This window comes from Peribacillus sp. Aquil_B1, from assembly GCF_022603275.1.
Classification (GTDB): Bacteria; Bacillota; Bacilli; order Bacillales; family DSM-1321; genus Peribacillus.
Genome location: NZ_JAKXEE010000002.1, coordinates 57672 through 115342 on the forward strand (window position 1 = coordinate 57672; position 57671 = coordinate 115342).

Consider the following 57671-nt stretch of genomic DNA (forward strand, 5'->3'; position numbering starts at 1 on the left):
AACACCTCTTTAATTTTTAAAACCTTTAATTATTAAAAAACCTGATTATTGGACTTCCCTTTCATGCAATTGAAACGCATAGTGCAGGGAATTAACTGCTTCTGTTAAATCTTCCTCTTTTACGAGTACCCAAATTGTCGTATGGCTGTCCGCTGACTGGAGAATGGCAATTTCCTTTTCGGAAAGCGCTGTGACAATCTTCGCTGCAACGCCTGGGACTCCATTGATGCCTGCACCTACTACTGAAACCTTGGCACAATTCCGTTCAATGACCGGTTCATGACCAAGCTCGGCCAAAATCGTGAGGGCAAGTTCTGTCATCTCCTCCGAAACGGTATAAACTACGCCGCTTGGATAAATATTTATAAAGTCCACTGAAATGGAGGCATTGGCCATTGCTTTAAAAACTTCTGCCTGTAGATTATATTGATCTTTTTTCGCGCGGACCTTGATTTGAGTGATCTTTGGTACATGGGCAATACCGGTCACGAGCCTTTCACGTATGTCACTGCCCTGGCTTCCCTTGTTCATGCTTGTAACAAGTGTTCCCAAGCCTTCGCTGTATGTTGACCTTATCCGAATCGGGACTTTCGCCTGCATCGCAATTTCAACGGCTCTCGGATGAATGACCTTTGCCCCTTGATATGCCATATTGCAAACTTCCGTATATGAAACGATTGATAATGGACGAGCTTGATCGGCAATACGTGGATCTGCCGTCATGATTCCTTCCACATCCGTAAAAATATCGACCCGTTCAGCTTGCAATGCCGCACCTAATGCTGCGGCTGAAGTATCACTTCCACCACGCCCGATGGTCGTGATGTCCCCGTTTTTAGCCGCTCCCTGGAAACCTGCTACAACGACAACATCTTTCACCTCAAGTTCTTTCATGAGACGGTCGCATTTCATTTCGATAATTTTCGCACTTGAATAGTCGGTATTCGTCAAGAATCCCGCTTGAGCTCCAGTATATGCGACCGCATCAATACCATGTTCCAAGAGCATGTTCGTAAATACGACAGATGATATCGTTTCCCCTACTGACATAAGTAAATCCTGTTCTCGTTTTGAAAGACAGGCTTTCGCTCCATTTACCAGGGAAAGTAGGGTATCCGTTGCATAAGGATCGCCTTTTCTTCCCATTGCTGAAACCACAACCACCACTTTATAGCCTTCTTTAATCGCTTTTTCAATATGCCCCTTGGCGAATGAACGGCTTTCCTCATCACGAACGGATGTCCCACCGTATTTCTGGACGATAATTTTCATAATATGCACCCCAAATATAAGCCAGCTTCCCAATCCGGGAAGCTGACAAAAACTCTCTATCCTATTGGAATTTAATTTTCTGTCGAGTTCATTAAAGAATAAAATTTTTACTTAACGGTAACCAAACCTAATTTCAAAAGGCTCTCAGCAATTTGAACGGAATTCCAAGCTGCTCCTTTTAATAGATTATCGGAAACCACCCATAAATGGAAGCCTTTATCTTCATCCAAATCCTTGCGTATCCGACCGACGAATACATCATTCTTGCCGACGGATGAAGCAGGCGTAGGGTAAACTTGTTGTTCCGGTTCATCTTCTAACACTATTCCAGGTGCCGTTTTCATTAAATCTTTGATTTGAGAAGCCGCTATGCCTTCTTTTTCAACTTCAATGTATACAGATTCCGAATGACCTGTTACAACAGGAAGCCTCACGCAAGTTGCTGCCACTGGAAGGTCTTGCATATGCATGATTTTCTTTGTTTCATTAATCATTTTCATCTCTTCGAACGTGTACCCGTTATCTTGGAATTTATCGATTTGGGGAATGACGTTAAATGCGATTTGATAATGCTTTTCGTCGCCTTTTACCGGTAAAATTTTCGGATCTATTTCTTTTTCATCGAGCAAGTCGCGAGCTTGTTCCTTTAATTCATTTATCGCTGCTGCACCTGCACCCGAAACAGCCTGATAGGTAGAAACAACAATTTTTGATAAGCCGTATGTCTTGCGGATAGGTTCCAATGCCACAACCATTTGGATAGTTGAACAATTCGGATTTGCAATGATCCCATTATGCTGTTTCAAGTCTTCTTCATTTACTTCGGGAACGACTAGCGGCACATTTTCATCCATGCGGAATGCGCTTGTATTATCCACTACTATCGCACCGCGTTTCACTGCTTCTGGAGCCAATTCCTTAGACACGCTTCCTCCAGCACTGAATAAAGCGATATCGATGCCTTCAAAGCTTTCAGGTTTTGCTTCCTGCACTTCGATTTCTTCGCCCTTAAACGTAAGTTTGATTCCTGCGGAACGAGCCGATGATAAAAAAATGATTTTCTTAATCGGTAAGTCCCTCTGTTCGAGTGTTGAAATCATTTGTTGTCCTACTGCTCCAGTTGCTCCCACAACTGCAATACGCAATCCCTGTGTCTCAGTCATTTATACATACTCCTTTTCTATCTCTTAAATTAGTTATTTATTGGATTTACTGCTTCTTTTTCAGAATATCATTTATTTTATCACATTAACATTCCAAAGGGTCGCACTTTAACAAAATATTCTGGTAGTGGAGTGGTTTTTTATAACTTCAACCTACAAATTTATGCATATATGTCAGTCGATAGAAAGCGGGATTGAGGCAGAAATACTTTTTCAGACTAAATCATCCTTGAACCTTTCGACGATGACAGGTTGAATCTGTTCCCTTTCCAGTGCCGCCATGATCGTATCCCTTATCATGCTCATCCTTGCAACCATGGAACTTGGTTTGCCTTTGGGATTATCCTGGCCATATGGAACGAAATAAATGTCTTTAGCTGCCATCAGCCTCATTAGATTGACACCATTTAACCCAAGTGCATCATTTGTTGATATCGCGACCACGACTGGACGGTGATTTCTCATCGTCGCTTTTGCAGCCATAAGTACTGGCGAATCGGTAAGTGCATTTGCCATCTTACTCATTGAGTTACCCGTTAAAGGAGCGATCACCATGCAATCAAGTGGCAATTTAGGTCCTAAAGGCTCTGCTTTGACGATTGTATCAACGACATGGTTCCCCGTCAATTTTTCTATTCTTTCGACCCAGTCCTCTCCCTTTCCAAAACGGGTTTCCGTGTTTTGGACAGTGGATGTTACGATTGGAATGACTTCCGCTCCTTCATTTACAAGTTTTTCTATTTCCGGAAACACTTCATCATATGTGCAATGTGATCCTGTTAATCCGAAACCAATACGTTTCCCTTTGAGACTCATATCATTTTCCCCTTCCTTTTCAAGAACTCGCCTTGAATCAATAGTCCCAGTGCATTCGCCAATATCTGACCAGCTGTTTTCGGGGCAACTATACCCGGCAGGCTCGGTGCCAACAGCGCCTTAATTCCCCTTTTTTCAGCGTAACGAAAATCCGTCCCCCCCGGTTTTGAAGCAAGGTCGATGATTAATGTATGAACGGGCATATTGGCTATAACTTTTGCGGTAATTATCGGAAAAGGAATCGTATTGATACATATATCAACATCTTTCATTTCTGCAGCGAGTTCATTTAAATGAAAAGGAGCTAATGCCATTTCACTGATTCTCGCAATATCTTCGCTTTTTCTTGCCCCCACCTTCACTTTTGCTCCAAGTGCATGGAATGACCGGGCTACACTCATTCCGACCCTTCCCAGTCCGAGAACGGCTACATTCGATCCATGGATAGTAAAATCCGTATGTTGAATGGCCATCATGATTGCACCCTCAACAGTGGGAATCGAATTATAAATAGCCACATCATCACGTTCGAACAATAGAACGAGTTTGCGATCCACTTTCTTGAATATCTCATTAAGGTAGTCGTTACTGATTCCTGCATAAAAAATGCAATGTGCCGGGGTCTTTTTTATCATTTCTTCAGTCAAAACAACCTCTTCACTGGAAAAGATCGTTTCTACTTTCCCATCTGAATCCGTGCCCCGGACAGGTAAAATAACTGAATCTAATTCCTTGAAGTTTATATCTTCCATTTTTTCCTTAACCGCTCCGGTAAAAGCATGGTCGAGCTGTTCAAAACCTACCAATAATAGCTTTGCATCAAGCTCCGTCAGTTTACGGACAACTTCAAGCTGACGCGCATCTCCACCAATTACAGCGATTTGCATGCCTGTGAGCATTAAAACCGTCACCTTCTTTATATAAAAGATCCTAAACATTCCTTGCTTCATGATATACAATTCCTTCAGGAAGCAATTCGGTTTTTGCTACATTCTCTAGTTACCCTGCCATCTTATGTTTTCACTTAAAAAACGGTGATAAGAAAAGAAAAAACGCCATAGCTATTGCCAGCTAAGGCGTTTTCGAGCTTGCATTCCAAGAAGTTCAAGGTGCCGCGAGCGTGGTCATCCATCCATATGCTCTCCGTCTTTAAGTGAAAGTCCTTCCTGAAAATCAATGATGACCATATCTGCACCGATTTTTTTTATATGTTCCCAAGGAACTCTTATTTCACTGCCATTCCTTAAAAGGCCGAACCATTTAACAGATGGGATGATCAATGAGGTAATTTGTCCAGTTTCATCTATTTCCAAATCAGTCTGACCAAGGACCCCTAATCTCTCCGCCCTATTCACATCGACTATTTCCTTACCGCTCAATTCGCTCAACCTCAACTTTGCTTCCCCCTTTTTCTCCTTCTATTCAATCTATATCCGAAAAAGGTAAACTTAGAAGGCATTTGTCCAAATATTGTCCATAACATTGGATCCTCCCGCATTCAAAGAAAAAAAGCCTGACCTCCCATTAATTAAAGGAAGGTGCAGGCTTGTTCGTCATTATTTATCCCAGTTTTCCAGCGGGCTCACTAATGACAAGGAATGTTCCGTAAAGATCTGGTTTGCCAATTCATTGACAGTATCCTCCGTCACCTCGTCAATCTTGATGATGATATCATCAAGGGTACGGTGCTCACCCAACATCAGCTCATTTTTTCCGTTCCGGCTCATGCGGCTATTCGTGCTTTCAAGGCTAAGCATCAAGCTGCCTTTAAGTTGCTCTTTACTATTCCGTAATTCCTTTTCGGTAATGCCATCCCTCTTTAAAGTATCCAGTGTTTCCTGAATGGTTTCATACAGGCTGTCAAGCTGATTTGTGCCTGTCCCCCCATATACTGTCACCATACCGCTATCTTGATAGCTGGAATGATAGGAATAAACGGAATAGGCAAGGCCTCGTTGCTCCCTGACATCCTGGAATAGGCGGCTGCTCATGCTTCCTCCAAGAATATTATTCAAGGTAATCAGACTATATGTTTTATCATTTCCGATTTCCAAGCCTTTGTAACCAAGGCATAAGTGGGCTTGTTCCGTATCTTTTTTACGGGTGATCCTATTTTCATGGAAGGAAGGCTTGACCAATTCAAGACGATCTTCCCCTCCTTGATACGAGCCAAAGTAGCTTTCGACTTCTTTAATCATTTTTTCATCTACATTCCCAGCAATGGATACAACTACTTTATCGGGTGTATACATGTCATGGACGTATTTTTTTAATGTATCACTATTGAACGTTTCAAGCGTATTTTCCGTGCCAAGTATCGGATAGCCAAGGGGATGATTTTCATATACCGCCTTGCTTAAGAGGTCATGGACAATATCATCTGGTGTGTCTTCATACATTTTGATTTCTTCGTAAACGACATTTTTTTCTTTTTTCAATTCTTCCCCATCAAACGTTGAGTTGAAGAACATATCAGCAAGGATTTCAAGCGCATAGCTTGCATGGTTATCCATTACTTTTGCATAATAGCATGTATACTCTTTTGAAGTGAATGCATTCACCTGTCCGCCAATACTATCGAATGACTCGGCTATTTCACGCGCATTTCTCGTAGCTGTCCCTTTGAAGAACATATGCTCCAAGAAATGTGAAACCCCATTCAATTCCGGTGTTTCATTTCTTGAACCTGTTTTGATCCATACTCCAATTGCTGCAGAGCGTACAGTTGGAATATTTTCCAATACAATTCTAACTCCATTTTGACACGTGTATTTCTTAATCAACTAACATTCCTCCCAATCATTCTATGCTGCTATCGTAACCAATACATTATGGATTCGATCGCTCTTCATCTACTGCTTCCGAAACGGTAACAACATCTAAGTCTTTCTTTTTTATTTCAATTATTAACGTTTCCAAAGATTTTGCAGTAGATTCCGTCGGATGCATCAATATAAATGCTCCTGGGTGTACCTTAGAAAGCACTCTTTGTTGAAGGACTTCAGGGCTTGGCTTTTGCCAGTCGATCGTATCCACACTCCACATGACGGTCTCCATACCGAAAGAATCCGCGATTTTCACCGTTTCGTCCCGGTAGCTTCCACTTGGTGGTGCGAACCATTTCATTTTCAAACCCGTCACCGCTTCAATGACTTCGTTCGTTTTTCGAATTTCCTCACGTGTAGCTTGTGCGGAGATGTTTTTCATATCGGGATGTGAATAAGAATGATTTCCAATTTCATGTCCGCCACCCTTGATCATCTTGGCCAAATCTGGGTTTTTCTTGGTCCAATTGCCTTCCAGGAAAAAAGTCGCCTTGACATTATACTTTTTTAATACGGCCAACATATCTTGTAAGTATTCATTCCCCCAGGCCACATTGATTAAAAATGAAACGACTGGCTTTTCGGGATGGGCACGGTAAATCGGAGCCGAATCCAGATCCTCCATATGTATCTTCGCAGGAACCTGCTGAAACACCAGCTTATCTTTATCGAACACGCCCTCCTTCTTCATGGCTTTATACGAATCATCAATATTTACCTTCAGGCCGTTATATGCAGGAACGGTTTTCCAGACAGAATCTATTCGTGCATCCTGTGGTGCAATCTCATATTTTTTTGTTGATTCTTTTATTTGTAAAAGAAGCTCGTCTTCTTGCTTCATTGAAGCAACTGAATCATCGGTTAATTGGGTCAAATAAATTTGTGTATATGGATTTTGCACTAATAACCATGATATACCTGCAATGGCACTTATCGCAACTATCTGCTTCCATTTATTATTCATTTTTTACGCCCCCTTCATACCAAAATGTATGAAGAAAACGGACAAGGTAGAACATGACATCCTTTTAACGCCATTCACACTATGGATATTCCCATACTTTCAAACAAAAAAAGCATGCAGATTCACAAGGAACCGCATGCCGGATTTTCATTTTTCATTACGATTGAGAAGGGTTGGCTGCCTCTTTTTGCTCTTTCAAGACCGCTTTACGGGAAAGGTTTACCCTTCCTTGCTTATCGATCTCAGTAACTTTGACCAATAATTCATCGCCAAGTGAAACGACATCTTCCACTTTTCCGACTCTTTCTTCAGCCAGTTCAGAAATATGTACCAAACCGTCTTTACCGTTAAAGATTTCAACGAAGGCACCGAACTTTTCGATACGTTTAACTTTACCTAAGTATAGTTCGCCCACTACGACTTCACGTACGATGTCCTCAATGATTTTCTTCGCTTTTTGAATCATTGGTTCATCAGTAGAAGATATGAATACCGTTCCATCTTGTTCGATGTCGATTTTCACGCCAGTTTCTTCAATGATTTTGTTGATATGTTTTCCGCTCGGTCCAATCACATCACGGATCTTATCCGGATTTATGGACATTGTAACGATTTTTGGAGCATATTTGGATAACTGCTCACGCGGTTGATTGATTGTTGACATCATTGATTCCAAAATATGCATCCGGCCATGTTTGGCTTGAAGTAAAGCTTCTTCAAGGATCTCTCTTGATAGACCCTCAATCTTAATATCCATTTGCAGGGCAGTAACACCTTTTGAAGTACCTGCGACTTTAAAGTCCATGTCTCCCAGATGGTCTTCCATTCCTTGAATATCCGTTAAGATTGTATAGTGCTCACCTGATTTGACAAGTCCCATGGCAATACCGGCAACTGGAGCTTTCAATGGAACACCGGCATCCATCATTGCCAAAGTGCTTGCACAGATACTTGCTTGTGATGTTGAACCGTTTGATTCAAGCACTTCAGAAACAAGTCTGATTGTATAAGGGAAGTCTTTATCGTTTGGAATAACAGGCTCCAATGCCCTTTCACCAAGTGCACCATGACCGATTTCACGGCGTCCTGCCCCACGGATAGGTCCAGTTTCACCGACACTGAAATGCGGGAAGTTATAGTGGTGCATAAAACGTTTTGACTCTTCGGTACCAAGTCCGTCCAGAATCTGCACATCACCAAGTGCACCTAATGTACAGATGGATAGAGCTTGGGTTTGTCCGCGTGTGAACAATCCGGAACCATGTGTACGTGGCAGAATGGTAACTTCCGATGATAATGGTCTGATTTCGTCAGGATTACGGCCATCCGGACGCACTTTTTCTTCCGTGATTAAACGACGGACTTCGGATTTGACCAATTTATTGAGGATTTCTTTGATTTGCTTTAATTTTTCTTCATCAGTTTCTTCCTCATAATGACCCAATACACGATCTTTTACTTCTTTGATCGCGTCTTCACGAGCATGTTTTTCCTGAACTTGTACAGCTTTGTTCAAGTCTGCTTCACATAGGCCTTTCACTTCTGCTTCCAGTTCTGCATCCACTTGATATAAAGTGACCTGCATTTTTTCCTTGCCGATTTCAGCAACGATTTTCTCTTGGAATGCAATGATCTTCTTGATTTCATCATGTCCAAACATGATTGCTTCAAGCATCGTTTCCTCTGGTACTTCATTTGCTCCGGCTTCAACCATGTTGATAGCATCTTTAGTGCCGGCAACCGTCAGATTGATGTCACTTTTAGCTAGTTGGTCTACAGTAGGGTTAATAATGAATTCATTATTGATCCTTCCCACTACAACTCCGGCAATTGGACCTTCGAACGGAATATCCGAAACTGAAAGTGCAAGTGAAGAACCTAGCATAGCTGCCATTTCCGTAGAACAATCTTGATCGACACTCATGACCATGCTGATGATCTGAACATCATTCCTGAAGCCATCGGCGAAAAGCGGACGGATTGGACGGTCAATCAAGCGGCTTGCAAGAATTGCCCTTTCACTCGGTCGTCCTTCACGTTTAATGAAGCCTCCCGGAATTTTACCGACTGCATAAAGTCTTTCTTCGTAGTTGACTGTCAAAGGGAAAAAGTCGACATTTCTAGGTTCCTTCGAAGCCGTTGCTGTACTTAATACAGCAGTCTCTCCATAACGGACTAAAACTGCCCCGTTCGCTTGTTTGGCCAATTGCCCTATCTCTACCGTTACATTACGGCCGGCCCAGTCAAATGAATACGTATGTTTTTCCTGTCCCATTTATTAAACCCCTCTCTGAATCTTCACTTAGAGGCTTAGTTTACCTAAACCTGTATTGGATAAATCATTTATATGTGAAAAGTAACTGAACTCGAGTTAAAACCAAACTATTCCTATTATGCACGAAAAAAACAAGCATTAACAGTAAAATGAATAAAAATTTCATTCATTTGATTATGTATATCCCGATCATTTATAAATGGAAAAGGACCCGGCTCCTGCCGAGTCCCAAGGACGAAGGCCCAGCCTTAAGTAGAATACGTCCAAATCATTTGATTAACATCAAAAAAGCGGGAAATTTCCCGCCTTCCTGAAAAAATTATCTACGTAGACCTAATTTGTTAATTAGTGTACGGTAACGAGTAACGTCTTTGTTACGTAGGTAAGTTAAAAGATTACGACGTTTACCTACCATTTTTAGAAGACCGCGACGTGAATGGTGGTCTTTTTTGTGTGTGCGTAAGTGACCGTTCAAGTTGTTGATTTCTTCTGTTAATACTGCGATTTGAACTTCTGGAGAACCAGTGTCAGTATCGTGAGTTCTGAACTCAGCGATAAGTTCGTTTTTGCGTACTTGTGTAATTGCCATGTTATTATTCCTCCTAAAATTCTGTAAAATCACCTATTACCGAGCCAGCGTCGGAGTCTCGACTAGCCAAGCAATGGTTATTTTCATACATACAATAGAATACATGTTTTTCATTAAAATTGCAAGTCTTGTCTTTTATCCTTCAAGATTTGCAAAATAGTCTATGGCATTTTGCTTATCCGTTTCAATCTGAGCGACCAATGCTTCAAGTCCGGAAAATTTCTGCTCACTCCGAAGTCTTGTATGCCATTCAACCGAGACCTGGCTGCCATAAATATCACCCGAGAACTCCAAGGCATGAACCTCCACAGTCGGATATTTAGGCTTTTCTTCGTGGAATGTAGGTTTGTAGCCGACATTGCAAACCCCTTTATACCATTTACCGCTTATTTTGATCCTGACGGCATATACGCCGGCAGCAGGAAAAATATAATCATCACCCACTTCAATATTAGCGGTGGGAAAACCCAATTTCCTGCCCCGCTTTTCACCGTGAACGACATGACCTTTCGTTAAATAGCGGCGGCCAGCCAAATGATAAAAGTCGGTAAAGCTGCCATTACCGAGAGTTTCCCTGATTCTCGTCGAGCTAACCTTTTCATCTTCAATTGTCTGTTTTGCGACGACTGTCTGTGAAAATCTGCCCTGTGCATAAACAGGCAAATCTTCCATCGATCCTTGACCATAGCGACCGTAGGAATAATCAAAGCCTGCAACTACGTGACGGACATTCAGCCCGGCAATGTATTCGTCAACGAACCGTTCCGGCAGTACCGAAGCAAATTCCTTGCTGAAATGGACAATGAATAAATAATCTATCTCCATCGACTCTATGATATCCACTTTATCTTCAAGTGGAGTGATATAGCGGATATTTTCCGTTTTCCTACCCAGTACTGCAGAAGGATGCGGGTCAAATGTCATTACTGCTGACTTAAGATTCATTTCTTCGGCTTTTTGCTTGGCGGTCTGAATAACTATCTGATGACCTTTATGTATACCATCAAAAAATCCAAGCGCCATTACAAGCTCGGGAAAATCATCCGAATTAAATTGATGAGGATGCTCTATTGCGATCACTTTCACCTTTCAATCTCCTCTTTCCGGCGGTAAAACGGTCTATAATTCTTGTGCCAATACTTTTACAGGTTTAATTAATCCCTCTTTTGTCGGATGTATTTGATAAATGGCAATGGCCTTATCTGCTGGGTCGACCATAACAAAAGGCATCCCTTTATCAACAACAACATCCTTTGGTTGCTCCAATACCGCACCGTTAAGTACTTTCTTTGCTACTTTATCACTAATCTGAAATTTGGGCAAATGAAATAATCCCCGTTCCAAAGGCAGCAGAAAATTATCCGTTTGTCCACTTTCCATGAAGTCTTCCACTTCAGCAAATGTGAAACAATCCTCCTGCTTAAAGCCTGCTGATTCAATGCGGGTCAAGTCTGACATATGGGCAGGAAAACCCAATTCCTCCCCCATCATGACTGCAAGCGTCCGAATATATGTTCCTTTGCTGCATTTGACGCGAAACCGAAAAGAAATGGTCTCCCCTTTGAATTCAGAACGATCATCGAGAAGGGTAATATCATAAATGGTGACCTCCCTTGTCGGCCTCTCCACTTCCACCCCTGCACGGGCATATTCATATAACTTCTTCCCGTTTACCTTTACTGCTGAATACATTGGCGGCGTCTGTTCAATCTTTCCAGTCAGTGATTCCAGCACTTCCAAAATCCGTTTACGCTGAATCACTTGATCAACCTTTTTCTCTTCCACTTTTTCACCGCTTGCGTCTTCAGTCGTCGTTGAAAAACCAAGGGTAACTTCCCCTTCATACGCTTTACCGGCTTCTGTCAAATATTCGGCTATCTTGGTTGCCCTGCCAATACAAATAGGTAAAACTCCTGTTACATCAGGATCTAAAGTACCTGTGTGCCCAACCTTTTTTGTCTTTAGGATCTTTCTTAATTTAAAAACACAATCATGGGATGTCAATCCCTTGGGTTTCCATAATGGAAGAATACCGTTCACGCTTTCACCTCATCATTTATAAAACACCCTAAATTACCATCATAAAAACAAAATGAATTCCAATTCCGATAGGTGTTTTTCGCTTTTTTACATATCCATTTTTCAAAAAAAAGAGGCCGACTTCAAGAAGTGCAAAGCACTTATTGAGTCGGCCTCCTTTTACTGCTTGCTTATTCCTCGTCTTTTTCAGCCGGTTTATTGATTTGGGAAATCAACGACTCGATACGATTACCATAATCGACCGATTCATCAAATTCAAAAAACAGCTCAGGGGTTTTGCGAAGGCGGATCCGCTGCCCAATTTCTGAACGCATGAATCCTTTCGCCTTAGCTAGACCTTGCAGGGTTTTCTCCCTTTGTTCCTGGTCACCCAAAACGGAAATATAAACTGTTGCCTGTTGTAAATCGCCTGTAACCGCGACATCCGTCACAGTAACAAATCCGATTCTTGGATCTTTAATTTTTCGGCCGATAATTTCACTCAGCTCTTTTTTCATTTGTTCGCCAACACGATTTGAACGAAGGCTCATAATATCACCTCGATAGCCTAAAGCCAGTCTATATCTGTTATTGTTCGCTCTAGTTCCGGAAAAGAATCTAGAAATTTAAGGGCATTTTGAAGTTCCCGTTCAGTAGCCTTCCTCGAGGATGTTACGGTAACGATAGTAATCTTTGTCCGCTGCCATAAATCCTGAAAATCGGTTTCAGCTACAGAAATATTGAACTTCTGCTTAAGCCGTGTCATGACACGCTGAAGCACGGCCCTTTTTTCTTTCAAAGAATGGGTGTCATGGATGATGCATTCACATTGGACAGAGCCAACGATCATTTACGTTCAATCTCTTCCATAACATACGCTTCAATTACATCGCCTTCTTTAAGGTCGTTGTAATTTTTAATCGTAATACCGCACTCATAGTTCGTTGCCACTTCTTTTACATCATCTTTAAAGCGTTTCAATGCATCAATTTCACCTTCGAAAATGACGACACCTTGACGAATTAAGCGAATTCCGCTGTCACGAGTAATTTTTCCTTCTGTAACGTAAGAACCGGCAATCGTACCCACCTTTGATACTTTGAAAGTCGTACGGACTTCAGCCTGACCGATAATTTTTTCTTCGAATTCAGGGTCAAGCATCCCTTTCATAGCCGACTCGATCTCTTCGATCGCTTTGTAGATGATGCGGTGAAGGCGGACATCAACATTTTCTGATTCAGCTGCACGCTTCGCATTCACGTCAGGACGGACGTTGAATCCGATGACGATTGCATTCGAAGCTGTAGCAAGGATGATGTCAGACTCTGTGATAGCACCGACGCCAATGTGTATGATTTTCACTTTAGCGCCTTCCACTTCTATTTTATTCAGGGAAGCGGCTACTGCTTCCGCAGAACCTTGAACATCAGCCTTTAAAATGATGTTCAATTCTTTTATTTCCCCTTCTTTCATTTGCTCGAACAATGTATCTAGGGTTACACGGGACTTTTCATTACGTTGTGACGCAAGTTGCCTTTGTGCACGCACTTCCCCAACTTGACGGGCCGTTTTCTCATCTTCAAAGACGATGAAACGATCTCCGGCCTGTGGCACTTCGTTCAAACCAGTGATTTCAACAGGTGTTGATGGACCTGCATCCTTAACACGGCGTCCAAGATCGTTAACCATGGCACGAACACGTCCGAATGTATTACCGATAACGATCGGATCGCCGATTTTCAACGTTCCGTTTTGAACTAGTAAAGTGGCAACCGATCCGCGCCCTTTATCCAAACGTGCTTCGATGACCGTTCCATTTGCTTTACGAGATGGATTAGCTTTATACTCCTCCACTTCACTGACAAGAAGAATCATTTCAAGCAAGCTGTCGATTCCTTCACCGTTTTTAGCTGAAATTGGTACGAAGATCGTGTCTCCGCCCCATGCTTCAGAAACTAAACCGTGTTCTGTCAATTCTTGCATGACACGGTCCGGATTGGCAGCTTCTTTATCCATCTTATTGACAGCGACGATAATTGGAACTTCTGCCGCTTTAGCATGGTTGATCGCTTCAATCGTTTGAGGCATAACGCCATCATCCGCAGCGACGACAAGGATGGTGATATCGGTAACTTGTGCACCGCGGGCACGCATTGTTGTAAACGCAGCATGGCCTGGTGTATCCAGGAATGTTATTTTCTTATCATTAACTTTAACTTGATAAGCACCGATATGCTGAGTGATTCCGCCCGCTTCACCTTCAGTTACTTTTGTATGGCGTATAGAATCAAGCAATGTCGTTTTACCATGGTCAACGTGTCCCATGATCGTCACGACAGCCGGACGTTCGATCAAATCTTCAGATGCGTCCTCAGTGACAAGTGATTCCAGGTCTGTTAGGTCGATACGAATCTCTTCTTCGGCCACTACACCGTATTCCGCACAAATCAATTCAATTGCATCTTTATCCAAAGTCTGGTTGATTGTTGCCATAACACCAAGCATAAAGAGCTTTTTAATGATTTCAGAAGGTTCACGGTGAAGTTTTTTTCCAAGTTCCATAACCGTCAAAGACTCATAAAACGTAATTTTCTCTGGAAGTTCCCTTTCTTTACGTTTTGTAACAGGTGCCTGAGGCGCTTGTTGTCTTTGTTTATTATTTTTATTCTTGTTATTGCGACCCTTGTTGAACTGACCTGTTGGTTTTTTCGTCCCTACAGGTTTAACTGGTGGTTTCTTCTTCAGTTTTTCTTTATTGACTGTGCTCTTTTCATCCGCTTCAGCTTCGTACTTCGCTACCGTAGCGTTAGCTTTTGGTTCTTGGCTTTTATCTTCGTTTTTAGGTTTGATTGAATCGTTTAATTTATTTACAGTTGAATCGTCTAATGCTGTCATATGGTTTGTTACCTCTATATTCATTTCTTTAAGTTTATTTATTACATCCTTGCTTGAAACGTTCTTTTGTTTTGCATATTCATATACACGCAATTTTGTCATACGTTCACCCCCGTAAAATTTAATCGAGCAGCGTTCGGAGTTTTTGTGCAAAACCTTCATCCAGAACTGCGACGGCAACTCTAGCATCCTTGCCTATCGCATGGCCGAGCAATGACCTGCTTTCGACTCTTTTTAAAGGAACCTGATAAAATGCGCACTTATCAGATATTTTTTTTTCAGTGTTTTTTGAAGCGTCCGCGGATAAAATAACAACTTTGGCATTACCGCTTCTAATCTCTTTAACCACTAATTCTTCACCCGAAATTAGCTTGCGTGCTCGATTGGCCAAACCTAATAGAGACATCCATTGTTGTTGTTGGGTCATGATGTTAGTTTTTCTCCTTATTCACTAATTCAAGCAATTGTTCATAAAGGGAAGAATCGATTTGGGTACTAAGGTGATTAGCCAGCACATTTTTCTTTTTGGCCAGCTCGATAACATCCCGATCAAGAGTCAAATAAGCTCCCCTTCCAGATTTCTTTCCGGTAGGATCCAGGCTGACTTCCCCTTCTTTAGATCGAACGATGCGAATGAGTTCTTTCTTCGGCTTCATTTCGCCTGTAGCCACACATTTACGCATCGGGATTTTTTTTCGGCTATTCATCTTTTTTCACCTCGAATTACTCGTTATCCTCTTCGAAATCTGTTTCCTCTTCAGTAACATAACTATCTCTGCTCAAAAGGAATTCCTGTTCTTCCACAGGATAAATACCAGCTTCGCGGGCTTCCGTTTCACTCTTGATATCAATTTTCCAGCCTGTAAGCTTGGCAGCTAAACGGGCATTTTGTCCACGCTTACCAATTGCCAGCGAAAGTTGATAATCCGGAACGATTACAGTCGTCGCCTTTTCCTCTTCTTTAACAATAACTTCAAGTACTTTTGAAGGGCTTAAAGCATTCGCGACGAAAATGACCGGATTCTCCGACCATTTGACGATATCGATTTTTTCACCTTTCAATTCATTGACGATGGCCTGGACACGCTGTCCTTTTTGGCCTACACAAGAACCGACTGGATCTACTTCTTCGTTATCGGAGTGCACGGAGATTTTTGAACGGTCGCCTGCTTCGCGGGCAACTGACTTAATTTCTACTGTTCCATCGAAAATTTCAGGCACTTCGATTTCGAATAAACGTTTTAAAAGGCCAGGATGTGAACGGGATACAAAAATTTGCGGGCCCTTGGAAGTCTTTTCAACTTTAGTGATGAAAACTTTAATGCGATCATGTGGCTTATACTGTTCATTCGGCATTTGCTCATTCACCGGGAGCAATGCTTCGATTTTACCTAGGCTCACATAAATGAATCGGGAATCCTGGCGTTGAACGATGCCAGTCATGATATCCTCTTCACGATCGATGAATTCGGCATAAATGATGCCCCGTTCCGCTTCACGCACCCTTTGAGTGACGACTTGTTTTGCTGTTTGTGCAGCAATACGGCCGAAATCTTTAGGTGTTACTTCCATTTCGACAATATCCTCTAACTGATAGTTGGGATCAATTGCTCTTGCTTCTTCAACAGAAATTTCCAGACGTGAATCGAACACTTCGTCTACAACGTCTTTTCTGGCAAATACACGCATTGTCCCTTTACCAAGATTCAAGTCGATACGTACATTTTGTGCTTGGTTAAAGTTACGGCGGTATGCCGATATAAGGGCAGATTCAATCGCGTCGATCAAAACCTCCCTGGAAATTCCCTTTTCGTTTTCTAAAATATAGAGAGCATCCAATAACTCATTGCCCATGGTGATCCCCCTTACGGATATTTAAATTAATGATTTGCTTGACTTAAGCGAAGGTAATCGCCAATCTTGCTTTCGCTACCTTTTCGAATGGTATGACGATCGTTTTCTTTCTTGTCTTGATTCTGACTTCGAGTGTCACTTCTTCACCATCGAAACTGGTTAAGATTCCTTCGAATTCTTTTTCATCTAAAATGGGCTCGTATGTTTTTATGTAAACATTTTTACCGATAGCATTAAGGAAATCCTTCTCTTTTTTCAGAGGCCTTTCAGCTCCGGGTGATGAAACTTCGAGAAAATAATTTTGTGGAATCGGATCAACCTCATCAAGCTTTTCACTGAGTTTTTCACTCACATTTCCGCAATCATCAATATCTACGCCTGTTTCTTTATCAATGTACACTCGAAGGAACCAGCTTTTACCTTCCTTCACATACTCCACTTCGACTAATTCAAGCTGCAATTCTTCAAGAATTGGTAATGCTAATTCCTCTACGACTTCCGTTACCTTTTTACTCATTTGTTTCCTCCATACGTGCGTTGTATGCGCTTGGTTTCGGATTCAAAATTAAATGGTCAATACAACACGAAAGAGTGGGTTTCCCCACTCTTTCCATTGGTTCGTCTTAGTATTTCCAATAAAAATATACCATAATCAAGATATTTATGCAAATATCATGTCTGTTTCTTCCTTTTTGGTATCCGTTCCCTCTTTAAAATAAAGATAACTGATTTTGTTCAGGCAATGACTCCAGACAGCCTTGTTTATCAAGGTATTCAAGGATGGTCTTCGAAACCTTCCCACGTTGCTGAAGGTCTTCTTTGGAGAGGAATTCACCATTTTTCCGTGCATTGACAATATTGATCGCCGCATTCGTCCCAAGACCCGGTATCGAATTGAAAGGCGGTATCAATGTATTTCCTTCAATTAAGAATTGATCTGCACTGGATTTGTACAAGTCAACTTTAGCGAAGGAATATCCGCGTTCACACATTTCCAATGCAAGTTCGAGAACCGTCAATGTATTCTTTTCCTTGGTGGATGCATCCAATCCCTTTACCATGATTTCTTCCATTTTCGATTTGATGGCCTGCGATCCCCGAGTCATGGCGTCGATTTCAAAATCATCGGCACGCACTGTGAAATAGGCTGCATAATACAATAAAGGCAAATGGACTTTAAAATAAGCAATCCGGACAGCCATTAAGACGTAAGCTGCAGCATGGGCTTTCGGGAACATGTATTTAATCTTCTTACATGAATCGATATACCATTCGGGTACCTCATTTTTCCTCATTTCCTCTTCGAATTCCTCAGAGAGCCCTTTCCCTTTACGTACAGATTCCATGATTTTAAACGCCAGGGAAGGATCAAGACCTTGATAAATCAGATAGACCATAATATCATCCCGGCAGCCTATAACCTCACTCAGTGTACATATCCGGTTGTGAATCAGTTCCTGTGCATTGCTCAGCCATACATCCGTACCATGGGAAAGCCCCGAAATCTGAACAAGCTCGGAAAATGTCGTAGGTTTCGTATCTTCAAGCATTTGCCGGACAAAGCGCGTACCAAATTCCGGGATGCCAAGCGTACCCGTTTTACACATGATCTGTTCTTCGGTAACCCCTAAAGATTCAGTGCTGCTGAATATTTTCATTACTTCTGGATCATCGGTAGGAACGGTCTTTGGATCGATGCCGCTTAAATCTTGAAGCATCCGGATTACAGTCGGATCATCGTGTCCAAGTATATCAAGTTTCAAAATATTATCGTGAATGGAATGGAAATCAAAGTGAGTAGTTTTCCATTCGGAATTCCTGTCATCCGCAGGGAACTGAATAGGGGTGAAATCATAGATATCCATATAATCAGGAACAACGATGATTCCGCCCGGATGCTGCCCTGTCGTCCGTTTCACACCAGTACAGCCGGCAACAAGGCGATCAGTCTCGGCTCCACGCATATGGATGTTATTATCCGAGGAATACCCCTTTACATATCCATAAGCCGTTTTTTCGGCGACCGTACCAATCGTCCCTGCACGATATACATATTCTTCTCCGAATAAGACTTTCGTATAGTTATGGGCCTTCGGCTGATATTCACCGGAGAAGTTCAAGTCGATATCGGGAACCTTATCCCCTTTAAACCCAAGGAAAGTTTCAAACGGGATATCATGCCCGTCTTTTGTATAAGCAATGCCGCAATCGGGACAGTCTTTATCCGGCAGGTCAAACCCGGAACCTACAGAACCGTCATTGAAGAATTCGGATTTCTTGCACTCCGGACATACATAATGCGGCGGAAGCGGATTTACCTCTGTAATTTCAGTCATGGTGGCAACGAAAGATGATCCAACCGATCCCCTTGAACCAACTAGATAACCATCATTCAATGATTTTTTAACAAGTTTGTGAGAAATTAAATAAATAACGGCAAAACCGTGGCCGATGATGCTTTTCAATTCTTTCTCAAGACGGGCTTCCACGATCTCCGGCAGGTTCTCTCCATAGATCTTCCTTGCCATGCCATAACTCATTTCACGCATCTCTTCATCTGCACCTTCAATTTTAGGTGTATATAACTCATCCTTGATTGGCTTGATTTCATCAATCATATCAGCGATTTTATTCGTGTTGGTAACCACGACCTCTTTAGCTTTCTCGGAACCGAGGAAGGAGAATTCCCGCAGCATTTCATCTGTTGTCCGAAAATGTACGTCAGGAAGCTTATGACGATTCAGCGGATTGGCGCCGCCTTGTGAATTCACAAGGATTTTACGGTAAATTTTATCATTCGGATCCAAATAATGCACATTTCCCGTAGCTACGACTGGCTTATCCAATTTTTCACCAAGCTTGACGATATTGGAGATGATCGTTTCTAATGATTTATCATCCCGTACATATTCAAGCTCAATCAAATGCTGATACACTTCCTTCGGATGGATTTCAAGATAATCGTAGAATTCGGCAATATCGACGACTTCCTCAAAACCCTTCTGCATCATCCCTTCAAAAACTTCCCCTTTATCGCAACCCGATCCTACCAAGATTCCTTCACGATACTTTTTAAGTTGCGAGCGCGGTAATCGGGGAACACGATAGAAATAATCGATGTGTGATATTGAAATTAATTTGAAAAGGTTTTTTAACCCAGCCTGTGTTTGCGCGATCAGCGTACAATGGGACGGCCGGGACCGCTGATAAGCATTTCCTTTACCCATATTGTCATTAAGTTGATCATGATGGGTAATCTCCCTTTCCATCGCATCCTTCAGCATCTTCAGCATAAGGTAACCTGTAGCTTCGGCGTCATAAATGGCCCTATGATGCTGGGTCAAATCAATATCGAACTTTTTACATAATGTATTTAACCGGTGATTTTTAAACTCCGGATATAAGAAACGGGCAAGTTCCAATGTATCAAGAACAGGATTGGAAGCTTTAGGATAACCCAAGTTTTTATAACCTATATTCAAAAAGCCCATATCGAAAGCTGCGTTGTGGGCAACCAGGATCGCATCGCCCGCCCAGTCCTTGAACTTTTCTAGTACTTCCGAGACTTCTGGAGCATTTTGTACAAGATCATCAGTGATACCAGTCAACTCTATCGTCGTATTGGAAAGTGGATGATGCGGATTCGCAAATGACTCGAATCGATCAATGATGTCACCGTCACGAATTTTCACTGCAGCAAATTCAATGATCGTATCATAAACGGCTGACAGTCCTGTCGTCTCTACGTCAAACACAACATATGTGGCATCTGCCAAAGCGATATGCGCCTCATTATAAACAATGGGTACACCATCATTTACAAGATTCACTTCGACGCCATAAAGGATTTTGATACCATTCTTTTTACCGGCACTATAAGCTTCAGGAAAGGATTGTGCTCCAGCATGATCCGTAATGGCCACGGCCTTATGCCCCCACTTTGCAGCCTGGGCAACAAGTGCAGAAGTAGGTGTCACTGCATCCATCTGGCTCATTGGGGTATGCATATGCAGTTCTACACGCTTTTCACCTTCTGGAGCCTTATCCTGCCGTCCTTGTTTAGAAATTTCATTTATATCATTTGCGATCATTACAAGGTCACGTACGAATGTATCATTTTGGATGCTTCCTTGAGCACGTACCCACATCCCTTTTTTCACACGGGCAAGTATGGCAGCATCTTCTTTATCACGCGAAAACATTTTGACCAATATCGAGCTCGTATAATCAGTGACTTTAAAAGTCAACAGGCTTCGTCCGCTGCGTAACTCACGCACTTCTGCATCAAATACGAAGCCTTCGATAGCAATCCTGCGCTCTTCATCAATAATTTGTTCGATTCTGCGGAAATCCGCATCTTCTTTAATCGTATAGCCAATTTTAACCGGTCCGTCGTAGACGGCATCGTCGCCGCCTTTTTCCGATTCTTTTTTCTGCATTTCCACTAGGGCAGCAAGTCCCTTTTCTGCGTCTTCCTTTTGTTTCTCTTCTAAGAACTTTTGGTAATCAGGATTCGAAACCGTTTCCTTCACTTCCGCTTCAAGTGTCAACGGAGGAAAACCGAATGTTTGGTAGATATTCGAAATGATGCCGGAGTATTTTCGTTTCAACTGACCAGCCTCCGTATCATTTCGGGCGCTGACGATAAGCTTATATCCATTCACCGTTGGCACTTGTTCATTCAGAAGTGATAACAGTGCTGGAGACATGCCTTCAAGCTCACTGATGCAGTTTTTCCAATACTCTTTTACCAATTGATCCGTCACCTGCGGATTGGCCACATTCAAGTTGAATGTGACCTTTGCAATATGGGAAAACGTACTTGCTAGATGAGTAGCAAGTCTTGTATGAACACTGCAAGGAATTAATGCAGGTATATTAAAAGCAAAATGCCATGTTTTGGACTCCCTCTCGATTGAGAGTTTATCAATTTCGGCACCTATGAAATAATTCACAAAGGCATCCTCAGTCAAGTCCATTTGCTGGAGCAAGAGTTGAAATCTCTCTCTACCGCTATTTGGATTTTGATCCATTCCCTCTCTCCCCTATCTACTATCTCTTATTTTTCATTATCATTCTCTTTTGATACCAGAGGCTATTATAACATATCATGAATGATTCACTAGTATCCAAATCCATGAAAAGGAAAGGCATCATCCAAGTGAATGATGCCTAATTCCGCTATTTTAAATTATGCCATTATTTCGTGAAGCTTTTGAGTCAGTTCAGCTCTTTCAATTTCAAGAACCTCACCGGTTTTACGGATTTTCACTTCGACGATTCCGTCGGATGCCTTTTTACCAACAGTCACCCTGACAGGAAGACCGATCAAGTCAGAGTCTGCGAATTTTACGCCCGCACGTTCTTGACGATCATCCATAAGAACTTCCATGCCCTGTGCCTTTAGATCATTATATAATTCTTCTGCAAGGGCAGCCTGAGCCTCATCCTTCATATTGATTGGAATCAAATGGACTTGGTATGGCGCCAAATTCGCTGGCCAGACCAATCCTTTTTCATCATTGAATTGTTCAGCAACAGCGGCAAGTGTACGGGAAACACCAATGCCATAACAGCCCATGATCATAGGCTGCGTCCGTCCATTTTCATCCAGGAATGTCGCATTCATAGCTTCGGAATATTTAGTTCCCAGTTTGAATACGTGGCCTACCTCAATCCCTTTGGCAAATTTAATTATTCCGTTCCCGTCCGGTGATGGGTCACCCTCTTGGATGAAACGAAGATCTATATAATTGGCCACGTTAAAATCACGAGCGGGATTCACGTTCACATAATGGTGGTCTTCCTCATTTGCACCACAAACTCCATTAACCATGGCTTCGACGGCAACATCCGCTATCACTTCAACTTCAGAAGTGACATTGATTGGTCCTAGAGAACCAATTGTACATCCTAAGACTTCCTTCGTCTCATTTGGATCGACCAATTCAACGATTGAAGCGTTATAGAAATTCTTCAGCTTGATATCATTGACTTCATGATCTCCTCGTACCAAAACAAGCACATACTTTTCATCCACTTTAAACAATAACGATTTTATTAGTTTCTCTGCATCAGTATTCAAGAATGATGCTACTTCTTCAATCGATTTTTGGCCTGGTGTATGAACCTTTTCAAGTGCAATTTGTTCTTCGGAGCTTTTTTCATAGTTCACAGTCACAGGTGCCATTTCAATATTGGCTGCATAATCGGAAGTATCCGAATATGCGATGGTATCCTCCCCTATGTCAGACAGGACCATGAATTCATGTGTATCTTTACCACCCATCGCCCCAGAATCGGCAATGACGGCACGGAAGTTCAACCCACAACGGCTAAATATATTCGAATATGCCGCATATAAATTTTTATAAACAGCATCCAGGCTTTCTTGATTGGCATGGAAAGAATAAGCATCCTTCATGATGAACTCACGTCCACGCAGCAATCCGAAACGCGGTCTTTTTTCATCACGGAATTTGGTTTGGATTTGGTAAACCGTTAATGGAAGACGCTTATAGGACTTCACCTCATCACGAACTAAGCTGGTTATCACTTCTTCATGTGTCGCACCAAGCGCAAATTCACGGTTGTTGCGATCCTTAAGCCGCATCAACTCTGGACCATAGGTATACCAGCGTCCAGATTCCTGCCAGAATTCGGCTTGTTGTAAAGCCGGCATCAACAATTCTACTGCACCAGCATTTTCCAGTTCTTCCCGAACGATCGCCTCAACCTTTTGAAGCACCTTTTTCCCAAGCGGCATAAAACTATAAACCCCGCTGGAGTTTTGTCTCATAAATCCTGCACGTAATAGCAGCTGATGGCTTTTGATTTCAGCATCTGCAGGCACTTCCCTCAATGTAGGGATCAACGTCATACTTTGTTTCATATCTGCACCTCTTCAATATTTCCTTTAAATTACTTGCAGCTACGGTATATTTAATACCGCAACAATAATACGGTCATTTCATACAAAAAAGACTTTCCGCGTTATTCAGAAAAGCTAATTTAATATACTCATTCTCGATTATACTTACGATTTCCCTAGAAAACAAACAATTTCCCCAAAACGATTAAAAAACTAGGAAATCCTTCAGATAATAAAACGGCCAACAGATAAATCTGCTGGCCTGTTTTACAATATCCAAACATGTCTTACAGGAAGAAGCGCTGGATGTCATTCCATGTAACGACAATCATCAATAACATCAGCAAAGCAAAGCCGATGAAGTGGACCATTCCTTCTTTTTGACGATCGATCGGTTTCCCTCTCAAGAATTCGACCACAAAGAATAACAGCCTTCCTCCATCCAGTGCCGGTAGCGGAAGCAGGTTCATGATTCCCAAGTTAATGCTGAGCAGCCCTGCCCATTTCATTAACGTGAATAAACCTTGTTTCGCCACTTCCTCTGTTGATTTATATATTCCTACAGGACCGGATAAACTGTCGATTGTAAACCCACCAGTTACGAGGTCACCAAGGATGATGAAGATTTGTTTTGTCCAAAAATACGTTTCTGTAAAACCATATTGTATAGCTTTAATCGGTGCTTTTTCAACCGGAGGGTAGACTCCGATAATCCCGATTTTCTTCCCTTCCCTCTCCACTTCTTGCGGAACAACCGGAACTTCTAATGTTTTCCCGTCCCTGTCAACGACGAACTCGATCTCTTGCCCAGGGTTCTTTTGAATGCTTTCCTGAACATCTCCCCAAGTGGAGACTTCCGTCCCTTCTATGGATTGAATGACATCCCCCGATTTTAAACCGGCATTTACAGCCGAGCCATCAGGTGTCAACTCACCAAGTTTCGCTTCATCCACCACGACTCCTTGAAACAGGCCGATCAATACAAAAATGACAAAAGCCAAAACGAAATTCATTGCCGGTCCAGCTACAATCGTTAGGAAACGGTGCCCAAGCGACTTTGAGGCAAATTGCCGGTCAAAAGGAGCAATCTGGTTCTCTACACCATTTTCAACGATCACCGCTTCTTTATGAATGGCAAACGTTTTTAGTGTTTCTTCCTCGCCCTCTTCATAACCAGTAAGGATCAGTTTATGATCAAGGTCGATCACTTCAACTTCCACAAGACGAATATCAGGATATTTATCTTTATTGTTCAAAATGATTTTTGTAACATTCTCTTCATTATCAAACATTAATCCCACTCGATAGCCGGGCTTCAATTCTATATTCTCTGCATCTTCACCAGCCATACGCACGTACCCGCCAAGAGGAAGCAATCGAATGGTATAAACCGTTTCCTTCTTTTTATATGTGAATACTTTTGGCCCGAAACCGATTGCGAACTCACGGCATAAAATTCCTGCTCGCTTTGCAAACACTAAGTGCCCAAGCTCATGGAAAAATACTAGAGCTCCAAAAATGATGATGAACGCTATAATCGTTTCTAAAGTCTGCATGTTCCGGTCACCTATCTTTCACTAAAGATTCTATATACTGCCTTGTCATATGATCGACTTCCTGAATCGTTTCTAAATCTGGAAGGGCTATGACGGAATGCTGATTCAGCGCTTTTTCAATCAATGTTTCAATATCAAGGAAGGTTACCTTTCCTGATAAGAAAGCAGAGACTGCGGCTTCATTGGCGGCATTAAGCACAGTAGTCATCGTTCCGCCCATTTTACCCGCTTTATAAGCAAATTGCAAACAAGGATATCTGGTGAAATCCATATCGCTAAAATGCAGTTTGCCTGCCTCAGCAAGGTTAAGCCGTTTGCGCCCTGCCAGCGGGACGCGGTCCGGATAAGTAAGTGCATATTGTATCGGCACCCTCATATCCGGTGTCCCCAGTTGTGCTATCACGCTGGAGTCATGAAACTCAACCATGGAGTGGATGATGCTCTCCTTATGTAGCAATACATCAATTTTATCGTAGGGAAGATCGAATAGCCAGTGGGCCTCAATTACTTCCAATCCTTTATTCATCATTGATGCCGAATCGATCGTGATTTTAGCTCCCATTGACCAGTTCGGATGGTTCAGTGCCTCTTCCACCGTTACATCCTTCAATTCTTCCCTGGTCCGATCTCGAAAACTGCCTCCAGAAGCAGTAATGACAAGTCGTTCTATATTTTTTTCCTTTTCACCTTGCAATGCCTGAAAAATAGCGGAATGCTCACTGTCAACCGGCAGCAATCTAACCCCCGCTTTTTTTGCTTCACTTATGACCAAATGACCTGCCGTCACCAAAGTCTCCTTGTTGGCGATGGCAATATCTTTTTTAGCCTTTATTGCTTGAAGTGTCGGATAAAGACCAACGCTTCCGATTACAGCATTGACCAATATCGTCGCTTGACCATAAACGGCAACAGCGGTCAAACCCTCATCCCCATACATGAACTCGATATCTTTGCGGCTGGAGAATTCACTTTTCAAAACATGATAATCTTCTTCCGTCTGGACTGAAACCAGTTTCGGTTCAAACTCTTTTATATAAGTCCTGACCAATTCTATATTCTTTCCAGCAGAAAGCGCCACGATCTTGAATTGATCTGGATGGGACCTTACTACATCCGCTGTTTGTTGACCAATCGATCCTGTCGCGCCCAAAAGGCTGATATTTTTCAAATTGTTCATCTCCTAATTCAAATAACACTTGCCTATATTTATATTATAAAACGTGCAATAAATGCAAAATCGGTAAAATGAATATCACGCTATCAAGCCTGTCCAAAATTCCACCATGTCCCGGGAGAAGCGTCCCTGAATCCTTAACGCCATAATGCCGTTTATACGCCGATTGGACCAGATCGCCCAATTGGCCGAATACACCAATGATTAATGAAATCAATAATAATTGTAATAACGTGTAATCAAGGCTGGAGAATGCGTAAAACAGAACCCCCACTACCATCGCGGAAAATAACCCGCCGATAAATCCTTCCACCGTCTTGTTTGGACTTATTTCTGGCCATAGCTTTCTTTTACCAAGTGATTTACCTATGAAGTAGGCCCCGGAATCGGTTGCCCAGATCGTAAATAGGGTAAGGAGGATATAGATTAGCCCCAACCCCAATGAGTCACGTGTTTCAAATAGGTAATAGAAGCCTATCCCCAAGTATAGGATTGAAATCACTAGAAAACCTGCGTCATCAAAAGTAAAACGGTTTTTTGAAACGACTGTATAAAGCAACAGCAGCAAAACCCCGATTAAGAAGACTTGAACTTTATCGTAATTTATTTCTGCTAAAAAAGCAGTATACTCATTAGGCAATAAAAGCACCCACAATAATATGTAGGAAAGAAATGCTTCAAAAGACAGTACACGTAACTTTTTCATTTTCATCAGTTCATACAAACCAATTGACCCTAACAGATATACCGTCAGTAAAAAGGGAGTGCCCCCTAAAATGACTAGTGGAATGAAGATAGCGGCAACCACGACTGCCGTAATAATTCGTTGTTTCATTATTCCATTTTCCTCGCCTTCTACATTAAACGCCACCGAATCTTCGTGAACGCTTTTGATACTCCTCAACTGCCTGCAATAAATGCTCTTCACTAAAATCCGGCCATAGCACCTCAGTAAACCATAGCTCAGTATAAGCCGCCTGCCAAAGCATGAAATTACTTAAACGGATTTCACCGCTTGTACGGATCAGTAAATCAGGATCCGACAAATGTTTGGTCATCAGGTAACTGGATAGCATTTCCTCCGTTGCATTTTCCTTTATTATACCATTCTTAGCATCTTGAATGATGCTATTCACTGCAGACACAATCTCCCCACGGCTTCCATAGTTCAGAGCAAAATTCAGAATCATCCCATCATTGTCTTTCGTGTCTTCCATTGCCCGTTTAACGGCACTTTGAGTATGTGACGGAATGAGAGACAAGTCCCCTATCATTTCAACTCTTACATTTTCGGAAATGAGCTCGGGTAAAAATGTTCCAAGAAATTCCTGTGGAAGCTTCATCAAAAAGTCGACTTCACTTTTTGGACGTTTCCAATTTTCAGTGGAAAACGCATAGACTGTCAAAGTTTTGACCCCTAATTTATTGGCAACTTTCGTAATTTTACGAACTGTTTTCATACCTTCATGATGACCCGCCACACGTGGCAATGCACGCTTTTTGGCCCAACGGCCGTTCCCATCCATAATGATGGCGATATGCTGAGGAACATCAAACTGTTTAATATGCTGAATCCTATTTGTTACATCGGAAGAAGCATCTTTTTTAACGAAACGCTTCCAAAGTGAATACATATGTTAGTCCCCCATCAGGTTGTACTTATCTCTCTACAAAGGCAAAGTTTTCGTGCACTATGTATATCAAGCTTTCTGCCGCTTAAAAAGAATCTATATTATAATATCAAAAAAAAACTGGTTCTCATATTATTATTATGAAAATTATTTCTTCATTAGAAGCTAGAAAGGGAGAAATCATTACTTCTTTTTTTCTAAAACCGGTTGTGATTACCATGAAAAATGCAAAAAAAGGACCACCTCCAACGTTTGCATGCAACATACTAACTCAAGGAGCAATCATTATCGGAGAAACCTTATTATAACAGTTTTCTCCTTTAAGCACACCTATATGTTAGAACCAAGACATGACCCGGTATGGATTCGGCCCTCTTTATTTAATCAACTCTTCAGCGGAAATTATACTTCCAAAATTTCTTTTTCTTTATCTTTTGTAATTTCATCAATTTTCGTAATATTGCCATCTGTCATCTTTTGGATGTCATCTGCATAGCCACGTAAATCATCTTCAGTGATTTCACCACTTTTTTCAAGCTTTTTCAAATCATCATTAGCATCGCGACGCACATTACGGACAGCAATTTTCGCTTCTTCCGCTTCTTTTTTAACGACTTTCACAAGCTCTTTTCTGCGCTCTTCCGTTAAGGCTGGGATGGCTATCCTGATGACCGATCCATCATTAGAAGGATTTAATCCTAAGTCTGATTTCAAAATCGCCTTTTCGATTTCACCCAAAACCGTTTTATCATATGGTTGAATGACTAATAGTCTAGCTTCCGGGACAGAAATGCCTGCCACCTGATTGACTGGTGTCGGCGATCCATAATAATCGATCGAGATTCTATCAAGCAATGAGGCATTTGCCCTTCCGGCACGGATGCTTGCTAATTCACGTGTATACGCTCCAATGGCTTTTTCCATTTTCGTTTTCGCATTCGAAATAACTTGTTTCGGCATCTTTTATTTCCCCCTTACAATAGTACCAAGCGTTTCGCCTAATACGGCCCGTTTAATATTACCTTTTTCCATGATCGAGAAGACGATCAATGGAATATCATTGTCCATGCATAGTGAGGACGCAGTTGAATCCATTACTTCTAACCCTTCTTTAATCACATCAAGGTAAGAAAGTTTATCATACTTCACTGCATTTTTGTCCTTAACCGGATCTGCATTGTATACGCCATCCACATTGTTCTTCGCCATCAAGATGACATCAGCTTCAATTTCAGCAGCACGCAGGGCGGCAGTGGTATCCGTTGAGAAGTATGGATTACCTGTTCCAGCTGCAAAAATCACCACTCTCTTTTTCTCTAGATGCCTGATAGCACGGCGTCTAATGTATGGTTCTGCGACTTGCCTCATCTCAATGGAAGTTTGCACGCGCGTTTCAATTCCAAGCTGATCAAGGCTGTCTTGTAATGCCAATGAGTTCATGACTGTAGCCAGCATACCCATATAATCGGCATTAGCACGATCCATGCCCATTTCACTGCCTATTTTCCCGCGCCAAATGTTTCCGCCGCCGACAACAACAGCCACTTCCACATCAAGCTCAGCCACTTCCTTGACTTGTTCAGCAATAGATTTAATTACTGCAGGGTTAATTCCAAATCCTTCTTCACCGGCTAATGCTTCGCCACTTAGTTTTAAAACGACACGTTTATATTTAGCGTTACTCATGAGAACCTCCAACTATGTAATCTTTTCATTCGTTCATCATGCTTTCTTGCAATACTACCAAAAATTCATGACATTTCAAAAAATAGGGAACACCAGAGTGTTCCCTATTATTAATTATCTGACAATTAGTCTTTTTTAACTTGGTTCATTACTTCTTCAGCAAAGTTTTCTTGACGTTTTTCAAGACCTTCCCCTACTTCATAACGAACGAATGATTGGATTTTTCCGCCTTTTGATTCAACGAATTGTCCCACTTTTTGATCTGGGTTCTTAACGAAAGCTTGTTCGTTAACACAAATTTCTTCGTAGAATTTATTGATACGTCCTTCAACCATTTTTGCAACGATTTTTTCAGGTTTTCCTTCATTAAGCGCTTGTTGCGTAAGTACTTCGCGTTCGCGTTCTAATTCGCTAGCATCTACTTGGTCGCGAGAGATATATTTCGGGTTGATTGCAGCGATATGCATTGAAACGCCTTTAGCTGCCTCTTCGTCAGTTGTACCTTCAAGAACTGATAGTACGCTGATACGTCCACCCATGTGAAGGTAAGCACCAAATGCGTCGTTATCTGTTTTAGAAACGACTTGGAAACGGCGTAGAGTTAATTTTTCCCCGATTTTAGCAACTGCAGCATTGATATGATCTGCTACTTTTGCTCCATTTTCCATAGTTTGCTCAAGAGCTGCTTCAACGCTTTCAGGTTTGTTAGCAAGTAGGAATCCAGCCAATTCTTTAACAAGAGTTTGGAAGCCTTCGTTTTTAGCAACGAAATCAGTTTCTGAGTTCACTTCAAGGATTACCGCTTGGTTTCCTTCAACAACGATTGAAGTTAGACCTTCAGCAGCAATACGGTCACCTTTATTAGCAGCTTTTGCAATTCCTTTTTCACGTAGGAAATCGATTGCCTTTTCCATATCGCCTTCTGTTTGTACAAGTGCCTTTTTACAGTCCATCATACCGGCACCAGTTTTTTCACGCAATTCTTTAACTAATTGTGCAGTGATTGCCATAATATATATCCTCCTCAAATTACATGCAGTTTATTCAATCTTTACCCATTATTGCCAAAAAATACTTGTTATCATCCAAGAAAATAACGAGCCTTGATAATATTTCTGAAAAAACATCCACTTTTTCAGTCAATATGACGGAACATTTTCATTCCTGAAAAATCGCCCATACCTTTTAAAAAGACATTACGTACAGTGATTTTATGTATGCTTATTTAGTGCAAAAAAAAGGGATAAAAGGCATTATCCTCTTATCACCTTTTTTCTTACTAAATAAGCAACCTTTTTTTACTTATTAAGCAGTAGTTGTTTCAGTTGCTGTTTCTTCGCCTTGTTTAGCTTCTAAGATAGCATCTGCCATTTTACCTGTTAACAATTTAACAGCACGGATTGCATCGTCATTCGCAGGAATAACTACATCGATTTCATCCGGATCACAGTTTGTATCAACGATACCAACAAGCGGAATGTGTAATTTGTGTGCTTCCGCAACAGCAATACGCTCTTTGCGAGGGTCGATAACGAAGATCGCATCAGGAAGAGTCTTCATATCTTTAATACCGCCTAAGAATTTCTCTAAGCGATCCCATTCTTTTTTAAGTTGGATAACTTCTTTTTTAGGAAGTACTTCGAAAGTTCCGTTTTCTTCCATTTTTTCGATATCTTTAAGACGAGCGATACGTTTTTGGATTGTTTCAAAGTTTGTTAAAGTTCCACCTAACCAACGTTGGTTTACATAGTACATACCAGAACGGATAGCTTCTTCTTTAACAGATTCTTGAGCTTGTTTTTTAGTTCCGACGAAAAGAACAGTACCACCGTTAGCAGCTAGTTCTTTCACGAAGTTATAAGCTTCTTCAACCTTTTTAACTGTTTTTTGAAGGTCGATGATGTAGATGCCGTTACGCTCAGTGAAGATATATTTCTTCATTTTTGGGTTCCAGCGACGTGTTTGGTGTCCGAAATGCACACCAGCTTCAAGCAATTGTTTCATAGAAATGACTGACATTTTAGTTCCTCCTAAATGGTTTTGTTTTTCCTCCGCACCGATCATTTTCATACAGAAACTGTCATAACAGCACCATCTGCAAGAATCACGGGGCGTGTGTATTAACACCATTTCATAATATATCATAATGGCTCTGCACAATCAAGAGATAACTTTATCTATTCATGCGAAACTTTAGTAATAGTTCTACCTCGGTTTGACCGCGACCTAATTTTTTGGCGATTTCCTCTACTGAATGTCCTTGATCCGCTAACATATCCACTTTTTCATTTAATGATCGTTCATTTAACGAAGCCTGCAGCATGTCCGAAAATTCCATGCCAGCTGGCTGCCCTTCGTTTTTTGGAGAAGCGGCTTCCGATGAAAGCTCCAATTTGTCCTCGACTTTTACTGGTAAAGCATTGGTTTCATTTTCTTCAGGCATAATTTTATAGGCGTTGATCGCCTGCTTTTTAGCAGCGGCGCGGCTTCCCTCTTTATACTCTAGCAGCATGTTTTGTTTTTGTTTTTCTACTTTATCTTCCTTTTTTTCTTTGATCGAGCCATGTACTTGTCCTTTTTGACCATGCTCGTGATCCATTGCCACCGAATTGTTGAATGCCTTTACCAATGTCTCGTTATCCTCTTTCATCTCCATCAAATAACCAGACAAGATTTGTTCCATTTCTCCAATGATGGCCTTTTGGTCTTTTTCCAACTTACTTAAACGATTTTGCCGAAGATATAAAACGATGATGGCGAAAATGGTGAATATGTTTAATACAAACAACAGAAATATAAAAAATGCTGTCATGTTGCCTCCTAATTAACCGGAATAGTCAATCTGTTGTTTTGCTCTTATTGACTAAGTACAGTTCGAACATTCTGTGATTTCGAAGCATTTATTGATGCGGGTCCCGTATCAATTCTTACAAGCTGACAGGGGGCTTTCTAAGTTCAATTGGGATTTTATGCTTCCCGAATCAGAAGCCCTCTTCAATAAGGTATCATGATTAATTCTTTAGATCTTGCATCGTGTTTCTTAATTTATATATCGCTTTTGAATGAATTTGGGATATCCGGGACGTAGATAGGCTCATCACTTGCCCGATTTCGGTCAATGTTAGTTCTTCTTTATAAAAAAGCTGTAAAACCAACTGTTCTTTTTCATTAAGGGTTTCTATGACTTTGGCTAATTCAACATACAGTTCATCCCTTAACACATGTTCCTCAGGTAAATCCGCCTTTTCATCTTTAATATGAAAATTCGCGCTTTCTTTATCGTCTTCTTGGGGATTTTCATCCATTGATAGTACATTGGCAAAGAAGTTCTCATTTAATGCAGCATATACTTCATCTTCCGGAATATTCAATTCAGCGGCTATCTCGTTTGGCGAAAGGTTCCTCATGTATTTCTGCTCCAGCTTTTCTATTGCAGCTTCAATTTTCTTGGCTTTATCTCTTGCGCTCCGCGGAAGCCAATCCTCTTTTCTTAATCCATCTAAAATAGCACCACGTATTCTAAATGATGCATATGTGTCAAACTTCAGGTCACGCCTCGTGTCAAAACGTTCCAGGGCATCGAATAACCCCATCATCCCTAAACTCCTTATATCATCCCGGCTCACATTTTTAGGAAGACTTACTGAAATACGTTGAACATGATACGATACGAGGGGTATGTATTTCTTCACCAAAATGTCCCCGGCTAGCGGATCTCTGCGATCCACCCAATTCTTCCAACATAACTGCTCTTCTTCGATGGTCAGATGAGACATTGGACATCCTCCTAACATTGTTATACGATTTATGACCGATACTGCCCTAAGGCCATACATGCAATAATAATTCGATTGCAAGTGTACCTCTGTCATATTTTTGGCTTTTCAAAATCCAAATCCGATCCTATATGTTTTTAGTCCCTTTTGTAACGGTCCGTATATTTAGCAAACAATCACTTAAATTGAATTCAATCGTTCTTCCGCTATTCCCGCCAACATCTTCGGCGACGACTCTAATGCGCAAGTCAGATAACTCTTTCCGGACAGCTTCCACATTCCGGGGTCCTATTCTCATTAAATCCCCTCCGGAGGCAAATTGAAACATTTGTGCTCCGCCAGCCAACTTCGCTTTTAGGAATGGCATTCTAGCTCCTTCTTTTACTAAGAGCCGCACTAATTCTTTTATCGCCGTATCTGCAAATTTGGCAGCGTTGATCTGCCCCGATTTAGCTAGTGAAGAGTCAGGCAGCATAATATGTGCCAAACCTGCAATTTCTTTTTTCTCATCATAAATTACAACACCAACACACGACCCCAAACCGGAAGTGCGAATCGTATAGGGAGGTTTTATTATATGCATATCCGCTATTCCAACCTTAACAACCTGGACCTTTAACCATTCAGTCATTAGGTGACACTCCTAAAGCGGAAAAAATGATATCAAAAAATTCGGGATCAGGTAATAAAAAGAAATGACCATTAATGGAATCAGCGAAATGCTGGTCTTTTTCAAGCACAGTATCAATGACGATAGCTGCGTCACTTACTACGGATAATTCCAGTAATCCGTAACTGATCGTTGCCCCTACCATATCGATGCTCAAGGATGGAACGGATGGATAGATATTCAATCGGGTGAAATCAGAAAGGGAAGAGAGATAGGATCCCGATAAGATATTCCCTAATTCCTGAAGGCAAGAAAGTGCCAATTCATTATTGGGTGCGGATTCCATCAAAAAGGTCTCATCACCTGTCATCTTACGAATCAAATATTGGGCTACAGGAAGCGAAAGGATAAAAAACATACTCCCTGAAGCATCACCTTCTATTCTAAGGAAAACGCTGGCAACGACGTGATCGGCCCCGCCAGCCATTTCCATCATTTCATCAAAGGAAACGATTCGGACATTAGGAACATTCATATCAATTTTCCTATTAAGGATGGCAGAAAGCGCAGTTGCTGCGTTCCCTGCACCTATATTGCCGATTTCCTTCAAAATATCGAGTTGAAAAGGGTTGATTTTCTCAATGAACGACATATGATTATCCTTCTCTTAACATATTTTCAGTCATTTCCAGACTTAGAGCCGTCTCCAAATTGATTAGGACGAGCAGTCGCTTTTCAATTTTAGCCACTCCGCTAATGTATTCTGAAGCCAAATGGCCCACAACTACAGGCTGAGGTTCGATACTCTCCACAGGAATATCCAAAACATCATTGGCAGAGTCCACTATTAACCCAACTTCCATATCATCCAGAATGACGATGATAATCCTTGTTGTTTCATCGTATTCCACCTCTTCGAAACCAAAACGCACCCGTAAATCAATAATTGGGGTGATTACACCCCTTAGATTTATGACTCCCTTAACAAACTTTACAGCCTTTGGAACTCTGGTAATATGGAGAATCTTTTCGATACCGCTGACTTTATCCACTGGAATTGCATATTCTTTATTCTTAATTTGAAATACGATTACTTTCATATCCTCCGACATCTATTCCCCTCCTTTTAATAAACTCATGATTGATGTGCAGTCTTAACGAAAACCTGAATCGAAATGGGCGAACCAACGTCCCCTTCGCCCCATTTATCTATCACTCAATGAATCAATGTGTTGCAATCTATGATTAAAGCAACTTGACCATCACCAAGAATCGTTGCCCCCGATATTGCAAATGCGCTATTTAAATAATTACCTAGTGATTTCAGAACGATTTCCAGCTGCCCGATGAATGAATCAACGACTAATCCGGCTAATTTATCGCCTTTTCTTACAATGACCACAGAGAGGGTCTCTTCTTCTTCCTGACTGATAGGCACTTCAAATATATCTTTCAAGAACAGAAGCGGCAGAATCTTTCCCCTGAAGTCAATAACCTGTTGATTATGGGCATTCAAGATATCTGCTTTTTTTATGATGGCTGTTTCTATAATGGAAGAAAGCGGAATGGCATATTTTTCGTTTTGGATTGCAACGAGCATGACAGAGATAATGGACAATGTAAGCGGAAGCTGAATAAGGAAGATGGATCCTTCATTCTCTTTGGAATCGATCGTGACAGATCCACCGAGAGACTCAATGGTATTTTTAACCACATCCAGTCCAACACCCCGCCCCGATACATCTGAAATGGTTTCCGCTGTTGAGAAACCAGAAGCGAATATCAATTCATAGATTTGCTTATCCGTTAGGGCGGCGGCAGTTTCCTTGGTTAATATCCCATTGGATAGCGCCTTGTTCAAGACTCGATCCTTATTGATTCCTGCGCCGTCATCCTGGATTTCAATGAAAACATGATTACCGCTGTGGTAGGCTTTTAACAGGATTTTACCTTCTTCATTCTTTCCTTTCGCCAAACGTTCTTCAGGTGTTTCAATTCCATGATCCATGGCGTTTCTTAATAAATGGACGAGCGGATCACCGATTTCATCAATGACTGTACGGTCAAGTTCCGTTTCTGCACCGTTGATTTCCAAATTGACTTTCTTGTTTAAATCCCTTGCTAACTGACGAACCATTTTAGGAAAACGATTGAATACAGTTTCAACGGGCACCATCCGCATATTCAAAACGATTGTTTGTAAATCACTTGTTATACGGGACATTCTTTCTACTGTTTCATGCAATTCTTGATTATCCAAATCACTGGAAATTTGGTCAAGTCTGCCTCTATCGATTACTAGTTCCTCGAATAGGTTCATTAATATATCAAGCCGCTCAATGTTCACCCGAATGGTCTTGCTTGATGCCGGCTTAACTGGTGCCTGTTTTTTCTTATCATCATTATCAGTTGGAAGCACGGCTTTAATTGTCTCTTGTTCCGGTATTTCAGCAACTTGATCTTCTATAGATTTGGCTCCATGCCTCAAGCCCTCAAGATCAAGGGCATTTACCACAACTTGATCCACTTCGGAAACCTTCATGACTTTTTCTTTTATCTCATCAATCGATTCTGTTGTTACCATCGTGACCGTAAATTGCTGATCGAATTGCTCTTCTTCCAAAAGTTCGACAGGTGGGTGTGACTTGATTACTTCACCTGACTTTTCAAGCACTTCGAAAACCATAAACACCCGGGCAGCTTTTAAAAGACAGTCCTCACGCAACCCTATCGAGATTTCGAAGCTGTTGAAGCCTTGATCTTTGGACTGCTGAAGCACTGTCCATTCAAATTCATCGTACTCTCCCGCAGTCTTTTCCTCTTTTTCAAGGACGGCAGAAGCTGCTGCAATCTCTGCAATGGTGGAAGAAACGGGCGACTCCCCTTTTTCAATCATTTCCAGCCGTTGGACAACCTCCTCCACATTTCTTTTTCCATCTCCACCTTCAGCAATGGACATGACCATCGCTTCTAAATCATCAACCGCTAAAAATATCACATCAAATAATTCTGGAGAGAGAGCGATTTGGCTATTTCGGATCGCATCCAACACATTCTCCATTTTATGAGTTAAATTGGTTAGATCCTCATACCCCATAGTCGCCGACATCCCTTTTAAGGTATGGGCGGAACGAAAGATTTCGTTTACGATCGAAAGGTCTTCCGGGTTCTTTTCGAGTACGAGCAACTGTTCGCTGCACGTTTGAAGATGTTCTTTACTTTCTTCTATAAAAACCTCTAAATACTGATTCATATCCATACAATCTCACACCTCCACGTGTTAACAATAGCTTATTATCGCTTTAGCTATTTTTTCTACATCCTCTATGCTATCTATTAACTTGGTATTGATTGCCGCCTTAGGCATACCAAAAACGATTGATGTCTCCTGTGATTCGGCTATCGCTTTTAAAGGCCCCTCCTGTTTAAGCTTCATGAGTCCCATCGCCCCGTCCATCCCCATACCGGTCATGATAACGGCTATTTTCGCAGAATCATTCATTTCACTTACCGATTCAAATAGCACATCAACCGACGGGCGATGTCCATTACGCAATTCGGATTGATCCAAAAGGATTGCCCAGCTCATTCCGACTTTCCTCACTTTCAAGTGAAAACCTCCAGGTGCGATATAGGCGACACCTTTTTGAATCAGTTCCCCCTCTTCAGCTTCCTTCACTTTAATCTTGCATAATGAATTCAGACGTGTTGCCAAGGATTTTGTGAAACCGGGAGGCATATGCTGGACAATGAGTATGGGAGCATCAATCTCTTCCGGGAGTCCTGCCAAGACGGTCTGCAGCGCTCTCGGGCCTCCTGTTGATGTACCGATGACTACTATCTTTTTATACCCATAGGACCATTTTTCTTGATTTTTTTCAATTTTAGATGATTCTTTTGAATCTATTTTACTATATTTTTTCCAAACGGATGGGCTTCTTTCAATATTCATCGCATTTTTTTCTAGTTTGTGAACATTTGCCCTGCTGGCAGCCATAACTTTTTCATGGAGGTCTTTCTTGATTTTATGTAGATCCAATGAAATGGCACCCGAAGGTTTTGCCACAAAGTCAAAGGCTCCGCCGTTCATGGCGGCAAATGTATTTTCCGTTCCTTTTTTCGTTGTGCTTGATAACATGACTACAGCAGTTGGACATTCATCCATGATCCGGCTTAATGCTTCCAATCCGTCCATAATGGGCATTTCCACATCCAAAGTCACGACATCGGGTTTTAAAGCCTTTATTTTGTCTAAGGCATCTCTTCCATTCCTGGCAGTCCCGATGACTTCCATCCTGCTATCTTCCGCTAAAAACTCTGAAATCAACTTTCTCATAAACGCAGAATCGTCCACTATCAGCACTTTTACTTTACTCATATTAGGAGACCTACTTTCCAAAAAAATATCTCTTCATATTTTGGAGGAAATGGCTTTTTTGCAAAGTCAATTCTTCCCCAAATGAATGATTTGCATATCTCGAAGCAATGTCCATAATGGCCTTGGATACATCGGCTTCAGAATCGAAAAGGAGAAAGGGAATTTGTTTGGAAACAGAATTGGGTACGGTTCTATCATCCGGCAAGTAACCAAGAGCTACAGTTTCCAGTCCCAAAAATTTCACTAGTGCATTTTGGAGGCGCTTAATCGTTTCTTTGCCCTCCTTACTCGTGAAAACCCGATTGCAAACAAGGAAAAATGGAATCTCTTTATTTACTGAATGGATATATTTCATTGCGGAATATGCATCCGTGATAGAAGTGGGTTCAGGCGTCGTGATAACGACTAATTCATCCACACATAACAGGAATTTCATGGAATCCTGAGTGATGCCTGCACCCATATCAAATAAGATATAATCATAATTCGCAAACAATAAACTGAATTCCTCATTAAACCGGGTATACTTTTCTTCATCAAGTGAAAAGAGATTTGTCAACCCCGTTCCACCTGTAATGATTGAAATGTTTCCCGGTCCTGCCATGATGATATCCTTCAAACTAAAATCGTTTTCAAAAAAATCAATAATGCTGCTGGGAGATTGTTCCCCAATCAAAATATCAATATTCCCCATACCGATATCCATGTCGAACAACAGTACTTTTTTACCGCTTTGGGATAAGGCAATCGAAAAATTCAATGAAAAGTTTGATTTTCCCACTCCGCCTTTCCCGCTTAAAACAGCAATCGTTTTGGCCATTGATCGATTTTGGCGGGCTTCCAATCTTCTTCGCAAATTCTCAGCTTGATCTTTCATATTCATTAGCCCCAATAGCCATTTTCAATAGCTGTGATGATGTAGCTATTTCAATATCGTCTGGCACATTTTGTCCATCTGTTATATAGGCGGCTCCTAATTTATGAGTGTGTATAAAATTGAATATCTGCCCGAAAGTGGAGGTTTCGTCCGCTTTTGTAAAAATGACCTGTTTAATAGGTATGGCAGCAAACTGTCGATAAATATCTTCCATATCCTTTTGTTTAGAGGTCAAGGACAATACTAAATAGGTTTCCATCTCATCTGTAAAATGGATGATTTCATTAAGATCCTTGACATATTGCGGGTTACGGAAATTCCTTCCGGCCGTATCAATAAAAACAAAATCATAATGGGAGAAGCGTTCAGCAGCCCTTTTAAAGTCTTCCAAATTATAAGCGACTTCAATTGGAACGTTTAAAATCTTGGCATATGTCTTAAGTTGGTCTATTGCAGCAATCCTGTACGTATCTGTCGTAATGAAAGCCACCTTTTTATCATGCTTCAACATGGTTTCCGCCGCTACTTTCGCCAAGGTTGTTGTCTTTCCCACACCTGTTGGGCCAACAATATTAATATATTTTTTTTGCAGCCCGGGTTTTCCGTTTTCAACCTTTTCCAAAATCCTGAGCATGGCTTCTTCCAACCAAACTTGAACCTCTTCATCAGTGGATTGCTGTTTAAAAACGAACCATTTTTCAAGCAATTCATCCATGATTTGGGACCGAAGTGATATATCCACTTCCTGCTCGGTTAGGTATTTGTGGATTTTCTCCAGCTTCCCCGGATATTTTTTATCAGCTGAATAGATTTGCAAACTCTTTATCATATCTTTCAAACCTTCGATTTCTTTTAATAAGTCAGCACTTTCCCTATTCCCTTCATTAGGTTCAGGGGCATGACTTGCCATTTCCAGCTTTGATGGCAACTTTTTAGATTTTTGCTTGGTTACGGCTTGGATAGGCTGGGGCACAGGGTCTATGGCTGCAATGACTTCAATATTCCTCTTTTTGAATAATCCTAAGAAACCACCATTATATACAGCCTTCGAACTTAAGATTACTGCATCACTGCCTAGTTCCGCCCTTATTCGTTTCATTGCCTCGTTCATTGATGGCGCCAAATATTTCTTTACCTTCAATCGATATTCACCACCCCTACACTTTGTATTTCTACATTCGATTCGAGTTCATTGTATGAAAGAATCGGTACATTAGGAAAATAACGTTCAGTTAGTTGCCGGGCATACATCCTTACTGCTGGAGAGCAGAGTAAAATCGGTTGGTGATCCATTAGGGTCAGCTCTTCCAATTTGGCTGCAACTGCCTCCAATATGGATTGCGATATCGTTGGATCCAATGATAAAAAATTACCATGTTCGGTTTGCTGTACACCATCCGCGATGGTCTTTTCAACTTTCCCCGATAATGTTATGACTTTAATTCTATTTTCATCCGAAATAAAAGAATTCGTTATTTGTCTGGCTAAATTCTGCCTTACATATTCAGTAAGCAAATCTGTGTCAGTCGATAACTTGCCATAATCAGCAAGCGTTTCGAAAATGATCGGTAAGTTCCTTATCGAAACTTTTTCCTTCAATAATTTTGCCAATACCTTTTGTACATCTCCTATAGACAAGGGATTCGGAGTGACTTCTTCTACTAGTATAGGTGCCGATTCGTGGAGATGATCGATCAATTGTTTCGTTTCCTGCCTGCCCAATAATTCATGCGCATTGGACTTTATGACTTCCGTCAAGTGGGTGGATACAACACTTGGCGGGTCCACAACTGTATAACCCAAGATCTCGGCATGTTCTTTCATATCATCCGTAATCCACTTGGCCGGTAAACCGAAAGATGGTTCTATCGTATCGATTCCTTCTATTGAATCATCCTCCATCCCTGGACTCATGGCCAAGAAATGATTTAGGAGCAATTCCCCCTTTGCCATGACACTTCCCTTAATCTTCAGCCGATACTCATTAGGATTCAACTGAATATTATCACGTATTCTGACGACAGGGATCACGAGCCCTAACTCAATTGCAAGCTGCCGGCGGATCATGACGACCCGGTCCAGTAGGTCTCCCCCTTGATTGGCATCCGCAAGCGGAATCAATCCATATCCAAACTCAAATTCGATCGGGTCGACACTTAAAAGGTTAACGACGCTTTCTGGACTTTTCATTTCATCGGTTTCCAGCACTTCTTCCATTTCTTGTATTTCACTTTCGTCCTGCTTCGGTATCCTTGAAATTGTATACCCTCCAACGACTAATAAAGCAGCGATCGGAATGGTGAACAAGTCGGAAATGGGAGTGAATAAACCTAAAAGGAAAATGGTTGCTGCTGTTAGGTAAAGCATTTTGGGAAATTGAAATAACTGTTCAACAATATCCGCTCCGAGGTTTCCATTCGAGGCTGCCCGGGTTACGACAATTCCCGTAGCTGTAGAAATCAATAAAGCTGGTACCTGACTCACGATACCGTCACCAACCGATAACATGGAAAAATGAACGGCTGCTTCTCCAAAGCTCATGTCCAATTGCATGACGCCAATGATCATACCGAAAATCAAGTTAATGATGACAATGATGATGCCCGCTATGGCGTCTCCTTTAACAAACTTACTAGCCCCATCCATGGATCCATAAAAGTCTGCTTCGTTACTAATTTTTTCCCTTCTGGCACGTGCTTCGTTTTCTGAGATCATCCCAGCATTTAAATCTGCATCGATGGCCATCTGTTTCCCCGGCATCGCATCCAGCGTAAACCTTGCCGCTACCTCCGAGACGCGTTCGGAACCTTTAGTGATGACGATGAAATTGATGATGACCAAAATGATGAATACAACTAATCCTACCAGCACGTTACCGCCGACTACAAACGACCCAAAGGTTTCTACAACTCCCCCAGCATCACCATAGGTCAAAATGGCACGAGTCGTCGAAACATTCAACCCCAGCCTGAACAATGTCAGTAAAAGGAGCAAGGAAGGAAAGATTGAAAATTCGAGAGGTTCTTTCATATTCATCGTAGTCAATAGAACCAGCAACGCAAGAGAGATATTTAAAAGGAGTAAAATACTTAACAACCATGTTGGCAATGGAATGACCAACATGGCAACGATCATGATAACGCTCGATATAACAACTAAATCTCTTGCTCGCATGTTTTTTCTCTCCTAACTAGCGGGTTACCCTATTACATCTTTACAGTTTACCTTTGGTTTTATATACAAAGGCCAGTATTTCAGCGACTGCCTTAAAGAACTCTTCCGGTATCGCCTGGCCTAATTCAGCCTGATCATATAAAGACCTGGCCAAAGGCCGATTTTCCACCATGATCACATCATTTTCTTTGGCAATGAATTTAATTTTCTGGGCAACAAAATCAACGCCCTTTGCCACTACATACGGAGCCTCAGCTTTTTCTTCATCATATTTTAAAGCAATAGCAAAATGCGTCGGGTTAGTGATGACGACATCCGCATTGGGAATTTCCTGCATCATTCTTTGAGCGGCCATCTGCCTCTGCTTTTGCTTTATCTTGGATTTGATGAGCGGGTCCCCTTCGGAATTTTTATATTCATCCTTTATATCTTGTTTGGACATCCGGATGTTTTTTTCAAAGTCATATTTTTGATACAAATAGTCTAATAGAGCAATGAACAATAAAGCCACGGCAGCATAAAATCCTACTTTAATCGTAATATCCGCCAATGTTGCCATCGCTTCTTCCACAGAAATCTGTGATAAAATCATAATCTCGTCCATGCGCTGCCATAGTACATAAAAGGCAACAAAACCAACAAATGATATTTTAAGAATGGATTTCAATAATTCAACAATGGCCCTCATTGAAAAAATGCGTTTGAACCCTTTAACGGGATCTAATTTTTCAAGTTTGAACTGTATGGATTCAGTCGAAAACAAAAAACCGACTTGCATGACATTAGCCAATATCCCAGCTAGTATCGCTGCTGCAAAAACGGGTCCTAGGATAAGGCCCATCTCCTTTAAAACCTCTATCATGATAATTTGCATATTCTCCTCACTGAATCCAGCCAAGGTAAAATGCTGCAGATATTCTTTCATAAGACCGAGCAAATGATTATACATGTACGGTCCCATAAGCAATAACACTGAAAACACTGCAATTAAATTCACAGAGGTATTTACATCCTGACTCTTTGCCACCTGACCTTTTTTCTTAGAATCCTGACGTTTTTTGGGAGTCGCCTTTTCGGTCTTTTCACCAGCGAAAAACTGCAAATCCAGCTGAAACCTCTCCATATCAAACGCCTCCAATCAACTGCATTAGGTGACGCATGGTCAAAAGCAAGAAATTGAAGAGTTGGGTGACAACCGTCATCATCATTCCCATTACCAGTATGATAACCGCTAAGCCGGCAATGATTTTCACTGGAATCCCAACAACGAACACATTTAATTGAGGAACTGTCCTGGCAAGTATCCCTAGCGTGACATCCACTAAGAAAATACTTCCCACCACAGGAATGGACATCTGAAAAGCAATCATGAAAGCTTTGCTGAAAGCTTTGGCCAAATATTCTATCAGCGCATGATCTCCGAATGGCACAAATAATTGGTCAATCGGGATGAACTGATAACTATAAAAAATCCCATCCAAAAGCAAATGATGGCCATTAGTACTCAATAGGAATAATAAAGCGATTGTATAAAGATATTGTCCCATCAACGGGCTTTGTGCCCCCGTTTGGGGATCGATGACATTCGCTATTGAAAAACCCATTTGAAAATCAATCAATCCGCCAGCTATTTGAACGGCCGATAAAATCATATACGCTGCAAATCCAATGAAAAGGCCAACAAGCGCTTCCTTCATGATCAATAAATAAAATGTGACATCCAATTCCAGAACCGGAGCATCAATGGTGTAGTACATGATCCAGGCAAGGAAGATTCCAAGCCCGACCCGATGCTGTACCGGTATGGATCGGTACGAAAAGATCGGCATGGCCACGAAAAACGTAGTGACCCGGACCACAATTAATAAAAAGGCGGGAAAGTGCGGAAATAATTCCTCCATGCCCTACCCTACAAATCGATTCAGATTACCGAATATTTCATTTGCATATGATAATAAGTGGCTCAACATCCATGGAGCCAATAAAATGAGTCCCAATAAGACTGCGACGATCTTCGGAACGAATGCCAAGGTTTGTTCCTGAATCTGTGTAGTTGCCTGAAAGATGCTTACTAATAGTCCTACAATAAGAGCGATAACCATCAATGGGCCCGCGATAATCAAAACCATATAAATTCCTTTTTCCGCTATATCAATAACAAAATCTGCACTCATTTATTCTCACCTGCTTAAAAACTCTGTAATAAAGACTTCACCACTAAATACCATCCGTCAACAAGAATGAAAAGGAGGATTTTAAATGGCAGCGAAATCATGACTGGCGGCAACATCATCATCCCCATCGACATCAGGACACTTGCAACGACCATATCAATAACCAAAAAGGGAATGAAAATCATGAAACCTATTTGAAAAGCTGTTTTGATTTCACTGATTGCAAAAGCTGGTACAAAGGCAGTCAAGGGAATGTCCTGTATCGTTTCAGGCTTATCCACCTTCGCATATTCCAAGAATAGCTCAAGGTCCTTCTGCCTTGTATGGGCACTCATGAATTCCTTAAATGGTATCGAGGCCTGTACATATGCTTCTTCTAAATCTATCTCTTCATTAAATAACGGGGTTAATGCCTTTTCATTCACTTCCTGAAAAGTCGGTGCCATTATGAAAAATGTCATGAAAAGTGCCAGGCCGACCAACACCTGATTCGGCGGCATCTGCTGTGTAGCTAGCGATGTTCTCACAAAGCTCAGGACAATGATGATTCTTGTAAAGCAGGTCATCAAGATCAATATGCTTGGAGCCAGCGATAAGACAGTCATCAGTAGAACAAGTTTGACGGAAGTAGAGACATTAGCGGGATCACTGTTATTAAAAAACTCCATGAACTCATTCATTCAATGTCTCTTCCTTTCCTATCAAGCTCCTTTAACAGCTTTTTCCTGCTATCAGACAATTGATCAAGTTGACTTTTGAATTCTGCAGAGAAACTGGCGGTTTCGGATCCGCTTTTCTTCAACCACTTATTTTTCAACTTCATTGCAAGTTCCCCAGGCTGGATCATTTGATCGATCTTATCATTGTGATCTTTCAAAAGCTGTTCATATTCCTCGGGATCATCTATTTCTTTCAAGAGCTGAATATTTTCACCGACCCCGATCACCAATATTCTCCCGCCAACTTTAACAAGCTGGACAGAACGATTTGCGCCAAGGCCCGTACCGCCTAAATTCTCCACTGAATTTGCCTTTTGATACGATTTACTTTTTTTATTGATGAACTTTAATAGGATATATAGAAGGGCCACTACAAAAATAGTAGCAAATATCATCCTCAGAAACTCCCAAACGGTTATCCCCACTTTGTCTGGATTCGTTGTCTGTTTGGTGGAGTTAGAGCCTTTTGATTCACCTTTATCCACCTTTAAATCATCCGGCTGTTCATAAACATTCTTCACTGTTTTTTCAAGATCTTCCGCATGGGCCTGTATGGCCCCAGAGAAGAATACCGCTATCATCAGTGAGACCTGAAGCCATTTTTTAATTAAAAACAATATGAAGACACCCTCTTAACTTAATGCTTTATTTATGGCTTCCAAAACACGGTCTGCCTGGAATGGCTTCACGATAAAGTCTTTTGCACCCGCCTGGATCGCATCAATGACCATGGCTTGCTGTCCCATCGCTGAACACATGATGACCTTAGCTTGAGGATTTACCTTTTTAATTTCCTTTAATGCTGTAATTCCATCCATTTCAGGCATGGTAATATCCATCGTTACAAGATCCGGATGAGTTTCTTTATATTTTTCCACTGCTTGGGCGCCATCTGCTGCTTCCCCGACTATTTCAAAACCATTTTTTGAAAGGATATCCTTAATCATCATTCTCATAAATGCTGCATCGTCCACAATTAAAATTCTATTAGCCATAATTTTCGTCCCCCAAATTATCTTATTTTATTTAATCGGTCACTTTGACTCATGATATCTGTAACACGCACTCCAAAGTTTTCATCAATCACCACTACCTCGCCTTTTGCTATCAAGCGGCTGTTTACCAGGATATCCACTGGCTCTCCCGCTAATTTATCCAATTCGATGATCGATCCGGAGGACAACTCCAAAATATCCTTGACGGAGCGTTTCGTTCTTCCAAGCTCCACAGTTACCTGCAAAGGGATATCCATCAGCATGCTGAGATTTTTTGTTTCAGACTCCTGAAGCTGATAAGGCTGAAAACTGGTGAAACTGGCAGGCTGAACATTTACTGGCTGTCCTGTTGGTACGGATGAAACGCCAAAATGTTGTGGTACATTCGGCATTTGGCTCGCTGGTTGGGTTTGGTGACCGCCTTGTCCATAAGTTTCATTTGCCGATCGTTCAGACCGGCTGTCCTGGAATGGTGCCGGCTCCTGAGTTGGAATGTTTGTTACTGGTTCACTTAGTATTTTTTGCGTTTTCATTTCGGCAGGATCGCTTTCGCCCGTCCCATTTAATAATTCAGAAACTAACCCTTTAGCAAACTCTAACGGCAACAACTGCATGATACTGGAATCAATTAAGCTGCCGACACGGAGACGGAATGAGATTTTTGCAAATAAATCCTCGTTCGGTATCGCATTTTCACCTTCACCATTTAAAAAGTTAAGTAAATCTATGCTAGGTGGAGAAATATCCACTTTTTTACTAAAAATGGTCGACATGGATGTCGCAGCAGAACCCATCATTTGGTTCATGGCTTCCTGGACAGCACTCAATTGAATTTCCCCAAGCAGGTCAGAAGGATTCTCCCCATCTCCGCCAAGCATCAAATCCGCAATGATAGCAGCATCGCTCTGCTTGATGACCAGCATATTTATACCTGAAAAACCTTCTGTATATTGCACTTGAATCGCTACATATGGATGCGGGAATTCTTCCGCGATCTGTCCCCTTTCAATCAATGTAACCGTCGGAGTGGTGATATCCACTTTTTGATTCAACAAAGTGGATAGGGCAGTGGCCGAACTTCCGAAGGAGATATTACCGATTTCACCGAGGGCGTCGAGTTCCATCATCGATAAATAATCGTCAATCGAGAGAGGGAACACCTCATCTTCAATATCACTTGTACCTTTTAAAAGGGCATCTATCTCGTCTTGTGAAAGCATTCCATCACTTACCATCTTCGTCTCCCCCTTTCAAAATATCAAGAATCTGGATAGCATGTTTTTTTCCTACTTTTCCTGGCTGCCCGCTGTATTTTGGGACCCCTCCAATGGTAATCGTCAAAGGTTCATCGATTGCCTTATTTAAATCGATGACATCTCCAACATCAAGCAGCAAAAAATCCTCGATGGTGATGTCCGTGGAACCAAGTTCGGAAATAATGGGAAGATCTGCGTTTCGGATACGCTTTTCCAAAATCATGATTTCCTCCGGGATTTTTTCCTTTTGGGAATTTTCCATCCAATAATGAGCGGATAACTTTGGTATGATCGGTTCCAATACGACGTGAGGAATGCAAACATTAATCATTCCACTCGTTTCACCGATTTGTGTATTCAAGGAAATGACCACAACAGTATCATTGGGTGAAACTAGTTGTAAAAATTGTGGATTGACCTCGAACTCTGTCATCACCGGTTCGATTTCAACAATCGTTCCCCAAGCCTCCTGTAAATTTTCAAAAGCCTTCTCGAATAAATTCGACATGATTTTCGTTTCTATTTCCGTTAAACTATCCACCTTATTCACGCTTATGCCCCGCCCGCCCAAAACGCGATCCATCATGGAATAAGCGATATTCGGGTTGACCTCAAGAATGATTCGGCCATCCAAGGGCGGCACCTCAAAAACATTCATGATGGTCATTTTAGGAATCGATCGGATAAACTCTTCGTAAGGTATTTGATCTGCCGAAGCAACGGATATTTGGACATATGTTCTAAGCTGAGCAGAAAAGTATGTGGTCAGCAGCCTTGCAAAGTTCTCGTGTATCCTGGTCAAACTCCGGATTTGATCCTTAGAAAACCGAAGCGCCCTTTTAAAGTCGTATACTTTCACTCTTTTTTCTACTTCTTCTTTTTTTAAATCATCTGCATCCATTTCTCCTGTGGAAATGGCCGATAATAAAGCATCGATTTCATTTTGCGATAATATTTCCCCGGACATTAACACTCACCTCCAAAGCTTCTCCTTCTTATTTAATGAAGCAAGGATGTTTTTTATTGCAGAATCGAGGAGGTTATATAAACCTTTTCAACTTTTCCTTCTTCCATTAATTCATTCATTCTAGTCTTTAACGCTTCTTGAAGCTTTTCCTTGCCTTTTTTACCGGTTAACTCTTCCGCTTTCATTTCTGATAGTTCGGTAATGATGATATTTTTCACTTGAAAATTTCTTTTTTCCAACTCTTCTTTTGCTTTTTTATTTTCTGTTTGGACCATAAATGAGATTTTGATATAATCATTGCCGGCAAGATTCGTAGTAATTTCAGGAATCTCAACTGATGATTTGACAATTTCGTCAATGCTAGGTTTATCTTCGGCAGATGTGGGATCAGATAACTTTGTCACTACCACGACCGCTATGACACCAACAAGCGTTATAGCCACGAGTATGATCAACATAATGGTCAATAGATTTTTTTTCATGAACTTTCCTCCACATCCTTACGAAAACCGAGAATATTAACGGTACGATAAAATTGTATAATAGCTTCAACCAGTTCCTCTTCCTTCTCTAGCACAACGATTTTCTTACCATTTGTAAAAGTAATGGTCGTATCTGGCAATGACTCGACTGTGTCTATGTACAATGCATTGATATAAAAGCATTTTCCATTGAGCCTTGTGACTTTGATAATGATATTTAGGAGCCAGGGCAAAAAGCACCTGGCTCCTCCCTCCCTTAACCTATCGTTTTAAGTTAACCAATTCCTGCAAAATCTCATCCGACGTCGTGATGATCCTCGAATTCGATTGGAAACCACGTTGAGCAACGATCATTTCAGTAAACTCTTCGGATAAATCCACATTGGACATTTCCAAAGAACCTGATGCAATAACACCGCGCCCCTCACCTGCGATATTGATATTTGCAGTACCTGAGTTTATTGATTCCTGAAAAGTATTGCCACCGGTTTTCGTCAAGCCAGATGCATTGGAAAACTTGGCGACGGCCAGTTGGCCTAAGGTAGTGATCAGACCGTTGGAATAAACGCCATTTATTTCCCCTGATGAACCAATATTAAAGCTTTCCAGTTTACCTTCTTTATTACCATTCGGATTGACAAGAGCAGTGGTGGAACCTTTAACTTGAGTAAGGTTCGAGAAATCAAAATCCAAATTAACTTTTTGTACGCTTTCATCACCTGGTGTATCCGAGTCATCCTCTTTGCCGCTTGAAATGTTTATGGTTTGACCTGACTGGGTTTTATCAGCTGCCACTATCTGACCATTAGCGTCGAAATTAACCGTTGTGAACGGTTTTGGTTTAGTAGCTGATGTATCCCCCAAAGCAGCAGGTTCTTCATCAAAAAGCTCCCATTTATCATCACCGTTTTTTTGGAAATAGATAGTTGCCGTTTGTTCTTTACCCTTGTCATCCACAACTTTCATTTGTTGGCTAAATACGGTACCATCAATTGCGTCGGCAGCTAGATTTCCACTTACTGATATTTTAGTGGTGGTAATGGCAGGTAAAATCGCATTGACGTTAACAGCAACGTCGCCAATCGTTTTTGATCGTTTCCCGTTTTCATCAACCTTGTAAGCCTGCACTTTCAAACCATTCGCGTTGACAAGGGTACCATTATCATCCAAATAAAAGTTTCCTGCACGTGTATATGAAAGAGAATCGCCTTGCTTGACGACGAAATAGCCATCACCTGATATTCCTAAATCAAGATCACGGCCGGTGGTTTGCAGGCTTGACTGTGTATGGATCGTATCGATTGTAGCAATCGTGGAGCCCAATCCAATTTGTTTAGAATTGGTTCCTCCTTTATTGGCTGTTGCTGCACTTGCACCAGATACCGTTTGGTTCATCGCATCGCTGAATGTCACACGGCTTTTTTTGAAACCATAAGTATTGACATTGGCGACGTTATTACCGATAACATCCAATTTTGTTTGTAAGTTTTTTAATCCGCTTATTCCCGAATACATTGAACGAAGCATGGTAAAAGCTCCCCTTTCATATAAAGACTGCTTCCGTCATTCCACAGTCCAGGCTTCCTCTATCAGGTCCAGCCTATTAATCTAAAATTATGATTCCATTGATGTTCGTGAAAATTTGAGATGTTGCTTCTCCCCTGTTCATGCTGTGATAACTTATTGTTTATCGTGCTTACTATCATTGCCGCATTCCCTGTAATGATAAGAGATTCGGTTACACCCATTTTTGACTCATCCGCAATTGAACATGTTTACTGATGGTCAATTTTTCATTTGTATAGACAGCAGCTTGAAAATGCTGTTGGAAGCCTTGCTGGATCATCTGCCTTTGCCTTAACGGTCATTTTGTTTGTGGCATCGCTTGAGGGAATTTGCTTGAAAACCAAGTTTATTCATATTCCCGCCCCTTAAGCTTCAGCGACTTTTATCAATTGATCTGATGATAACTTGGTGTTGTTTTCATCATCCACTTCAATTTGCAGTTTGCCATTACTCATGGATACTGAGATTACGACAGCTGCTGTCTCTCCATTTTTTTCATCCATCCAGGAAACGCGCTTACCTATTAATTCACTTGCCGCCGTCAAGCTATTCGACGTGGAACTTGTTTGTTTCATTGCCGAAATATTTGCGGGTTCAAGCTTTGTGCCATCTTCTAAAAGAAAATAAACGCCATCACCCTTATATTGGATCGATTTAACGATGCCTGTTCCTTCTTCTATCGCAAGGTCATCATCGCCTTCATCCAATTTGTGCCAAGTGACTTCCTTTCCGACAAAAGAGTTATAGTTCATTAAACTATTTTGTTGATTGATCCCGATTATTTCTTCCATTTGGGCTCCCATATTCATCATCTGTTCCAGAGAAGAAAAAGTGGCCATTTGGGCGATGAACTCGGTATTGTCCATTGGGCTTGACGGATCTTGGTTTTGAAGCTGGGTAAGCAACAATTTCAAGAAATCATCTTTTCCCAATGCATCCCCGGTTTTTCTATTTTCAGTTTGGGATTTTGATAATAATAGTGATGTATCGATGGTCGTCATTTCTTCACCTACACTTCCAGATTTAACAGAGCATCGGCAAGGGATCCCGTAAACTCGCTTTCCGGCTCATCATTGCTTTCTTCCTTACTCTCCTGTTGTTCATTATGTTCATCCGCATCTTTCTGGCTGAATTTCTCTGAGTTGAAAGCATTGAAGGCCTGTGATATTTCAATTCTTTCAATTTGAATGTTTTGTCCGCTAAATGCTTGTTTTAAACCATGAATCTGGTTCTCCAGAATATCTTTGGCTTGGGCAGTGGTAGCCAGAATCTTGGCTGATAGCATACCATCCTTTTGAATCAGCTCGATTCTTAGGGACCCTAAATGTTCAGGATTCAATCTGATCAACAGTTTATTTACACCGTTAGTTCCGCTAAAGTTCGCCTTACTTAAAATATTGTCAAATTGCTTAACAAACTCATCTTGACTGACAGTTTGCTCAACTTTGGGAGCCGCCAAGACGAATTGCTCCAGCTTTGTCATGAGAAAAGGCATACCAGACCCTTGATTTTTACCGCTATCCGGGCTTTGCAAAGTCACACTGCTAGCGACTGCTCCATCTTTATTCACCTTGTCACTCCCAGATAAATGCGATAATGCGCTTTTAAATGTTTCTATTGCTTTAGTTTGCCTTGTCTCTGAAGTGTTGGATTGGTCAGGTTCTGTTTTTGATTTTGACTGATTGAACAGCCATTTCTCCAGCTTCCCCGTTATTCCTTCAAGCAGGTGTTTCATTTGTTTCTGAATGGCCGCTTCATCTTGTGTCATATCCTTATTCTCCGAAAGAAGATCTTGAATTTTCACCAGTTTTAAAAGATTCACCACACCAGACAATGGGAGGTCATGCCATTCTTCTTCGCTCAATACAGTAACTTTTTTCAGGGTGGTATACAGTTCCATGACATTGGCTGATAACAAACTTTGTGGATTCAGGCTGAAGTCATCACCTTCTTGTTCTAAATCCAGTTCCTCGATGCTCGCAAAGAAATCATCAAGGGCCCCCTCATCATTTCCAACTATATTTTTTTGGACCTGTAAAATAAGGGTGCTGTCTTGTTTGTTTACTGAAGGGGCAACGGCTGTACTCTCTTCCCCTGTATCACTTAACCTTTCAAGTTTCAAAAAACCAAGCAACTCGTTTATTTCAGACATTCGTCCTTCAGGGTTGCCGCTCTTATCCGATGGAACGGGAGGTTCTGCCACTATCGCTGATTGGAGGACTGATCCAAACCCTGAATTAGTTTGCTGATTTGGCTTAATTGGTACCTTTTGAGTCAATGATGCCAAAGGAAGTAAAGAATTAATGGCAGAATTCATATATTCACCTCCTAACCCTTTTCACTCAAGAACTTTGTTCCGTCAGTTTCTTCGTTAACCTTGCAGCATCAGTCGTTGTCATTTGCTCCAAAACCTTAGCTAAAGTGGCTGCTTTCATACTTGAGAGAATCTCCACTGCATCTTCATCATTCATTTCGGTAATGATGGGAGCAGCCTTCTTGGGAGCCATCGTTTCATAAGTACGGATGATATCTTTGAACGCTTGTTTACTATCATTCTGACTATCTTTAAGTTGATTCATTTCTGTTTGAAGCTGCTGTTTTTCCGCCTCTGCCTTTTCAATGGCCTTGTCACGTGTATCGATGATGCTCTCAAGCTTGTCTATCTCTTTTTCCTTGTTTTCAATCTCGGTTTCTAATTTTTCGAGCTTCATGGAAACTTTCTCATCACTCTTGGCTGGTTTATCTTTTTCTTCATCCTTTTGATCCGATTCAATGAAGGGTATTTTCGCAGACATTTCCTTTGCCTTTTCCACTACATTCACCCCTGCAACTGTAAAAACGATTAACGCTACAGTTACCGCAAAGATTAATGGAATGAAGATGACAAGAAACCATTGAAACTTACTTATCTTGCTTTCTTCCAATTCTTCCAATCCATTAGATTCACTTTTTTTACCCATTCCATCACCTTACGCCTTTGCTTAAGAATTGCCGGATTGATATTTCATCCATTTGTTTGTTCTCAGCTTCCTTTATGACATCGAGGAATTTATGAAAATCATTTTCTTTCATTTTCTCGTACTTTTTAACCTCGATATTTCTTTCCATTAATATATCCCGTTGAATATTCATCTTGTATCGCGCTTCAATGACTTCCTGTTGACAGTGGTTTAAGAGTTTTTCCAAGTTGTCCATAAATAACTGATGATGACGAATTTCCTGTATGGATAATCCATTTCGCAGCTTTTCCTGTTGAAACTCAAGCAACTCTTCCTTTTTCTTTAAAAGCTTATATAACTTTTCTGCCACTTCTTCAAATTTTTTTAAAGCAGCATTATATTTAGCTAGTGCATCGGTTTTTTCTTTTTCTTTGATGGTCAGGATCTTCTCGAATTTATATTGATAAATCATTATTAATCACCTTTCTCCATCAATTCGACAAGGGCATTGATACTATTATCTTTGGTAGCTTTTTCATGGGTTCCTTGCTTCAAAAATGAAATGATTTCCGGATAGCGTGTAATCGAGTTATCAATTTGTTTGGAAGAACCCTTCTTATAAGCTCCTATATTAATCAAATCTTCCGACTCCATATAGGTTGATAAACTTGCCCGTAATTCTTCCGCGGCGTTTTTATGCTTGTCACCAACTATATTGTTCATGACACGACTAATGCTCTTTAATACATTGAGCGCTGGAAACTGTCCTTTATTGGCTAAGTTACGGTCCAGTATGAAGTGACCATCCAAAATCCCCCTGACAGCATCAGCAATCGGTTCATTCATATCATCACCGTCGACGAGTACCGTATAAAAAGCTGTAATGGTACCGAGCTGATTTGTACCCGTTCTTTCGAGTAACCTTGGCAGGATGGCGAAAACGGAGGGGGTATACCCTTTGGTCGTCGGCGGTTCCCCGATGGCAAGCCCAATTTCCCTCTGGGCCATAGCCACCCTCGTGACCGAATCCATCATCAGCATCACACTCAATCCCTTATCACGAAAATATTCCGCGATGGCAGTTGCCGTCAAAGCACCCTTTATCCTCATTAACGCTGGCTGGTCAGATGTCGCCACTACAATGATTGATCGAGCCAGCCCTTCCGGTCCAAGGTCTTTCTCAATGAATTCACGAACTTCACGGCCACGTTCTCCAATAAGACCGATCACGTTTAAGTCAGCCGTCGTATTCCTTGCTACCATACCAAGCAACGTGCTTTTCCCGACGCCGCTTCCTGCAAAGATACCAACACGTTGTCCTTTTCCAACTGTTAATAAACTATCAATTACCCGGACTCCTACATCTATCGGTTCATTAATGGGAGGCCGTTTCATCGGATTTGGCGGATCTTGATCCACAGAAATTGTCGCCAAACCTTTTGGAAGAAGTGAGTCATCAATGGGATGGCCCAATGGATCGACTACTTTGCCAATAAGTTCACTTCCCACCTTTATCTCAAGACTCCGCCCGCTTCCTTCCACCATACAGCCAGGGGCAATATCACTAACTGCTGTAAATGGCATTAAAATGACCATTTCATCACGGAAACCGACCACTTCGGCTATGATTCGGTTTTTCTTTTTTTGTATGCCTGTATGGATATAACAAACATCACCTACAGAGCTTTCAGGGCCTTGAGATTCTATCATTAACCCCACGACACGTTTGACCCGTCCATAATGTTTGAATGGATCAACTTCATCAACCAAGGGCAATAGGTCTCTAGTTTTCATCTTTATTCCCCTTCCAGCAATTCAGTTAGTTTCACTTTAATTTCCTGCAGCTGACTGTCGACACTCGCATCCATCCTTCCGTTTTCGGATTCGATGATACAGCTGCTTTCTTCAAGCTCATCATCCGGAAAGATATACAGCTCAGTATCTTTTGGAAAGATTGCCATCAACTCATCTTTATGAGAAAGAATCGATTGATATCGAATGGGATGGATATGCAATTGCACTTCACGGTAATCCCTCACTTCTTTGATGGCTCTTTTGACTATGGATAAAAAAGACTCTTCATCTTTTTCAAGCTGTTGCCCGATAATTTTCTCTGCCACCTTCAGGGCAAGATTCAAAATAACGGTTTCAGATGATTCGATATGGTGCCGATAATCTTTTTTAGAGGACTGCACCACTTCTTTTGCGAAAGCTATTTCCGCGGCAATCTCGCTATAACCCTTTTGGATCCCATCTTCGACTCCCTGCTGATACCCTTCTTTTTGAGCTTGTTCGATAAACATTGCTTTATCTTGATTCTCCCATTGTTCTCGGTCTTGCTGGATTTCAGCAGCAATCGCTTGGGCTTTTTGCTTAGCATCGAGCAATAACGTTTCCGCTTCCTGTTTGGCATCTTTGAGAAATTCATCAGATTGAATATAATGAAGGTTTTTTCGCTCATCTGCATCATCATTTTGAAAAAAGTCAAAAGGGCGAACTTTTATCGCTATCTTTTTACTTTCCTCTTGGTTAGCCTGCTGGGATTTGATAATCCTAGACAATGATATCATCCCCTCCGCCGCGGGCAATCACGATGTCTCCAGTCTCTTCCAGTCGTCGAATGACGGCAACAATTCTTGATTGTGCTTCTTCAACATCACGCAAGCGTACCGGCCCCATATATTCCATTTCTTCCTGGAACGTTTCAACCATCCGTTTTGACATGTTTCGGAAAACGATTTCCTTCACTTCATCACTAGCCACTTTAAGAGAAAGTTTAAGATCTTCGTTATCGGAGTCCCTGACAACGCGCTGAATCGCTCTGCCATCAAGGGTCACGATATCCTCAAAAACAAACATTCTTTTCTTGATTTCCTCAGCAAGCTCCGGATCTTGGATTTCAAGTGCATCCAAGATCGTCCTTTCCGTTGAGCGGTCAACACCATTCAACACATCTACAACGGCTTCCACTCCACCAGTCTGTGTATAATCTTGGGTTACAGTCGCTGAAAGTTTCCTTTCAAGTATTTGCTCCACTTCATTGATGATTTCCGGAGAAGTGCTATCCATTAAAGCAATCCTTCTAGCAATATCGGCCTGCACCTCTTGCGGAAGCTCAGACAATATTTGTCCAGCCTGTGTGGGATCAAGATAGGACAAGATCAATGCAATGGTCTGCGGATGCTCGTTCTGAATGAAATTCAAGATCTGTCCAGGATCTGCCTTTCGAGCAAAGTCGAATGGACGTACCTGCAAGGATGATGTTAAACGGTTAATGATGGCAGTTGCCTGATCAGTACCCAAGGCCTTTTCAAGTACCTGCTTGGCATATCCTATCCCGCCCTGGGAGATGTAATCCTGTGCTAAAGCAATATTATGGAATTCTTCCAGAATTTCCTCTTTATCTTGGGAGTCCACTTTCCTCACTCCCGAAATTTCAAGGGTCAATCTCTCAATTTCCTCTTCGGAAAGATGCTTATATACGGATGCAGAAACATCCGGGCCTAAGGAAATAAGGAGAATGGCAGCTTTCTGTTTGCCAGTCAATCCGGCTTTTTTTTTTCTATCTGTCATTTTCTTAAGCCTCCTAGTCTTCTGCTATCCAGCTTCTTAATAATTTCGCAAATTCATCCGGCTTTTCTTTTGCCAGCTTCTCCAGTTGTTTTCTTTTTAAAGACGCTTCCGTTTCCTTCTCTTTGTTCAGATCCGGAACATCGAATACGACTTCTTCCTCTTCAACCACGTACTCCTCTTCCATTTCAGCTTGCTTTCGGGAACGGAGGAATAAGATTAAGAGAATGATAATGGCAAGTATTAGCACTCCGCCGACGATGTATGCCCATATTGGTAACGTAGGTTTCGTTTCATCTTTTTGCAACTTCATTTTTCCGTTAAACGGCTGCACGGAAATCGCAATTTTATTATTAAGCTCCTCGTCCGTCAGCTCTTCCCCTTCAGCTTTTTTCTCGATTGTCGTGCGGATTATCGTACCAAGGATTTGTGTAATATCATCCACACTCTGTTGTGATAAAGAATTCGGATCGTCAGCTGTGGGCGGTTCGACCATGACCTGAATACCTAAATCTTTGACTTTATATGGGCTTTCGACTATTTCTTTCTTGATTCGGTTCACTTCACTATTTATCGTTTCATCCACTTTTTCATAATC

58 protein-coding genes (1 of these 58 only partly in view) are annotated in these 57671 nt (G+C 41.4%); all 58 read right to left on the reverse strand.

The window, feature by feature from the left end; translation table 11 throughout:
* Positions 1-45: 45 nt before the first annotated feature.
* Entirely contained in the window at positions 46-1272 is a 1227-nt protein-coding gene (gene dapG, locus MPH60_RS13940; protein WP_241591234.1) for an aspartate kinase, read from the reverse strand.
* A 107-nt stretch (positions 1273-1379) separates the two neighbouring features.
* A complete protein-coding gene (gene asd, locus MPH60_RS13945; RefSeq protein WP_098370982.1) occupies positions 1380-2435 on the reverse strand; it encodes an aspartate-semialdehyde dehydrogenase in 1056 nt (351 codons plus the stop codon).
* Between the two features lie 213 nt (positions 2436-2648).
* On the reverse strand, positions 2649-3251 hold the full coding sequence (locus tag MPH60_RS13950) for a dipicolinate synthase subunit B (RefSeq protein ID WP_241591232.1): 603 nt from the start codon (positions 3249-3251) through the stop codon (positions 2649-2651).
* Positions 3248-4150 (reverse strand): dipicolinic acid synthetase subunit A, encoded by a 903-nt coding sequence (gene dpaA, locus MPH60_RS13955; protein ID WP_241591311.1) that lies wholly within the window; start codon positions 4148-4150, stop codon positions 3248-3250. Before dpaA ends, MPH60_RS13950 begins: the two co-directional genes overlap by 4 nt.
* A gap of 225 nt (positions 4151-4375) precedes the next feature.
* A complete protein-coding gene (locus tag MPH60_RS13960) occupies positions 4376-4645 on the reverse strand; it encodes a YlmC/YmxH family sporulation protein (RefSeq protein ID WP_241591230.1) in 270 nt (89 codons plus the stop codon).
* Between the two features lie 162 nt (positions 4646-4807).
* A complete protein-coding gene (locus tag MPH60_RS13965; protein WP_241615843.1) occupies positions 4808-6034 on the reverse strand; it encodes a M16 family metallopeptidase in 1227 nt (408 codons plus the stop codon).
* Positions 6035-6080: 46 nt separating this feature from the next.
* Positions 6081-7040, reverse strand: a complete 960-nt coding sequence (locus MPH60_RS13970; protein WP_241591228.1) for a polysaccharide deacetylase family protein — start codon at positions 7038-7040, stop codon at positions 6081-6083.
* A 157-nt stretch (positions 7041-7197) separates the two neighbouring features.
* Positions 7198-9315: a polyribonucleotide nucleotidyltransferase gene (pnp, locus tag MPH60_RS13975; protein ID WP_230177479.1), complete on the reverse strand. Its 2118-nt coding sequence runs from the start codon at positions 9313-9315 to the stop codon at positions 7198-7200.
* Positions 9316-9634: 319 nt separating this feature from the next.
* Positions 9635-9904 carry a 30S ribosomal protein S15 gene (gene rpsO / locus MPH60_RS13980; RefSeq protein ID WP_053345367.1) on the reverse strand — a complete coding sequence of 90 codons (270 nt, stop codon included), beginning with the start codon at positions 9902-9904 and terminating at the stop codon, positions 9635-9637.
* Positions 9905-10039: 135 nt separating this feature from the next.
* The gene (gene ribF / locus MPH60_RS13985; protein WP_241591225.1) at positions 10040-10990 is read right to left on the reverse strand and encodes a bifunctional riboflavin kinase/FAD synthetase; all 951 of its coding nucleotides are present in this window, start codon (positions 10988-10990) and stop codon (positions 10040-10042) included.
* Between the two features lie 33 nt (positions 10991-11023).
* Entirely contained in the window at positions 11024-11944 is a 921-nt protein-coding gene (gene truB / locus MPH60_RS13990; RefSeq protein ID WP_241591222.1) for a tRNA pseudouridine(55) synthase TruB, read from the reverse strand.
* A gap of 170 nt (positions 11945-12114) precedes the next feature.
* A complete protein-coding gene (gene rbfA, locus MPH60_RS13995) occupies positions 12115-12474 on the reverse strand; it encodes a 30S ribosome-binding factor RbfA (RefSeq protein WP_101224680.1) in 360 nt (119 codons plus the stop codon).
* 17 nt (positions 12475-12491) lie between these two features.
* Positions 12492-12773: a DUF503 domain-containing protein gene (locus tag MPH60_RS14000; RefSeq protein WP_057913375.1), complete on the reverse strand. Its 282-nt coding sequence runs from the start codon at positions 12771-12773 to the stop codon at positions 12492-12494.
* Positions 12770-14920: a translation initiation factor IF-2 gene (gene infB / locus MPH60_RS14005; protein WP_241591220.1), complete on the reverse strand. Its 2151-nt coding sequence runs from the start codon at positions 14918-14920 to the stop codon at positions 12770-12772. Before infB ends, MPH60_RS14000 begins: the two co-directional genes overlap by 4 nt.
* Before the next feature lie 19 nt (positions 14921-14939).
* Positions 14940-15245 (reverse strand): YlxQ family RNA-binding protein, encoded by a 306-nt coding sequence (locus MPH60_RS14010; RefSeq protein WP_034313614.1) that lies wholly within the window; start codon positions 15243-15245, stop codon positions 14940-14942.
* A gap of 4 nt (positions 15246-15249) precedes the next feature.
* Positions 15250-15525, reverse strand: coding sequence for an RNase P modulator RnpM (gene rnpM, locus MPH60_RS14015; protein ID WP_061462443.1), 276 nt, complete (start codon positions 15523-15525; stop codon positions 15250-15252).
* Between the two features lie 16 nt (positions 15526-15541).
* Positions 15542-16672, reverse strand: a complete 1131-nt coding sequence (gene nusA, locus MPH60_RS14020) for a transcription termination factor NusA (RefSeq protein ID WP_076366463.1) — start codon at positions 16670-16672, stop codon at positions 15542-15544.
* A 43-nt stretch (positions 16673-16715) separates the two neighbouring features.
* The gene (gene rimP, locus MPH60_RS14025) at positions 16716-17189 is read right to left on the reverse strand and encodes a ribosome maturation factor RimP (protein WP_048684765.1); all 474 of its coding nucleotides are present in this window, start codon (positions 17187-17189) and stop codon (positions 16716-16718) included.
* 193 nt (positions 17190-17382) lie between these two features.
* A complete protein-coding gene (locus MPH60_RS14030) occupies positions 17383-21705 on the reverse strand; it encodes a PolC-type DNA polymerase III (RefSeq protein ID WP_241591218.1) in 4323 nt (1440 codons plus the stop codon).
* A gap of 158 nt (positions 21706-21863) precedes the next feature.
* The gene (locus MPH60_RS14035; RefSeq protein WP_241591216.1) at positions 21864-23564 is read right to left on the reverse strand and encodes a proline--tRNA ligase; all 1701 of its coding nucleotides are present in this window, start codon (positions 23562-23564) and stop codon (positions 21864-21866) included.
* 266 nt (positions 23565-23830) lie between these two features.
* The gene (rseP, locus tag MPH60_RS14040) at positions 23831-25099 is read right to left on the reverse strand and encodes an RIP metalloprotease RseP (protein WP_101224674.1); all 1269 of its coding nucleotides are present in this window, start codon (positions 25097-25099) and stop codon (positions 23831-23833) included.
* A gap of 7 nt (positions 25100-25106) precedes the next feature.
* Positions 25107-26267 carry a 1-deoxy-D-xylulose-5-phosphate reductoisomerase gene (gene dxr / locus MPH60_RS14045; RefSeq protein WP_241591214.1) on the reverse strand — a complete coding sequence of 387 codons (1161 nt, stop codon included), beginning with the start codon at positions 26265-26267 and terminating at the stop codon, positions 25107-25109.
* 43 nt (positions 26268-26310) lie between these two features.
* Positions 26311-27108: a phosphatidate cytidylyltransferase gene (locus MPH60_RS14050; RefSeq protein WP_241591212.1), complete on the reverse strand. Its 798-nt coding sequence runs from the start codon at positions 27106-27108 to the stop codon at positions 26311-26313.
* Between the two features lie 25 nt (positions 27109-27133).
* On the reverse strand, positions 27134-27907 hold the full coding sequence (locus tag MPH60_RS14055) for an isoprenyl transferase (RefSeq protein WP_241591210.1): 774 nt from the start codon (positions 27905-27907) through the stop codon (positions 27134-27136).
* 399 nt (positions 27908-28306) lie between these two features.
* Positions 28307-28864, reverse strand: coding sequence for a ribosome recycling factor (gene frr / locus MPH60_RS14060; RefSeq protein ID WP_053534379.1), 558 nt, complete (start codon positions 28862-28864; stop codon positions 28307-28309).
* A gap of 3 nt (positions 28865-28867) precedes the next feature.
* Positions 28868-29590: a UMP kinase gene (gene pyrH, locus MPH60_RS14065; protein ID WP_034313639.1), complete on the reverse strand. Its 723-nt coding sequence runs from the start codon at positions 29588-29590 to the stop codon at positions 28868-28870.
* Between the two features lie 125 nt (positions 29591-29715).
* A complete protein-coding gene (gene tsf / locus MPH60_RS14070; RefSeq protein ID WP_241591208.1) occupies positions 29716-30600 on the reverse strand; it encodes a translation elongation factor Ts in 885 nt (294 codons plus the stop codon).
* Between the two features lie 295 nt (positions 30601-30895).
* Positions 30896-31609, reverse strand: coding sequence for a 30S ribosomal protein S2 (gene rpsB / locus MPH60_RS14075; RefSeq protein ID WP_034313644.1), 714 nt, complete (start codon positions 31607-31609; stop codon positions 30896-30898).
* A 154-nt stretch (positions 31610-31763) separates the two neighbouring features.
* The gene (locus tag MPH60_RS14080; RefSeq protein ID WP_241591206.1) at positions 31764-32402 is read right to left on the reverse strand and encodes a DUF6115 domain-containing protein; all 639 of its coding nucleotides are present in this window, start codon (positions 32400-32402) and stop codon (positions 31764-31766) included.
* Between the two features lie 199 nt (positions 32403-32601).
* Positions 32602-33366, reverse strand: coding sequence for a FliA/WhiG family RNA polymerase sigma factor (locus tag MPH60_RS14085; RefSeq protein WP_241591205.1), 765 nt, complete (start codon positions 33364-33366; stop codon positions 32602-32604).
* A gap of 127 nt (positions 33367-33493) precedes the next feature.
* Positions 33494-33997 carry a chemotaxis protein CheD gene (locus MPH60_RS14090; RefSeq protein ID WP_241591203.1) on the reverse strand — a complete coding sequence of 168 codons (504 nt, stop codon included), beginning with the start codon at positions 33995-33997 and terminating at the stop codon, positions 33494-33496.
* Entirely contained in the window at positions 33990-34628 is a 639-nt protein-coding gene (locus tag MPH60_RS14095) for a chemotaxis protein CheC (protein ID WP_241591201.1), read from the reverse strand. The genes MPH60_RS14090 and MPH60_RS14095 overlap by 8 nt, the downstream gene beginning before the upstream one ends.
* 4 nt (positions 34629-34632) lie before the next feature.
* Positions 34633-35088, reverse strand: coding sequence for a chemotaxis protein CheW (locus MPH60_RS14100; protein WP_241591198.1), 456 nt, complete (start codon positions 35086-35088; stop codon positions 34633-34635).
* A gap of 104 nt (positions 35089-35192) precedes the next feature.
* Complete coding sequence (locus tag MPH60_RS14105) at positions 35193-37235, reverse strand: chemotaxis protein CheA (protein ID WP_241591196.1); 2043 nt, start codon at positions 37233-37235, stop codon at positions 35193-35195.
* A 21-nt stretch (positions 37236-37256) separates the two neighbouring features.
* On the reverse strand, positions 37257-38354 hold the full coding sequence (locus MPH60_RS14110; RefSeq protein WP_241591194.1) for a protein-glutamate methylesterase/protein-glutamine glutaminase: 1098 nt from the start codon (positions 38352-38354) through the stop codon (positions 37257-37259).
* A gap of 10 nt (positions 38355-38364) precedes the next feature.
* Entirely contained in the window at positions 38365-39231 is an 867-nt protein-coding gene (locus MPH60_RS14115; protein WP_241591192.1) for a MinD/ParA family protein, read from the reverse strand.
* Positions 39215-40372 carry a flagellar biosynthesis protein FlhF gene (flhF, locus tag MPH60_RS14120; RefSeq protein ID WP_241591190.1) on the reverse strand — a complete coding sequence of 386 codons (1158 nt, stop codon included), beginning with the start codon at positions 40370-40372 and terminating at the stop codon, positions 39215-39217. Before flhF ends, MPH60_RS14115 begins: the two co-directional genes overlap by 17 nt.
* Positions 40369-42405 (reverse strand): flagellar biosynthesis protein FlhA, encoded by a 2037-nt coding sequence (flhA, locus tag MPH60_RS14125; protein WP_241591188.1) that lies wholly within the window; start codon positions 42403-42405, stop codon positions 40369-40371. Before flhA ends, flhF begins: the two co-directional genes overlap by 4 nt.
* 40 nt (positions 42406-42445) lie before the next feature.
* The gene (gene flhB, locus MPH60_RS14130; protein ID WP_241591186.1) at positions 42446-43528 is read right to left on the reverse strand and encodes a flagellar biosynthesis protein FlhB; all 1083 of its coding nucleotides are present in this window, start codon (positions 43526-43528) and stop codon (positions 42446-42448) included.
* Position 43529: 1 nt separating this feature from the next.
* The gene (gene fliR / locus MPH60_RS14135) at positions 43530-44306 is read right to left on the reverse strand and encodes a flagellar biosynthetic protein FliR (RefSeq protein WP_241591184.1); all 777 of its coding nucleotides are present in this window, start codon (positions 44304-44306) and stop codon (positions 43530-43532) included.
* Positions 44307-44309: 3 nt separating this feature from the next.
* Positions 44310-44579, reverse strand: a complete 270-nt coding sequence (fliQ, locus tag MPH60_RS14140; protein ID WP_101224658.1) for a flagellar biosynthesis protein FliQ — start codon at positions 44577-44579, stop codon at positions 44310-44312.
* A gap of 14 nt (positions 44580-44593) precedes the next feature.
* Complete coding sequence (fliP, locus tag MPH60_RS14145; RefSeq protein ID WP_241591182.1) at positions 44594-45259, reverse strand: flagellar type III secretion system pore protein FliP; 666 nt, start codon at positions 45257-45259, stop codon at positions 44594-44596.
* Positions 45256-45915, reverse strand: a complete 660-nt coding sequence (locus MPH60_RS14150) for a flagellar biosynthetic protein FliO (protein WP_241591180.1) — start codon at positions 45913-45915, stop codon at positions 45256-45258. The genes fliP and MPH60_RS14150 overlap by 4 nt, the downstream gene beginning before the upstream one ends.
* 15 nt (positions 45916-45930) lie before the next feature.
* Positions 45931-46293, reverse strand: coding sequence for a response regulator (locus MPH60_RS14155; RefSeq protein WP_063231856.1), 363 nt, complete (start codon positions 46291-46293; stop codon positions 45931-45933).
* Positions 46294-46310: 17 nt separating this feature from the next.
* Positions 46311-47528, reverse strand: coding sequence for a flagellar motor switch phosphatase FliY (fliY, locus tag MPH60_RS14160; RefSeq protein WP_241591178.1), 1218 nt, complete (start codon positions 47526-47528; stop codon positions 46311-46313).
* Positions 47518-48516 (reverse strand): flagellar motor switch protein FliM, encoded by a 999-nt coding sequence (gene fliM / locus MPH60_RS14165; RefSeq protein WP_241591176.1) that lies wholly within the window; start codon positions 48514-48516, stop codon positions 47518-47520. Before fliM ends, fliY begins: the two co-directional genes overlap by 11 nt.
* A 53-nt stretch (positions 48517-48569) precedes the next feature.
* Complete coding sequence (gene fliL / locus MPH60_RS14170; protein WP_241591174.1) at positions 48570-48998, reverse strand: flagellar basal body-associated protein FliL; 429 nt, start codon at positions 48996-48998, stop codon at positions 48570-48572.
* On the reverse strand, positions 48995-49210 hold the full coding sequence (locus MPH60_RS14175; protein WP_241591309.1) for a flagellar FlbD family protein: 216 nt from the start codon (positions 49208-49210) through the stop codon (positions 48995-48997). Before MPH60_RS14175 ends, fliL begins: the two co-directional genes overlap by 4 nt.
* Positions 49211-49259: 49 nt before the next feature.
* Positions 49260-50525: a flagellar hook protein FlgE gene (locus MPH60_RS14180; protein WP_241591172.1), complete on the reverse strand. Its 1266-nt coding sequence runs from the start codon at positions 50523-50525 to the stop codon at positions 49260-49262.
* A 76-nt stretch (positions 50526-50601) separates the two neighbouring features.
* Positions 50602-50667, reverse strand: a complete 66-nt coding sequence (locus MPH60_RS27970; RefSeq protein WP_405390609.1) for a hypothetical protein — start codon at positions 50665-50667, stop codon at positions 50602-50604.
* Between the two features lie 262 nt (positions 50668-50929).
* Positions 50930-51565 carry a flagellar hook assembly protein FlgD gene (flgD, locus tag MPH60_RS14185; RefSeq protein ID WP_241591170.1) on the reverse strand — a complete coding sequence of 212 codons (636 nt, stop codon included), beginning with the start codon at positions 51563-51565 and terminating at the stop codon, positions 50930-50932.
* A gap of 8 nt (positions 51566-51573) precedes the next feature.
* On the reverse strand, positions 51574-52881 hold the full coding sequence (locus tag MPH60_RS14190) for a flagellar hook-length control protein FliK (protein ID WP_241591168.1): 1308 nt from the start codon (positions 52879-52881) through the stop codon (positions 51574-51576).
* 25 nt (positions 52882-52906) lie between these two features.
* Entirely contained in the window at positions 52907-53524 is a 618-nt protein-coding gene (locus MPH60_RS14195; RefSeq protein ID WP_241591166.1) for a MotE family protein, read from the reverse strand.
* A 4-nt stretch (positions 53525-53528) separates the two neighbouring features.
* Positions 53529-53975 carry a flagellar export protein FliJ gene (gene fliJ, locus MPH60_RS14200; RefSeq protein WP_241591164.1) on the reverse strand — a complete coding sequence of 149 codons (447 nt, stop codon included), beginning with the start codon at positions 53973-53975 and terminating at the stop codon, positions 53529-53531.
* 2 nt (positions 53976-53977) lie between these two features.
* Positions 53978-55297 carry a flagellar protein export ATPase FliI gene (fliI, locus tag MPH60_RS14205; RefSeq protein WP_241591162.1) on the reverse strand — a complete coding sequence of 440 codons (1320 nt, stop codon included), beginning with the start codon at positions 55295-55297 and terminating at the stop codon, positions 53978-53980.
* A 2-nt stretch (positions 55298-55299) separates the two neighbouring features.
* Entirely contained in the window at positions 55300-56073 is a 774-nt protein-coding gene (gene fliH / locus MPH60_RS14210) for a flagellar assembly protein FliH (RefSeq protein WP_241615844.1), read from the reverse strand.
* Positions 56057-57076, reverse strand: a complete 1020-nt coding sequence (gene fliG / locus MPH60_RS14215) for a flagellar motor switch protein FliG (RefSeq protein ID WP_241591158.1) — start codon at positions 57074-57076, stop codon at positions 56057-56059. The genes fliH and fliG overlap by 17 nt, the downstream gene beginning before the upstream one ends.
* Before the next feature lie 13 nt (positions 57077-57089).
* On the reverse strand, positions 57090-57671 hold the final stretch of the coding sequence (gene fliF / locus MPH60_RS14220) for a flagellar basal-body MS-ring/collar protein FliF (protein WP_241591156.1). Its footprint extends 1017 nt past the window's final position; the window shows 582 of its 1599 coding nt (coding positions 1018-1599); its start codon lies beyond the right edge, outside the window; its stop codon occupies positions 57090-57092.

What these genes read in the sequence shown, in the direction of transcription:
- MPH60_RS14155 (WP_063231856.1), bottom strand. Translation starts at nt 46,293, where the DNA reads ATGGCTAATAGAATTTTAATTGTGGACGATGCAGCATTTATGAGAATG.
- nusA (WP_076366463.1), bottom strand. Translation starts at nt 16,672, where the DNA reads ATGGGCAATGAGTTATTGGATGCTCTCTATATTTTAGAAAACGAAAAG.
- MPH60_RS14050 (WP_241591212.1), bottom strand. Translation starts at nt 27,108, where the DNA reads ATGAAACAACGAATTATTACGGCAGTCGTGGTTGCCGCTATCTTCATT.
- fliY (WP_241591178.1), bottom strand. Translation starts at nt 47,528, where the DNA reads ATGGTAAGTGATGGAATGCTTTCACAAGACGAGATAGATGCCCTTTTA.
- flhA (WP_241591188.1), bottom strand. Translation starts at nt 42,405, where the DNA reads ATGCGAGCAAGAGATTTAGTTGTTATATCGAGCGTTATCATGATCGTT.
- fliP (WP_241591182.1), bottom strand. Translation starts at nt 45,259, where the DNA reads ATGAATGAGTTCATGGAGTTTTTTAATAACAGTGATCCCGCTAATGTC.
- MPH60_RS14190 (WP_241591168.1), bottom strand. Translation starts at nt 52,881, where the DNA reads ATGAATTCTGCCATTAATTCTTTACTTCCTTTGGCATCATTGACTCAA.
- MPH60_RS14100 (WP_241591198.1), bottom strand. Translation starts at nt 35,088, where the DNA reads ATGTCGGAGGATATGAAAGTAATCGTATTTCAAATTAAGAATAAAGAA.
- MPH60_RS14055 (WP_241591210.1), bottom strand. Translation starts at nt 27,907, where the DNA reads ATGTATTCACTTTGGAAGCGTTTCGTTAAAAAAGATGCTTCTTCCGAT.
- fliH (WP_241615844.1), bottom strand. Translation starts at nt 56,073, where the DNA reads ATGATATCATTGTCTAGGATTATCAAATCCCAGCAGGCTAACCAAGAG.
- fliL (WP_241591174.1), bottom strand. Translation starts at nt 48,998, where the DNA reads ATGAAAAAAAATCTATTGACCATTATGTTGATCATACTCGTGGCTATA.
- fliM (WP_241591176.1), bottom strand. Translation starts at nt 48,516, where the DNA reads ATGTCCGGGGAAATATTATCGCAAAATGAAATCGATGCTTTATTATCG.
- MPH60_RS14090 (WP_241591203.1), bottom strand. Translation starts at nt 33,997, where the DNA reads ATGACTGAATGGTTAAAGGTCCAGGTTGTTAAGGTTGGAATAGCGGAT.
- MPH60_RS14095 (WP_241591201.1), bottom strand. Translation starts at nt 34,628, where the DNA reads ATGTCGTTCATTGAGAAAATCAACCCTTTTCAACTCGATATTTTGAAG.
- dpaA (WP_241591311.1), bottom strand. Translation starts at nt 4,150, where the DNA reads ATGCTCACAGGCATGCAAATCGCTGTAATTGGTGGAGATGCGCGTCAG.
- MPH60_RS13950 (WP_241591232.1), bottom strand. Translation starts at nt 3,251, where the DNA reads ATGAGTCTCAAAGGGAAACGTATTGGTTTCGGATTAACAGGATCACAT.
- rnpM (WP_061462443.1), bottom strand. Translation starts at nt 15,525, where the DNA reads ATGAATAGCCGAAAAAAAATCCCGATGCGTAAATGTGTGGCTACAGGC.
- infB (WP_241591220.1), bottom strand. Translation starts at nt 14,920, where the DNA reads ATGACAAAATTGCGTGTATATGAATATGCAAAACAAAAGAACGTTTCA.
- tsf (WP_241591208.1), bottom strand. Translation starts at nt 30,600, where the DNA reads ATGGCAATCACTGCACAATTAGTTAAAGAATTGCGTGAAAAAACTGGT.
- pnp (WP_230177479.1), bottom strand. Translation starts at nt 9,315, where the DNA reads ATGGGACAGGAAAAACATACGTATTCATTTGACTGGGCCGGCCGTAAT.
- fliR (WP_241591184.1), bottom strand. Translation starts at nt 44,306, where the DNA reads ATGGAGGAATTATTTCCGCACTTTCCCGCCTTTTTATTAATTGTGGTC.
- flgD (WP_241591170.1), bottom strand. Translation starts at nt 51,565, where the DNA reads ATGACGACCATCGATACATCACTATTATTATCAAAATCCCAAACTGAA.
- fliQ (WP_101224658.1), bottom strand. Translation starts at nt 44,579, where the DNA reads ATGAGTGCAGATTTTGTTATTGATATAGCGGAAAAAGGAATTTATATG.
- MPH60_RS14110 (WP_241591194.1), bottom strand. Translation starts at nt 38,354, where the DNA reads ATGAGTAAAGTAAAAGTGCTGATAGTGGACGATTCTGCGTTTATGAGA.
- MPH60_RS14080 (WP_241591206.1), bottom strand. Translation starts at nt 32,402, where the DNA reads ATGACAGCATTTTTTATATTTCTGTTGTTTGTATTAAACATATTCACC.
- MPH60_RS14180 (WP_241591172.1), bottom strand. Translation starts at nt 50,525, where the DNA reads ATGCTTCGTTCAATGTATTCGGGAATAAGCGGATTAAAAAACTTACAA.
- dapG (WP_241591234.1), bottom strand. Translation starts at nt 1,272, where the DNA reads ATGAAAATTATCGTCCAGAAATACGGTGGGACATCCGTTCGTGATGAG.
- asd (WP_098370982.1), bottom strand. Translation starts at nt 2,435, where the DNA reads ATGACTGAGACACAGGGATTGCGTATTGCAGTTGTGGGAGCAACTGGA.
- rpsB (WP_034313644.1), bottom strand. Translation starts at nt 31,609, where the DNA reads ATGTCAGTCATTTCTATGAAACAATTGCTTGAAGCTGGTGTGCATTTC.
- MPH60_RS14000 (WP_057913375.1), bottom strand. Translation starts at nt 12,773, where the DNA reads ATGATCGTTGGCTCTGTCCAATGTGAATGCATCATCCATGACACCCAT.
- rseP (WP_101224674.1), bottom strand. Translation starts at nt 25,099, where the DNA reads ATGCAGACTTTAGAAACGATTATAGCGTTCATCATCATTTTTGGAGCT.
- MPH60_RS14105 (WP_241591196.1), bottom strand. Translation starts at nt 37,235, where the DNA reads ATGGATATGAATCAGTATTTAGAGGTTTTTATAGAAGAAAGTAAAGAA.
- MPH60_RS14010 (WP_034313614.1), bottom strand. Translation starts at nt 15,245, where the DNA reads ATGACCCAACAACAACAATGGATGTCTCTATTAGGTTTGGCCAATCGA.
- MPH60_RS14030 (WP_241591218.1), bottom strand. Translation starts at nt 21,705, where the DNA reads ATGGATCAAAATCCAAATAGCGGTAGAGAGAGATTTCAACTCTTGCTC.
- pyrH (WP_034313639.1), bottom strand. Translation starts at nt 29,590, where the DNA reads ATGAGTAACGCTAAATATAAACGTGTCGTTTTAAAACTAAGTGGCGAA.
- MPH60_RS14035 (WP_241591216.1), bottom strand. Translation starts at nt 23,564, where the DNA reads ATGAAACAAAGTATGACGTTGATCCCTACATTGAGGGAAGTGCCTGCA.
- MPH60_RS14195 (WP_241591166.1), bottom strand. Translation starts at nt 53,524, where the DNA reads ATGGGTAAAAAAAGTGAATCTAATGGATTGGAAGAATTGGAAGAAAGC.
- rbfA (WP_101224680.1), bottom strand. Translation starts at nt 12,474, where the DNA reads ATGAGCCTTCGTTCAAATCGTGTTGGCGAACAAATGAAAAAAGAGCTG.
- MPH60_RS14115 (WP_241591192.1), bottom strand. Translation starts at nt 39,231, where the DNA reads ATGAAAGATCAAGCTGAGAATTTGCGAAGAAGATTGGAAGCCCGCCAA.
- fliJ (WP_241591164.1), bottom strand. Translation starts at nt 53,975, where the DNA reads ATGATTTATCAATATAAATTCGAGAAGATCCTGACCATCAAAGAAAAA.
- MPH60_RS14085 (WP_241591205.1), bottom strand. Translation starts at nt 33,366, where the DNA reads ATGTCTCATCTGACCATCGAAGAAGAGCAGTTATGTTGGAAGAATTGG.
- frr (WP_053534379.1), bottom strand. Translation starts at nt 28,864, where the DNA reads ATGCCGAAACAAGTTATTTCGAATGCGAAAACGAAAATGGAAAAAGCC.
- rpsO (WP_053345367.1), bottom strand. Translation starts at nt 9,904, where the DNA reads ATGGCAATTACACAAGTACGCAAAAACGAACTTATCGCTGAGTTCAGA.
- flhB (WP_241591186.1), bottom strand. Translation starts at nt 43,528, where the DNA reads ATGGAGAGGTTTCAGCTGGATTTGCAGTTTTTCGCTGGTGAAAAGACC.
- MPH60_RS13970 (WP_241591228.1), bottom strand. Translation starts at nt 7,040, where the DNA reads ATGAATAATAAATGGAAGCAGATAGTTGCGATAAGTGCCATTGCAGGT.
- fliG (WP_241591158.1), bottom strand. Translation starts at nt 57,076, where the DNA reads ATGACAGATAGAAAAAAAAAAGCCGGATTGACTGGCAAACAGAAAGCT.
- fliI (WP_241591162.1), bottom strand. Translation starts at nt 55,297, where the DNA reads ATGAAAACTAGAGACCTATTGCCCTTGGTTGATGAAGTTGATCCATTC.
- rimP (WP_048684765.1), bottom strand. Translation starts at nt 17,189, where the DNA reads ATGAGTAAAAAGGTAACGGAAGTCGTAGAGGAATTAGCATTACCAATT.